Genomic DNA, 56,068 nt, shown 5'->3' on the forward strand with positions numbered 1-56,068 from the left:
CAGCATGCCGAACAGCAGGCCCCAGAACATTCCCCAGGACGTCCCCGAGGCGACCGGCCGGTGGCTGGTCGTGACGTGGAACTTTCCTTCGACGTCGCGGGAGATGACGGCGATGGCGTCGGGCTGCAGGATGAGGTCCTTGGTGAGCCGGCGCGCTTCCACGGCCGCTGCGGCGGCCGTGGCCTCGTCCGGGTATCCGATCGCGACCAGGGTGGTCATGGCTACGCACGTCCTTCCAGCGGAGGATGTCGCCACCTGCGGATGAGCACGGTGGCTCCGGCCCAGTGCGCCACAGACGGCCACCGCCGGGGCTCCCCCGCCAGGGGTGAACTTCCTACTCGGCTCCGCGGAGGATGCCCAGGCGGCGTGCGCGCACCACGGCTTCCCGCCGCCGGGAGGCGCCGAGCTTCCGGTAGATCGCCTTCAGATGCGCCTTGACCGTGTTCACCGAGACGTGCAGCTCGTCGGCGATCTCCTGGGCGTTGAGCATCGTCGGCAGGTACCGGAGCACGTCCCGCTCCCGCTCGCTGAGCCGGTCGACGGGCTGTGGCTCGTCGGGCTGGGCCAGGGCGGGCGGCGCGGCCAGCATCTCGCTGATCAGCCGGACCGTGCCCTCGGCCGGCCAGTCCCGGTGCCGCAAAGCCCGGTCGTTCCCGTCGCGGGTGCCCGCAGGCAGTTCGGGAAGGTGGTCGCCGAGAACGCGGTCGGCCCGCCTGCGGGCGATCGCGAGCAGAACGTCACGAACGCAGTACTCGACGGCGGCCGCCAGGTCGGCAGACGTCGCACCGAGCCGCGCGAGGATCTCCTCGGCGCCGTGGAAGTCACCGAGCGCGACCTCGGCGCGTGCCAGACAGATCGCCTCCCGGCGGGTCAGCGGATCGTCCTGCGCCGACGAGGCCAACCGCGGCGCGACCCGCTCCGGAAGTCCCTCCGCGAGGTCGACCTCGGACTCCACCAGCGCCGCCCACCGCGCCAGCGTCGAGGCGGTGGTGAGCAGCCGCGTCTCCGACCGGACGCGGCGCAGCGCCGCCCGGGCGGCGGGAAGGTCGTCGCCGAGCCGCGCGTACGTCGCCTGTGCGACGTCGACGAGCGCCGAGGACAGCGCGGTCGCGCCGGTGCGGGCGGCACGCGCGACCCGCAGCGCCCGTTCCGCGGCCCGGACGTCGAGCCGGTCCAGCTCCACCAGCGTGAGCGTGACCGACGCGGTGAGGCAACCCGGGACGACGCCCGTGGCCCCGGCCGGGTCGTGGCAGGCGAGCGCCAGGTCGCGGGCGTCGGTCACTGCTCCCCGGAGGTACGCCAGCAGCGCGAGGTGGCCGGCCGCGTGCAGTTCGACGCTCCGCACGCCGGAGGCCCGTGCGGCGGCGACCGCGGCCTCCAGGTATCGCTCGGATTCGTCCTGCTGCCCGGTCCAGAACAGGCCGATGCCCTTCCCGGCGAGCGCGAGCGTCCGGTACTGGACCATCGCGGGCAGGTCGGGGACCGGAACGTCGACGAGCAGGTCCAGCACCTCGGTCGCGGCCTCGGTCTGCGCGGTCAGATCACCGCCGGCCCCGGCGGCGAGCAGGTCGAGCGTCCGCAGGACGATGTCGATCGGCCGCCGATCCCGCTCGCTCCGCCCGGCCAGCAGGCGCCGGGCCCGGCGGACGTAGTCGGGAACCGCGTCGTGGTCGCCCGCGCAGTACCGGAGCAGCGCGGCGCACAGTCCGAACTCGGCGTCGGGTAGATACGCGTCGGCGGGGATCCGGTTCAGGATGGTGGCGAGCGCGACCGAGTCGCCGGTCAGCAGTAGCGGGACGCTCCGCGTCGTGAGCAGATGCGCGAGGAAGAGCCAGTCCTTGCCTGCTGCGGCGCTGTCCACCGCTGCCGCCATGTCGTCCTGCGCGTCGTGCCACCGCGCGGCGCGCCGGTGGAGCGCGGTGATGCCGCTGGGATCCTCGGTGCTCAGCGCTTGGTGGAGCACGTCGCGCAGCATCGGGTGGTAGCGGTACCACCCGGCGCGCGACCCGCTCCGCGTGACGAACGCGTTGGCGCGCTCGAGCTCGGCCAGGATCCGGGCGCCGTCGCTGCGGCCGGTCAGCGCGTCGGCGAGCTCGGCGGAGATCTCGTCGGGCACGCTGGTGCGGCGGAGGAACGACCGTACGGACGCGGCCAGCCCGTCCAGGACCTCCCGGGTCAGGTACGCCGACACCGACGGCACCGCACCGGTGAATCCGCCGATCCGCCGGTCGGGGTCCGCGCTGCCGAGGAACCCGGCGGCGAGGCTCACGCCGGCCGGCCAGCCGCCGGTGCGGTCCAGCACCGCCTGCACGTCCGGCGGGTCCAGATCCACGCCGTGGTGAGCCAGCAGCTGGGCGGCTTCGTCGGCGAGGAGACGCAGGTCGCCGTCGTCGAGTTCGGTCAGCTCGCCGGTCACCCGCTGACGGTGGAGCGGGAGCAGTGGCTCCGACCGGGCGAGCAGGACCACCGCCAACCGGCTCGGGGGGTACTGCAGCAGCGCGCTGATCCCGTCGAGCACCGAGGAGTCCCGGATCTCGTCGACGCCGTCGAGGACCAGGACGAGGCCGTCGGGTCCGCCGTCGATCAGCCGGAGCGCCTCCGCCCCGTCCCGCGGCGTCGCGGATCCCGGAACCGGGCCACCGGCGCGGTGGAGCACGGCGGACAGGCGTGTCCAGAACGTGGCCGGGTCGTCGTCCGCCGCGCTCAGCGTCAGCCAGCCGACCGGACGCGACGTGTCCACGGCCCAGGCGCGGGCCGCCACGGTCTTGCCCCACCCGGCTCCGGCGCACAACAGCGTCGTCCCGCGCTGCGTACCGGCCTCGATCCGAGCACTCACCCGTTCTCGTTCGACCAGGATCGGCGGGAGCCGCGGAGCGGGGAGCGGGTCCCGCGCGGCCCGGGTGAGGGTGAGCGCCGTTTGCCGACTCGTCCGTCGGCTCCGGTTCACGGTCTCGGGGTAGCGGCGTTGCGCTCCGAACGAAGGCCGTTGTATGCCGTCCTGACTGCGCACGCGGCTCGACCACCTCTCACCGCCCGACGGGGCGCGTCCCGTGCGCGCCGCCGTACTCCCGGTCGCTCGTTCCCGGTTGCCTCCGGTGGACGCCACTCCGCGCACGGCTTGAGTGCATCGGAACGACGACGGCCGGGGGCTACGAGAACCGGTATTCCCCCGCGTCGGCTGGGCCGGTCGGCGCGGTGGCGGCAGCAGCCGCGAGCGACGTCGCGCACGGCGGTTCCTGCCAGAACCCGCACAGGGGGAAGCGCGGGCTCGCTGGACCCTCCTCATTCGAGCATGCCCCGGCATGACATCATGTCGGGTCGCCCGGGGGATCACCCGTTTCGGGTGAGTTCTTGTACCCTCACGCGGACGTTTCGGAGCGACTCTCGCGCACGTGTGAGTGAAACGCCCCGAGCCGGTAGAGCCGCTCGAGCCGCCGCACGGTGAACGGGTGAGACCGAGGGAGCTGGGCCAGCTCCACCCAGAAGCCCCGCAGCGTCCTCCCCTGCCGGACGAGTTCCTCCACGTCGACGACGTTCTCGGTGTGCCGGCCCGCGGCGAGCAGCACCAGGCCGGTCGCCCCCTGCGGTGACAGGTACGCGCCGTGCCGGTCGCACGAGTACTCGCGCAGCCGGGACAGCGTCGGGCCGAGGATCGGGATCCGCTCCGAGTACGCGACCGCGAGCTGGTACCACAGCGCCACGTGCTGCAGCCGGATGTGTCCGAGCTCGTGCCCCAGGACGAACCGCAGCCCGTCCCGGTTACCGTCCCGGAGGTTCGCGAACAGCTCGTTGGACAGGACGACGTAGTCGTGCCCGGTCGCCTGTGCCGCGAACGCGTTCAGCGCCCCGTTCCCGTTGGCGACGTAGAGCTGCGGACGACGTCGCAGACCCAGGCGCTGGGCGAACTCGTCCGCGGTCCGGTGAAGGTCCGGGTACTGACGCGGGGACAGTTCCACCGCGTTCGCGCGCGTCGCGGCGCGCTGGGTCTCGCGGATCACGACCAACGCCGGGACCAGCAGCAGGAGTCCGATCAGCGCGGACCGCACCGCCACCGCCCAGTTCGAGTCGGCCAGCCGTTCGGGCAGGAACGGGAGGGTGGTGGCCGCGGCCACGATCAGGACGACGATCAGCGCGTTGAGCACCACCATGAACACGAAGAACGGCAGCTCGGCCGGGTGCCGCAACCGGCTGGGCCGGCCAGTGGACGTCGACACGGCGTACTCCTGTCGTCGGGCCGCGAATCTCCGGACGATCGTCCGCGCAACCAGCAGTGCGACACCTCACCCCACCGGGGTGATCGGGGGCGGAACGGGCGGGCCTCACCCGCCCGAGATGAGGTGTGGGCCGCGCGCGGCCCGGCATCCTGCCGGGCATGGCGCGAATCCCAGGACTGCTCGCCGCTGCGGCGGCACTCACCGTCCTCTTTGTCGGCGGTTGCGCCGGCGACACCGGCGACGGAGCTGACGCGAAGCCCGCGGTGTGCGAGAGCTTCGCCGCGGCCCAGCTGACGGCCGATCACATCCGGGACGCGAACGTGTCCGAGAACGGCCTGAGTCAGGTGCGGCCCCTGCTGACCCAGCTGCGTGAGCAGCTGACCCAGCTGGTCGCCGACGCCAAGGCCCAGTACGCCACCCAGGCGGACGCGATCCGGACCGCCGTGGACGGGCTCACGACGAGCGTGGAGACCGCGCTGGCCGCTCCGAGCGCGACCAACCTGACCGCGGTCCGGGACTCCGTCGGGCAGCTCCGGGAGAGCGTCGACGGCCTCCGCGACGCGATCTCGGGCACCTGCTGACATTCATTCCGGGGTCCAGCGTGGGCTGACTGCGCGCCACTCCCGGTGCCAGGCCCAGGCCCGCTGGCGGTCGAGCGCCAGCTGGGTGAGCCTGCCCAGCACGAACAGCACCACGGCCAGGCACAACAGCACGGTCACCGCGATCAGCGACGCGCTCAGCAACGGGCTGCGGTAGGCGGGCGGGGTCCGGAGCGCACCGGCCCGGTCGACCCAGATCGTCACCCGGCTACCGACGCCGTCCTCCTCGCCCGCCTTCACGACGCCCGCCCGCTGCGTGCCGTCCGGGGCGGTCCAGGTGGCCCGTGCGACGCGTGCGGTCGAGCCGGTCGGCTCGGTGTCCGGCGTCCGGGGGCGCTCGGCCAGGATGGCCTGGATCCGGAACACGTGCCGGCGCTCCCACTCCTGTGCCCGCTGGTCGGTGCGGTAGGTCGAATGCGCCGCCCACCCGGCGAGCACCGGCCCGATGCCGACGAACACCCAGATCAGCAACAGCAGCACGGCGCGCTCGACCCGGTCGGAGGTCCGGCGCAGCGGGTTGGGCTGCCGTCCCAGCCGGCCGGAGAACAGCCCCTTCACGGCTGACCCGCGGGCGTGCGGCACCCGACGAGTTCGAGCCAGCCGCAGAGCAGCCGGTGGACGGCGTCGGCGCCGACCAGCTCGTCCGGCACCGGCCAGTCGCGTGGATGGATCAGCACCGGCCGGCTCTGCCAGCCGCCGAGGCCGCCGTGGCAGCCGATCAGCTCCTCGAACGCCGCGACCTCCTGGGTCTCCGGGTTCCAGCTGCTGTTCACGAGCAGATCGCCGACGTCCGCGAGCGTGTCGTGCCTGCGCAGGTCGTCCGCGGCGCGGGCACCGAAGCCGGCCAGCGGGTCGACGCCGTCCACGTGGTCGTCGGCCAGCCGTCTGCTGCCCGCGCGGCCCCGCACGACCGGTCCGCACTCGCCGGAGCGCACCATCACCCACCCCACCCCCGGGTGCTCGATCAGGCCGGGCAGCAGCCGCGGGTACCGGGCGTCGATCTCCTCCGCGGTCAGCCGCCCGGGTAACCGCGCCAGGTACACCAGCGCGAGGTTGCCGGAGGCTGCGACGACCACCTCCGGGCGGCCGGAGGTGGTCGGTGTGTCCTGCTCCGCCTGCCCGCGGAACACCTCCGCGCGGAGCAGGTCGGTGCGGCCCTGCTGCTCGTCGTCCCCGGCGGACAGCACGGTCTCCCCGGCCGTCAGGCTCCGCACCAGCTCCTCCAGCCCCACGCCGTACCGCTGGGCGAACGTCGCGCCCTGGCTCTGGCCGTGATCGGACAGCACGACGAAGTAGTACGGACGCGGCGCTGCCGCCGCGACCTGCTCGAGCGTCGCGAGGACGCCGTCCAGCCCCTCGAGCGACGCCATCGCCTCCGGCCGGGCCGGACCGGCGTGGTGGGCGATCTCGTCGTAGTCGACGAAGTCGCAGAAGACCGACGGCGCGCCGCGCATCATCTGCTCGGCGACGACCGTGAGGTTCAGCTGGCGCAGCAGCACGTTCGTCGCGCCGCGGAGCAGGACGTAGGACCAGCTGCGGCCCAGCCGCGGCCGCACGTCGCGCAGCCGCCGCCGGCGGGCCTGGTAGAGCTCCTTGACGATCTCGCCGACCGTGAGCACGACCGAGCGGGTCAACCCGAACGGGTCGAGCAGGTAGGCGCTGACGTACCGGGCAGGGCCGCCCGCCCGGCGTCGGGCCGACACCGTGCTCATCGTCAGCAGCGAGGTGGCCGCATCGCCCGAGAACACGTTGCTCACGCTGACGCCGCCGTCGGCGAGCAGCCCGCGTCCGGTGGAGAAGCGGGCCTCGATCAGCGCGCTGTCCTTGGGCCGGTTGGTCACCAGTAGCCGTCCGGTGCTCTTCTCGTACCAGCGGAACGCGGGGACATGCCCGGCGGCGCCGTGCAGGAGGCCGGCCTGGCTGGCGGGTGTGGTCGCCGGGAGCTCGGCGTGCCACTCGGTCAGCGTGTGGCTGCCGTCGGCCAGCCAGCGGCCGAGCGTCGGCAGGTTCCCGGCGTCGATCGCCCACCGGGCCAGCGGCGCGGACAGCCCGTCGATCTGGATCAGAACCACGCCGGGCACGTCGGTGCGCGGCACCGCGCGGCGGAACCGCCGGTTGACCCGGAGCAGGTGCTGGGTCACCGCACCGGGCTGTCCGGCGGTCACCACCCACAGACCGACGCTCATCAGCACCGCACCGAGCCAGGCCGCCCAGAACGCGGTCCAGAAGCCGTCCACCCGGAGGCCGGGGGTCAGCGCCAGCACGGCGTACACCAGGACGGCCTGGGCGACCAGCCACCCGGCGACCACACCGATCCAGCCGATCGCGGACAGCAGCCGGACCAGCGCGGGCCGCAGCGCCGCCCCGGCCAGACCGAGCAGGACCGCGGCGAGGAGGACGGCAGCGGGGCGATCCGCGGTGATCCCCGGCAGCACCGCCACGGTGATCCCGAGGACGGCGGTGACGAGACCGACGGTGACCAGGGGAGACATGCCGCCAGTCTGTCTACGGGCGCAGCCGCGGACGCCATCCGCGCGGGGTGACGCGGCGCTCACCCGGTCCGGATGGGGCGCTGTGCCGACCCCCGCCCCGACGATGACCGGGTGACCAGGCCGTCCGGACCGGAGCCACCGCACTCCGGCAGCGAAGGGCTGAGCCTCGCGGGTGTGCTCGCCGCGCTCCCGCGCCGGCTGCAGCCGCGCGCTGCGCTGCTGCTCGGCAACCGCATCGGCCGCCTGCTGCTGGACACCGCGACCGCGCTGGTGCGGGCGCAGGTCTTCGACCGGGCGATGACGATCGCCGCGCAGGCGTTCACGTCGATCTTCCCGCTGCTGATCATGGCGGCGACGCTCGCGGGCGCACAGAAGCGCGCCCAGTTCGGCGAGGCGCTGGGGCTGCCGGAGACCAGCGTCCGGCTGCTGCGAGAGGCCTTGCGTGGCAGCGGGAGCAGCACGTTCGGCGTGGTGGGGAGCCTGATCGTCCTGCTGTCGGCGACCGGTCTGACCCGGGCGCTGGTGCGGGCCTACCGTGCGGTGTGGTCGGTGCGGACGGGCATCACCGGCCCGGCGGCGACCGGCCGGCAGCTCGGCACCGTCGTGGTGCTGGTCTTCTTCGTGGTCGGTGCCCGGTTCGTGGACCGGCTCACCACGCTGCTGCCCGCGCCGCACGCCGCCGGGGCGGTCGCGACCGCGCTGGTGGACGGCGCGTTTGCGATCCTGCTGCCGCGCCTGCTGCTCGGCTCGGCGGCGCCGCGGACCCGCGTGCTGGTCAGCGGCTGCGTATTCGGGCTGATGATGATCGGCGTGCGGGCGGCCGGCGCGGTCTGGTTGCCGCGGGCGCTGGAGCACAGCGCCGAGCGCTACGGGGTGATCGGCATCGCGTTCGCCTACATCAGCTGGCTCTACGTGCTCTCGTTCTGCCTGCTGCTCTCCGCCGTGCTGGGGGCCGTCCTCACCGACGCGGATTTCGTCCCCCGCGGATGGCGTCCGCGCATCCCGGTTCGCGCACGATCGGCGGGGCCCCGACATCGCTCTGCGGAGGAGAGAAGCATGACCGATACCGAGTACCGAGCCGCCGGCTACGACCGGCCGCCCGGAGCACCCGCACCGTCCGGGTGGGTCGGCGTAGTGTCGTTCGCCGGGATCATGCTGCTGCTCATCGGCGGCTTCCAGCTCTTCGAAGGCATCGTCGCGCTGGTCAAGGACGACTACTACCTGGTCACCGACAGCGGCCTGATGCTCCCGGTCGACCTCACGGTCTGGGGCTGGATCCACATCCTGGTCGGAGCGATCGCGATCGCGGTCGGCATCGGCGTCCTTTACGGAAAGACCTGGGCGCGGATCCTCGGCGTCGGGCTGGCCGTGATCAACGCCATCACGCACCTGCTGTTCGCCCCCGCCCAGCCGATCTGGGCGATCATCGCCGTCGTCCTCGACGTGCTGATCATCTACGCGCTCGTCGTCCACGGCCGTGAGGTCCGGTACTGACCGGCGGGCCGAACCGGGTGCGGGGCCCGCGCTACCGCGTGGGGTGATCGTCCTGCTCGGAGCGGCCTGCGCGGTCGTCGTCGTCGCGGGCCTGCGTGGCCTCGCGTCGATCGCCGGGCCGGTGTTCCTCGCGCTGATGCTCGCGGTGACCGCGAGCCCGCTCACCGGCTGGCTCCGTCGCCGCGGCGTTCCGGTCTGGCTGGCGCTGGCGACCACGGTCGCGGTCGTCTACGCGGTGCTGACCGCGCTCGGCGGCGCGCTGGTCGTCTCGGTGGCGCGGCTGATCGACCTGATGCCGGAGTACCAGGCCCAGTTCGCCGACCTGCGCGCCGACCTGCTGCGGCAGCTCGAAGGTCTGGGGATCAGCGACGAGCAGCTCCGGACCGCGTTGGAGAGCGTGGACGCGGGCTCCGCCGTCCGGCTGATCGAGGGTCTCGTCGGCAGCATCGCGGGTGTGCTGTCGAACGCGGTATTCCTGCTCGCGGTGCTGTTCTTCATGTGTCTGGAGACCGCGACGTTCCCGGCCCGGCTCGGTTCGGTGGCCACGGACCGGCCGGAGGTCGTCGGCGCGCTGCGGAACTTCGCCCAGGGCACCCGCCGCTACCTGCTGGTCTCGACGATCTTCGGGCTGATCGTGGCGGTGCTCGACACCTCGCTGCTCTGGGCGCTGGGCGTGCCGCTCCCGGTGCTCTGGGGGCTGCTGTCGTTCATCACGAACTACATCCCGAACATCGGGTTCGTGATCGGGCTGATCCCGCCGGCGCTGCTGGGGCTGCTCCAGGGCGGCGTCGACCTCATGCTGACCGTGATCGTGCTGTACTGCGTGGTCAACTTCGTCATCCAGTCGGTCATCCAGCCGAAGATCGTCGGCGACGCGGTCGGCCTGTCCGCGACCGTCTCGTTCCTCTCGCTGGTGTTCTGGGCCTGGGTGCTGGGCGGGTTGGGCGCGTTGCTCGCGATCCCGCTGACGCTGCTGGCCAAGGGGTTGCTGGTGGACCTCGATCCGAACTCCCGCTGGATCGGCACGCTGCTGTCCGGCGGGTCGTCGCGACTCTCCCGAGACGAGGACTCCAGCGAACCCGATGAACCAGACGAACCGGGCGAACCCGAGTCCGATCTCGTTCCCCCCGGGGGAGGCGAAACGCAGCAGGCGCCCGCAGGCTGACGGACGACCGCAACATCGTCTCGACGCGCTGGGAGTTCCGGCCATGACCACGTTCACCGTGTGGAAGTTCGACGACCCCAAGGGTGCCGAGCAGATCGAGCGGGTCGTCCAGGGCGCTGCCCTGGACGGGCTGGTGACGGTGGTCGACCACGCGGTGGTCAGCTGGCCGTACGGCGCCGCGCGGCCGGAGACCCACCACAAGCACGACAGCTCCCGGCACGCCGCGGGCTGGGGTGCGTTATGGGGCCTGCTGATCGGCACGCTGTTCCTGGTGCCGCTGGTCGGCGGCGCGGTGGGCGCCGCGATCGGCGCGATCAGCAAGGCGACCGAGGGCACCGGCATCACCCGGGACGACCTGGAACGGATCCGGACGCAGATCACCGAGGGAAGCTCGGCGTTGTTCCTGGTCACCGACGAAGCCAACCTCGACAGGCTCGGCGAACGCTTCCACGGCATGCACAGCACGCTGGTGGCCACGAACCTCACCGAGGGCGAGCGCGAGATCCTGCTGGAGACGTTCGGCGACCACCGGCCGTGACCGAGAGTGCCTCACCCATAACGGGTGAGGAACATTTTTCCACGGAGGGCCAGACTGGGTGCCATGGTTTTGGGCCCGCTGGAACTCATGGTGTTGACCTTCCCGGCGGACCGGCTCGACGAGGGCGTCCGGGCGGCGCTGGACCCTCTCGCGGGGGGTAGCGGGATGCGGATTGCCGACGCGGTCGCGGTCTGCGAGGACCCGGTCAGCGGCACGCGCTCCGTCGAGTTGCGCGACCTGCCGGGCCTCGCAGGCGACCTGACCGGCCTGGCCACCGGCCTGATCGCCGAGGCCGATCTGCGCCAGGTATCGACGCTGGTCGACGCGCGCACCGTGGCGCTGGTGGTGCTGCTCGAACACGGCTGGATCCACGAACTGTCCGATTCGGTCGCCGCGGCCCACGGCCGGATCCACGGCTTGACCCACATCTCCGGCCTCCCCGGTCGCGTCCGCCAACTCGCGGCCGCGCACTAGGTCTCCCCCGCCTCCCGGTGGGAGGGGTGGTACACAATGCCCGTACCACCCCGTTGTAGGAGGCTCCGTGCGCCGGTTGCGCCGTCTGCTGCCCAGCCTCGTGCCGATCCTGGTGATCGCCGGTCTTCTCGGGCTGTTCTACCTGTTCGCACCGCACTACTCGACCGTGCTCTGGTGGGAGTTCCGCGAGGCGCTGTTCTGGATCGTGCCGATCGCCGGGCTGCTCCTGCTCTGGGTGATCCTCGCGGGGGCCACCGCCGCGGTGAGCGACCGGCGCTCGTACGGATCCGGGTTCTCCGAGGTCGCGGTCGGCGGTCTCTCGGTGCTCGTCGGTGGCGCCGCGCTGGTCGCGGTGATCTGGTGGCTGGTCTCGACGCACGGCTACGAGAAGGCGCGCGCCTACTTCACCGCGTCGGCGAAAGTCACCACCGACGCGACGCCCGCCTTCGGCCAGCGCGCACCGTTCCCGGTCGCCGAGGCCCAAGCCCGGCCCAACCTCGGTGACGTCTCCGGGGACGTCGTCGACACCACGTACCTCCCGCAGCGCGGATCGTTCGCCAGCCTGGTGAAGCGGCGCGGCTGGGCGTCCTCGGGGTACGAGGTGACGCTCGACCAGGAGGTTCCGCTCGCCGGCGGCCGGGGCGACGGTACGACCTGCACGTTCGACCGCCAGAACGCGGCCCGCCGCGACGGCGGGTGGTGGCATCACAACCTGGCCAGGGCGCTTCACAACGAGCGGCGGCACGTCCGGTACGACTCCGGTGACCTGTACTCGTACTGCGACGGTGACCGGCCGGTCGTCGTCATCCCGCTGAAGAAGCAGATCGGCTGGATGGTGGTCAGCGAGCGGCCGGCCGGGATCGCGCTCTACGACGGACGCACCGGCGAGATCGAATTCCGCGACACGGCCGACGGACTGCCCGGCCCGGCGTACCCGCTCTCGCTCGCCGCGAAGCAGCGCGACGCACTGCAGGCGTCCGGCGGCTATTGGGACTACCGCGGTGGCCGCTCGGGCTGGGTGGCCAGCGAGGACGACACGAACAGCGGCAACAACACCGAGTTCGTGCTGCCGACGACCGCCGCGGGCAACCGTCCGAGCTACGTCACGATGCTCACCGGACGGGGTGACGCCACCGCGATCTCGGCGCTGGCGGTCGTCGACGGACGCGTGCGCAGCGGCGAACTCGCGACGATCGTCGTCCACCGCACCAAACCCGGCTGGGTCTCGCCGGACGCGGTCTCGTCCCGGATCAAGGCCGACTACCAGGACCTGCCGAACTGGCAGAACCAGAAGATCATGGAGATCGCACCGATCAGCAGCTCCCGCTGGGTCGCGACGATCGGCAACGGCCAGAACGTCCTCTACCGGGTCCAGGGCAGCGGTGACCTGCGCGGGGAGAACCCGACCTGCCTGGTCCGCGCGGACGGCTCGACGATCCGCTGCGGCACGCTCGCCGACCAGGACGGACGCGGCGTGGGTACCGAGTACGGCTCCGGCTCTCCGCCGGGCACACCGTCAGACCTCTCCAAGCTCACCGATCAGGAACTGGCCGACCTTCAACGCAAAGTGGCCGACGAGGTGGCGAAACGGCTGGAGAAGGGCACCGACTAGGGGCTCGACGGCTGGAACGGGTGGATGTGGTTCTCGCCACCGCGGACCAGCGCCCACGAGGCTTCCGGCACCTCGGTCCACGCGCCGGGCAGGTCCCGCAGCGGCTCGGAGACGACGAACCGCGTGTCGGGCCCCAGCTGGTCGAGAACCTCCAGGTCCGGGTAGAGCCGGCGGACCTGCTCGGCGTCGTTCGAGTAGTACAGCGAGCTCGTGGCTTTCTCGCTGGAGTAGCGGAAGACCCACATCGTCTCGCCGTCGGTCGTGGCGACGGTCATGTGGACCGGATACTCGACACCGTGGCGCCGGCCGACGTCTTCGACGAGGCCGACCGCCCGGGCGACCGCGGTGGGCGGATCCTCGGTCAGCCCGAACGTGAGGGCCAGGTAGAACAGCGTCTCGGTGTCGGTCGACCCGATGATCTCCGGGTACAGCGCGGGGTCGACCGCCATCCGGAGGTCACGTTTGACGACCTCGAAGTTCGCGAGCGATCCGTTGTGCATCCACAGCCACCGTCCGTGCCGGAACGGGTGGCAGTTGCTGCGTTCGATCGGTGTTCCGGTCGACGCGCGGACGTGCGCGAACAGCAGTGGCGTCCGGATGTTCGACGCGATCTCCCGGAGGTTCTCGTCGTTCCACGCCGGATGAGCGCTCTTGTACAACGCGGGCGTCTCGTCCGCCCCGGTGCCGTACCAGCCGATCCCGAACCCGTCCCCGTTGGTCACGTGTCCGAGGTTGGCGCGCAAGCTCTGGACGATGATCGAGTGCTCCGGGCGGAACAACAGGTCGTTCGCGATTACCGGGCTACCCGTGTAGGCCATCCACCTGCACATCGCCACCACGTCCTCTCGTCGCCGCCCAACCAACCACGCACCGCTCGCGCGGTCGTCATCCTTCGCGGATGAAAACTCAGTGCTGCCCGTACCGGACGCGCAGGTCGGCGAGCACCTCCCGGTCGATCACCGCGTCGTCGTGGATGCGGTTGTCGTAGTTCTCGCTGCCGAGGAACAGCTGGAACCGTCGCTGCGCCGCCGGGTCCCAGACGTCGTCGACGGTGCCGTCGTAGTACCCGCGGGACGCCATCAGCGTCTTCAGCTCCCGCGCCAGGACAGCGTCGATCGGGATCAGATCCGCCGGGTCGCTCGGGAAGTACGCGAGCCGGTGCAGCGCGTAGCACCTGGCCAGCTCCGCGATCGGCTCCGGGTGGTCGTAGACGGAGATCACCACGTGCCGGTCGTCCAAGGCTCCGTAACCGCCGTCGCGCCGGACGACGAGGAGCGCGGCGGACTGCTGCCCCCGGACGTCGCCGCCCGCCCGCTGCCCGGCGGCGAGCCCGGCCATCAGGCGTTCGGCCAGCGACCCGCCGGTCTGTTCGAACGTCCGGATCATCTCCTCCGGCACGACGCCGCCCGCGAGCCCGTTCCCGAGCGCCACGCAGTCCCGGCCGGTGCGGCTCCCGGCCCACCCGTCCCACTCGTGCAGCGCGTCGCCGGTGTACGCGGCGGGGTCGCCGGCCGGAGCGAGGAGGGCGAACTGGCGCGTGGCCCGGGCGGGGTCGTCGTTGAGAAGGACGTCGATCGCTTGGGAAGGCGTCGCGCCGCACCGCAGCAGCCGCAGCCCGACGAATCCGTGGCGGGGGTTCGCGAACCCCTGCGTCGCGACGACGCCGATGTCCGCCTCGCCGTACGGCACCAGGCTCCCGACGCCGGGGAACTTGGACTGCACGGCGACGCCCAGGTCGCCGGTGGCGGCGTCGCGGCCGAGAATCGAGTACGTCATCGTGACGCTCAGCGTCGTCCGCGGGGCGCGTCGGCGGGCTCACCCGCAGCGGGTGATCCGGCTCCGGCCCGTTGCCGCGAGAGTCGGTCGCCGCGGACGAACCGCCGCGGACGAAGCGGAGACGGGATGCCGGAGACCACCTCGGAGAGCATCGCAGTCCTCGTCGCGGCGGCGGTCGTGTTCGGTTGGGGCGCGGTCTCGGCGCGCCTGGAACGGGCGGACCTGACCGCGCCGATCGTGTTCACGGTGGCGGGCACCGGTCTCGCGGTGTTCGGCGTCGTCAACTCCGACGCGGCGCCCGAGACGCTGAAGGTCCTGGTCGAACTCACGCTGGTCTGGGTGCTGTTCGCCGACGCCGCCCGGGTCCGCGTCCACGACCTGCGCGGGGATCTCGGGGTGGTGGTGCGGCTGCTGGCCGTCGGTCTGCCGCTGACGGTGCTGGCCGGCTGGGGGCTGGCGGCGTGGCTGCTGCCGGGGCTGGGCCTCTGGCTGGCGCTGCTGGTCGGTGCCGCGCTGGCCCCCACCGACGCGGCGCTGGGCGTCCCGGTCGTCACCAATCCCGCGGTGCCGTCCCGGATCCGGCGGCTGATCACGGTCGAGAGCGGGTTGAACGACGGGATCGTGACGCCGATCGTGCTGGTCGCGATCGCCGGCGCCGCGGCGTCACACGGGGAGGGCGCGGGAAGCGCGGTGGTGGACCTCGCGCTGGGCGCCGCGGTCGGGATAGCCGTCGGGTTCCTCGGCGGCCGGGTGCTGCGCTGGGCCCGCGCGCGAGGCTGGGCCGCCGAGGACTTCGCGGGTATCGGGGTGCTGGCGCTGGCGGTGCTCGCGTACGCGGTCGCGCTGGCCGTCGGGGGCAATGGGTTCGTCGCGGCGTTCTGCGGCGGGGCCGCGTTCGGCGCCGCGGCCGGTCCGCGCGGCCCGGCGGAGGTGCGTTTCGTGGAACAGGTCAGCGGCGCGGTGTCGCTGCTGGTCTGGCTGGCGTTCGGGGCGATCGCGGTCCCGATCATGGTCGACCGGCTGGACTGGTCGCGGCTGCTGTACGCCGTGCTGAGCCTCACGGTCGTCCGGATGGTTCCGGTCGTGCTCGCCCTGCTCGGCGCCGGGCTGGACCGGGCCACCGTGCTGTTCGTCGGCTGGTTCGGCCCGCGCGGGCTGGCGTCGCTGGTCTTCGCGCTGCTCGCCCTGGAGGAGCTGGGCGCCGCCGCGGACGGCGCGGTGGCGGTGATCGCGGCGACCGTGCTGCTGAGCGTCCTCGCGCACGGCCTCAGCGCGGCTCCGCTGGCGACCCGCTACGGCCGCTCCACGTCCCGGACGCAGACCCCGGCGTAGGGCCGGGACGCCGGGGGCCGTCGTGGTGATCGCCTGCGTGCGCGGGCGATCACCACGACGGGCCCGCGGTCAGTCGGTCGTCTCGTCGAGCGTCGCCGCGCCGGTCATGATCGCGACGGCCTCGGGCATCGTGTGCGAGGACGGCGTGATCACCCCCGCGCAGCGGCCCAGGCGCTGGATGTGGATGCGATCGGCCACCTCGAACACGTGCGGCATGTTGTGGCTGATCAGGATCGTCGGGAGTCCGCGCGAGCGGAGCTCCTCGATCATCCGCAGCACCTGGTTGGACTCCTTGACCCCCAGCGCCGCGGTCGGCTCGTCCAGCACGATCACCTTGCTGCCGAACGCCGCGGCCCGCGCCACCGAGACCGCCTGCCGCTGCCCGCCGGAGAGCGTCTCGACGGCCTGCGCGGTGTTCTGCAGCGTGCCGATGCCGAGGTCGCTGAGCGCCGTCGCGGCGGACTCGCGCATGCCCTTCTTGTCGAGCATGCGGAACACGCTGCCGAGAACGCCGGGTCGGCGGCGCTCGCGTCCCAGGAACAGGTTGCTGGCGATGTCGAGCGCCGGGGCGACCGCGAGCGTCTGGTACACGGTCTCGATGCCGGCCGCGCGGGCGTCCTGCGGGCGCCGGAAGTGCACCGGCTGCCCGTCCACGCGCAGCTCGCCGGCGTCCGGGACGAGCGCCCCGGTCAGGCACTTGATGAGCGTGGACTTCCCGGCGCCGTTGTCGCCGATGATCGCCAGCACCTCGCCCGGGTACAGGTCGAGGTCGACACCGTCGAGACCGACGACCCGCCCGAACGTCTTCACCAGCCCTCGCGCCGAGAGCACGGCCTCGCGCTGGTCGGTGGCGGCGGTCATGCCTTCACCTTCCGGATCCACTGGTCCACGCCGACCGCGACGATCACCAGCAGGCCGACCGCGAGCACGCGGTACTGGTCGTCGACGCCGGCCAGCGACAGTCCACTGCGGAACGCGCCGACGATCAGCGCGCCGAGCAGCGTCCCGAGCAGGGCGCCGCGTCCGCCGAAGAGGCTGGTGCCGCCGATGACCACGGCCGTGATGCTCTCCAGGTTGGCGTCGGTGATCGCGTTCGGGCTGGCCGCGCCCGCGCGGCCGATCAGGATCCAGGCGGTGAGGCCGTAGATCGCCCCGGCGACGATGTAGACGCTGAGCAACACCCGGTCGACCCGGATACCGGCCAGGCGGGCGGCTTCCTTGTCGTCGCCGACCGCGTAGACGTGGCGCCCCCAGGCGGTGTTCGCCAGCGCGAAGCCGACGCCGAGGTAGAGCAGCACGACGAGGACGACGCCCCAGGTGATCCGCCACCGGCCGACGCCGAACGACTCACCGGTCCAGTTCAGCAGCGCCGGGAGCTCGTCGGACTGGACGCTCTGCCCGCTGGTGTAGAGCAGCCCGATGGCCGTGAAGACGCTCAGCGTCCCCAGCGTGACGATGAACGGCGGGAGCGCGATCCGGGTCACCAGCGCGCCGTTGACCAGCCCGGCCACGATGCCGAGCGCGATCGCGACCAGCACCGCGAGGAAGCCGGGGATCCCGCTGCCCTCGGCGAGCTTCGCGCCGACCATCATCGCCAGGATCGTGACCGCACCGACCGACAGGTCGATGCCCGCGGTGAGGATGATCAGCGTCTGGCCCACCGCCAGCGCGCCGATCACCGCGACCTGCTGGAGGAGCAGCGAGAGCGAGGCGGGCTGCGCGAACCGCGGGTTGAGCGCCGAGAACACTGCGAACGCGATGATCAGGACGAGAAACGGGCTGATCGCCGGGTGGGCGTGCAGCAGGTGCTGAACGCGTTGGAGCGGCGACTGGCGGCGCCGGGCGAACTGCTCGGCAGCCGTGCCCGGCGCCTGGAGCGTCGAACTCACGACTTACCCCAGCAGTTCGCCGCGCCCTCGGTGGTGTCGATGCTCTCGACGCCGTCCGCCGGCTTGTCGGTGACCAGCGCGACGCCGGTGTCGAAGAAGTCCTTGCCGTCGGTGACCGCGGGCTTGTCGCCGCCGGTCGCGATCTCCTTGATCGCCTTGACGCCGAGCTCGGCCATCTTCACCGGGTACTGCTGCGAGGTCGCGCTGATGATGCCGTCCTTGACCTGCTGGACGCCGTCGCAACCACCGTCGATCGAGACGACCAGCACGTCCTTGACGCCGGCCGCCTGCAGGGCCTTCTGTGCGCCGACGGCCGCCGGCTCGTTGATCGTGTAGACGACGTTGATCTTGGGGTTCTTGGCCAGGCACCGCTCCATCGCGGTGCGGCCACCGTCCTCGGCGCCCTGCGTCGGCTCGTTGCAGGCGATCTGGTACGTGCCGCCGGAGTAGCGACCGGACTTCGCCTCGTCGCCGTTCTTCTTCGCGTCGCCGGTCGGGATGCCCATACCGGTCAGGAAGCCCTGGTCACGGTTGTAGTCGACCGAGACGATCTTGTCGTTGAACAGGTCGAGCATCGCGATCGTGGCCGGCTTGCCGCCGAGCTGGGTGCCGGTCCACTTCCCGATCAGCTCACCGGCTCGGAAGTTGTCGGTGGCGAACGTGATGTCGACCGTGTTCGCCGGGTCCGGCGGGGTGTCCAGCGCGATGACGTAGAGTCCGGCGTCCCGCGCCTTCTTGATCGCGGTGTTGACGCCGGGGCCGTTGGGCGTGATCAGGATGCCGTTGTCGCCGCGCGCGATCGCGTCCTCGATCGCCTGCACCTGGGTCTGCTCGTCGCCGTCTTCCTTGCCCGCGGCCAGCGTTAATTCGACGCCGTCGGCCTTCGCCGCCTTCTTCGCGCCCTCCTGCATCGTGACGAAGAACGGGTTCGTCGAGTTCTTCGTGATCAGCGAGACGGCCACCGTATCGCCGTCGCCGCCGCTGTCCCCTCCGCAGCCGGCCGCGGCCAGGGCGAGGGCCACCGCGGTGACAACACCGAGAGCCCGTCGGGTGGTGCGCTGCTTCATTGCCTGCTCCTTCGCATACGACAGCCGCGTCGCCGAGGCCAACGTCTGACAACGTTGTCGGGGAGTCTTGACTGTCTGAATCGGTGGAGTCAAGGAGCAGTTTCAAATCCGTTACCAGTAGCTCGACAGCGGTTGACAACGATGTCGAAAGGAGGCAATGCTCTGCCGGTCGGGGCCTCTTCCACCGGGATGGGATCCTGGATCGACCACTGCACACGTCGGGAGGCCGGCATGGAGCCTCGCCCAGTTCCACCCGGCGGCCGGGCGACGCTACGGGACGTGGCGCGGCTGGCCGACGTCAGCCCGAAGACCGTCTCCCGGGTGGTCAACGGCGAGCCGGGCGTCACCGAGGCCAAGATCGCGGCGGTCACCGCCGCGATCGACAAACTCGGCTACCGCCCGAACTTCACGGCGAGCAGCCTCCGGCGGGCCAACGGCCGCACCGCGACGATCGGCGTGGTGCTGGAAGACGTCGCGAACCCGTTCTCCGCCGCGCTGTACCGGGCCATGGAGGACGTCGCCCGCGAACACGGCGTCTCGATCCTGGCCGGCAGCGTCGACGAGGACCCGGCGCGCGAACGCGCGCTGATCAGCGCGTTCGCCGGGCGCCAGGTGGACGGGTTGATCGTCGCCCCGGCGAGCACCAACCAGGGCTACCTCAACGCCGAAATCCTCGCCGGGACGCCGGTGGTCTTCGTCGACCGCGCTCCGGCCGGGGTGCAGGTGGACGCCGTCCTGATCGACAACCGTTCCGGCGCCAGGGAGGCCGTGCGCCATCTGATCGCCCACGGCCACCGCACGATCGGTTACGTCGGTGACCTGCGCACGATCGCCACCGCGCGGGACCGGCTCCAGGGCTACCGGGACGCCCTCGCGGACGAAGCGATCCGCCCCCGCCCGGAGCACATCGTCGAGGACAGACACACCGAGAGCGCGGCCGAGCAGGCCGTCCACGCGCTACTTGATCTGCCCGAGCCGCCGACCGCGCTGTTCACCGCGCAGAACCTCGTGACGATCGGCGCGATCCGCGCGCTGCGGGCCCGCGGCCGTCAGCACTCGATCGCACTCGTCGGGTTCGACGACTTCCCGCTCGCCGACCTGCTGGACCCCCCGGTGACCGTCGTGGCCCAGGATCCGTCCGCGATGGGGAGGCTCGCCGCGTCGCTGATCTTCCGGCGGCTCGACGGCGGATCGTGGGAGCCGACGATCCACCCGATTCCCACCCGGCTGATCCCCCGCGGCTCGGGCGAGATCCGCCCCTAGGCGGCCGCGGTGGCGGGGGCGCGCCAGTCCGGGATCGGTTTGTTCGGCAGCTCCCGGAGGACGACCAGGGCGATCTCGGACGCGAAGAGTTCCAGCGCGGTGCGGTAGTCCGCCGGCGAAAGCGCCTCCGCGTCGACGTGGAGGTGCACGACGTCGTGGGCGAAGTACTCGTACTGCGTGCAGAGCGCGTCGACGATCTGCTGGGGGCTGCCGACGAGTGCGGCGGTCTTCGTGACGTAGTCCTCGACCGTGGTGATGCCGAGCCGGTCCAGGACGCCGTGCTCGTACCGCCGGTTGTAGGCCAGGCGCCGCTCGAACGCAGCGGCGAACCTCGCCTTCGCGTCCTGGCTGGTCGCGGCCGCGAAGAACCCGCCGGAGCCGACGCCGACCAGCGCTCGCGACGTGTTCGCGCCGTGCCAGATGCGCAGGTCCGGACGCCCCGGCCGGGGCAGCGCGGTGACCCGGTCGAGCGGGTCCCGGAACCGGCCGGTCCAGCTCACGTCGGTGTCGCGCCACAGCGCCCGGAACGCCCCGTAGTTCTCGCGAAGCCGCTCCCACTGGTCGTCCGGCGTCACGCCGAAGATGCGGTGGGTCTCGGCGTACCGGCCCTTGCCGATGACGTGCGCGCGGCGCTGTTGGCCAGGATCACGGCCGGCCCGTCGCCGGCGACGCGACCCCGGACGGTGGCGCCACCGGGCTGACGAGGCGAGTGGACCCGCTTCGGCTAGCTGGGGCTCCCCCAGAGGGGTCCGCTTTCGCGGGAGCGGCCCGCGGCCCGCGGCCCGGCCTCAGCCCTGCATACCCCCAGCGGCCGGAGGGTGGGTGCGCAACCACGCACGGGGCGGCGGGACGACACGGCGGAGGGTGCGCGCGCCGGTCGCGGAAGCCGACCGGCGCCCGCCCGGCAGGCGTCGATATGAGCCTTAGACGCCGAGGAAGTTGGGGGTGCGCTTCTCGAAGAACGCCCGCGGTCCCTCGACCGCGTCTTTCGAGGTCATGACCTCGCGGCCGTACCGTTCCTCGATCGTGAACGCGTCGTGTTCGGGCAGGCACTCGGTCTCGCGGAGCGTGGCCACCAGCGCTTTGACCGCGAGCGGGCCGTTGGCGGCGATCCGGTCGGCGATCTCGCGGGCCTTGGTCAGGGCCTGACCGTCGGGCACGACGTGGTTGATCAGCCCGAGTTCGTACGCCCGGCGGGCGGGGATGTCCTCGCCGGTCAGGAGCATCTCGGCGGCGACGGCGTAGCCCATCTGGCGGCGGAGGCGGACTGCGGATCCGGCCATCGGGAACAGTCCGCGCTGGACCTCGGTGACGCCGAACACCGCGCTCTCGCCCGCGACCCGGATGTCGGTGCCCTGCAGGATCTCGGTGCCACCGGCGCGGGCGACGCCCTCCGCGGCGAGAATGATCGGCTTTGTCGGGCGGTACGTCTTGAGGTAGGCGGCCAGCGAGATGCCCGGTTCGTCCTGGAGGCGGCTGATCCACTCGTTGTCGCGCACGCCGGAGCGGAGGCGGCCGATCTCGGCGAGGTCCATGCCCGCGCAGAACGTGGGGCCGCGCCCGGTCAGGATCGCCACCCGCAGGGAGTCGTCGGCGTCGAGCAGTTTCCACGCGTCGAGCAGCCGGCACAGCACCTCGGCGTTGGTCGCGTTGCGCTTCTCCGGCCGGTTGATCGTGACGGTCAGTACGGGACCGTCGGCGTCGACGAGGACCAGCGGGTCTGTCATGAGGAGCCTTTCTGGCTGGCGAGGTGACCGCGGATCGCGGCACCCATCGCGGGCGACTGCAGGATCTCGGCGAAGGCAGCTCCTTCGCGCCGGCGGGCGTCCGCGACCGCGTCCCGACGCGACGCGGTGATCAGCGCCTTTGTCGCACGCACGGACGCGTCGGGGTGGGCGGCGATCTTCTGCGCGAGCGCGATCGTCTCCGGGAGCAGGTCGTCGGGGGCGCAGACGCGCAGTGCCAACCCCGACTCCACCGCGGACGAAGCGGAGATCCACTCCGAGGTCAGCAACGCTTCGGTGGCGCGCTGGAAGCCCATGCGTTGCGGGAGCAGGTAGCTGCTGGCCGCCTCCGGGACGACGCCCATCGCGGTGAACGGCGCCCGGAGCCGCGCGTTCTCGGAGACCAGCACGAGGTCGCAGTGAGCGAGCAGGGTCAGTCCGAGCCCGACGCCCGCGCCGTTGACCGCCGCGAGCAGCGGCTTGCCGAACGCGACGACGGCGTCCAGGAACGTGTCGAACGGTGGGCCGCTGCTGCCTTCGGCGGTGTCGGCCATCTCGGCGAGGTCGGTGCCCGCGGTGAAGCTCCGGCCGGCGCCGGTCAGGACCAGGGCGGCAACTTCCGGGTCCCCGTCGGCCGCGAGAAGGGCCTCGGTGGCGGCGCGGTAGAGCGCGACGTCGAACGCGTTCGCCCTGGTCGGCCGGTGGAACTCCAGCACGCGGACACGACCGTGGTCCTCGGTCCGTACGCGTCCTTCCGCTGTGGACATCCGGCCTCCCCGTTGACGAGAACACTGTAATAACACGAGAATTACAGCGTAATCTAGCCTCGAAAGCGCCCCGCCGTCTCAAGGAGGGCCCGATTTGACAACGTTCGTCGAGTCGACCGTGCGGTTCCCGTACAAGCGATCGTTAGGGCCGGTCATCGGTCAATTCATGACCGCGCTGACCGAGCAGCGCATCCTCGGGATCCGCGCAGGTGAGCGTGTGATCGTCCCGCCGCTCGAGTGGGATCCCGACACCGCAGAGCAGCTCGTACCGGAGTTCGTCGAGGTCGGTCCCGCAGGAACGGTGCGGTCCTGGACCTGGGTGGCGCAGCCGTCGCCGCAGCATCCGCTGGACCGGCCGTTCGCGTTCGCGCTGATCGAGCTGGACGGCGCGTCGACCGGGTTCCTGCACGCCGTCGACGCCGGGGACATCGGCGTGATGGAGACCGGCCTGCGGGTGGCGCCGCGGTGGCGGGCGAACCGGGTCGGGCACATCACCGACATCGAGGCGTTCGTGCCCGGTGAGGAGCCGGTGGTGCCCGCCGATGACGCGGGGCCGGCCACGGAGCCGGTGACGATGATGAACTACGACGCGTCGATCACCTACACGACGCCGGTGCCGGAGACGCAGCAGCTCGTCCTGCGCGCGGCTGCGGAGGGGCGGCTGACCGGGCTGAAGTGCCCGAAGTGCGGCCGGGTGTACTCCGGTGCCTACACCGGGCTACAGAACGCCTGCCCGGTGTGCGCGCTGCCGCTCGGCGTCGCGGACGCCATCGACCTGCCGGAGACCGGCACGATCACCAACTACACGATCATCACGCCGGTCCAGTACCCCGGCCAGACCGAGACCGAGCCGTTCGCCCGCGTCCACGTGCTGCTCGACGGCGTCGACAGCGTGATCGCTTACCAGCCGGTCGTCGATCTGCCGAACGCCGGTGTGCACCCCGGCGTGCGGGTGCAGGCCGTCTGGTCCACGGACGCGGACGGCAAGCAGGAACTCGCCGGCTGGCGCCCGACCGGCGAACCCGACCTCGACGACCCGACGATCGTGAATCGGATCTTCTGATGGAACCTGTAGCCATTGTCGGCTGGAGCCTCACACCGATGGTCCGCCGCACCGGCAAGACCGAGGCCCACCTGCTCTTCGACGTCGTCGCCGGAGCGACCGAGGACGCCGGGATCACCCGCGCCGACGTCGACTTCTCCTGCGCCGGTTCCTGCGATTACGTCGCCGGGCAGGCGTTCTCGTTCGTGCAGAACATCGACGCGGTGGGCGCGTGGCCGCCCAAGCGCGACTCGCACGTCGAGATGGACGGCGCCTGGGCGCTCTACGAGGCCTGGGTGCGCCTCCAGCTCGGCGACATCGACGTCGCGATCGCGATGGGGTCCGGCCGGTCGTCGACCGCGGACCCGGCGACGATCTACCCGATGGAGATGGATCCGTACTACCTGGCGCCGATCGGCGCGGACGCGGCCACGATGGCCGCGCTCCAGGCGCGGGTCCTGCTCGACGCCGGGCTGGTCACCGAGCGGCAGATGGCCGGTGTCGCGGCGCGGGCCAGGGCCGATGCGCGCGGCAACCCGTATGCGCAGGTCTCCGGCGAGTACGACGTCGACGCGCTGCTCAAAGAGGACTACGTCCGGGCACCGCTGCGGCGGCACGACCTGTCGCCGATCACCGACGGAGCCGCCGCCGTGGTCATCGCCCGCGGCGACAAGGCTCGCGAGCTGACCGACAACCCGGTCTGGATCACCGGCTTCGCGCACTCCGCGGAGCCGCACCAGCCGGGCCTCCGGGATCTGCGCACGTCGGCGTCGACCACCCGCGCGGCGAAGGCCGCTGGTGCCGACGAGGGGCCGATCGAGGTCGCCGAGATCCAGACCGCGTTCACGCACGAGGAACCGCTGCTGGCCGCCGCGCTAGGCCTCGGGCCGGACGTCCGGATCAACCCGTCCGGCGGCCCGCTCGCGGCCAACCCGGTGATGGCCACCGGGCTCGTCCGGGTCATCGAGGCGGCGCGGCAGATCCGGGACCACGGGCAGCGCCGCACGCTGGCGCACTCGACGTCCGGTCCGTGCCTGCAGCAGAACCTCGTCTGCGTGTTGGAGGGAGCACAGTGAGCGGCCAGCCCTGCGCGATCGTCGGAATCGGCCAGACCCACCACAAGACCCGGCGCTGGGACGTCTCGCTCGGCGGCCTGGTCCGCGAGGCGGCCACCCGCGCGCTGGAGGACGCCCAGCTGACCTGGGCCGACATCGACGCGGTCGTGCTCGGCAAGGCGCCCGACCTGTTCGAGGGCGTCATGAAGCCCGAGCTCTACCTGACCGATGCGCTCGGCGCCGCCGGCAAGCCGATGTTCCGCGTGCACACCGCGGGCTCGGTCGGCGGCACCACCGGCATCGTGGCGTCGCACCTGGTCGAGGCCGGCGTCCACCGGAACGTGCTGGCGGTCGCCTATCAGAAGCAGTCCGAGGGCAACGCGCAGTTCGCGCTCGGCTCCGGCCGCGGTGCGTCGCTGGGCGCCGGTGGGGCGTTCGCGCCGTACATGCGGTCGTACATCCAGCAGACCGGTGCGCCCGGGGACATCGGTCCGATGGTCGCGGTGAAGGACCGTCAGAACGCGCTGAAAAATCCGTACGCCCACCTCAAGCTGGCGGACATCAGCGTGGAGAAGGTCAAGGACTCCCCGATGATGTGGGAGCCGGTCCGCTACCTCGAGTCGTGCCCCTCGTCCGACGGTGCGTGCGCGGTCGTGTTCACCGATCTCGACGGGGGCAACGCCGCAGCGGCGGCCGGGCGTCCCCCGGCCTGGGTGCTGGCGTCGGCGGTGCGGTCGGAGCCGGCGTCGTTCCCTGGACGGGACCCGGTCTGGTCGCAGGGCGCGTCCGACTGCGCGGGTGAGATCTACCGGACCGCGGGCATCACCCGGCCCCGCGAGCAGATCGACTGCGCGGAGCTGTACGTGCCGTTCAGCTGGTACGAGCCGATGTGGCTGGAGGCGCACCACCTCGCCGAGCGGGGTGAAGGCTGGAAGATGATCGAGCGCGGCGAGACCGACCTCGACGGCGCGTTCCCGGTGAACATGTCCGGTGGGGTGCTGTCCAGCAATCCGATCGGCGCGTCGGGGCTGCTGCGGTTCGCCGAGGCCGCGCTGCAGGTTCGGGGTCAGGCCGGCGAACACCAGGTCGATGGTGCGAAGGTCGCGCTGGCGCAGGCTTACGGAGCGTCCGCGCAGTACTTCAGCATGTGGCTGGTCGGCAGCTCGCTCGACGCGGTCAACTGACCAGGTAGGTTCGGCGTTCATGGCGGGTGGGGCGGGGTTCGATCTCAGTGCGGACGAGATCGTTCGGGCGGCGGTCGAGATCCTGCACGAGCAGGGTCTCGACGCCGTGAGCATGCGGACGGTCGCCGCTCGGCTGGGCGTCTCCCCGGTGCCGCTCTACAGCCGGGTCGGCAACAAGGAGGCGCTGCTCGACGCCGTGGCCGACGCTCTGCTGGTGGACGTCGCTCCGCCACACGCGCCCGGCGAGAGCTGGCAGGAGTACACGATCCGCTGGGCCTCGATGCTCCGGGACCGGTTGACCCAGGTTCCGGACATCCGGCGCCTGGTGACGATGCGCCGGTCTCCGTTCGTGCCCGCGGCGACGCGGCTCGTCGCGATCCTGCGGGAGGACGGCGGGTTCAGCGGCAAGGAGGCCGTCGAGGCGGTGCAGCTCCTGTCGTGGGCGACGATCGGGTACGCGGTGCTGGAGCGGCCTGCTGGGTCGCCACCGTCGCCGCAGCGGCTCGGGCGGGGGCGGCCGGATCCGTCGACGGTGACCAGGGAGCAGGCTGATCACCTGTTCGACCTGCACGTGAAGTACTTGGTCCAGGGCCTCGAACGGGATCATCCCCGGCGCTGAAACACGGCGGCCGTTCCCCGCCAGCGCGGGCGGGCGTCGCTCGGCAGGCTTTCGGCGTGGACGAAACCCAGGCTTTCCTGACCGCGCTGGCCACCCGCGGCCCCGACGATCCGACCGCCTGCGCGGGCTGGCGGGTCCGTGACCTCGTCGCGCACCTGACCGCCGGTGCGCAGGAGGAAGCTGACCTCATTGAGGCCGCGCTCCGCGACGAGCCGCCCCGCCCGACCCGCTCGTTCGCCGCGCGCGAGGCGTCGTACCAGGATGTTCCGTACCCGGAGCTGCTCGCCGCACTCGCCTCGCACGGTGCCAGGCTGACCCGGACCGTCGACGCTCTGGCCGCGACCGGTGGGACCCTGGCTTTCACCGGCGCGGAGCTGTCCGCGGCGTCGTTCCGCATGCACAGCAGGTCGGAACTCGCCGTGCACCGGTTCGACCTGGTCGGCGACGATGAAACCGGGCGCCGGCTACTCGCCCAGCCGGAGCTGACCGCCCACGCGGTCCGGGTCCTGACCGACATGCCGTCGCTGGCCGAGTCCGTCGCCAGCCGTGCGACCCGTCCGGAGTGGTTCGCGTTCCGGCTGGTTACGCCCGGTACACCCGACGTGCGGATCGAGTGCGGCCCGGCGCCTTCCGTGCGTGCGGTCACTGCAAACGCCATTTCGGACGTAATGGGGCCGGGCAGCGCGGCGGAGCCGGGCAGCGCGGCGGAGCCGGTCGTGGTGGCGACGGCGTCCGACCGTTTGCTCCTGCTCTGGGGTCGCCGCCCGGCAGCCGGCCTCGATCTCACCGGGGTGCCTCCGGAGCACCGCGACACGATCCGAACTGTCCTCCTCGGCGCACCCTGACCCGTCCCGCAGTTGCACCGCCCGGCTCGGTCGAGCGATGTGGCGAGGGGCTCGTGAGAGCGAGCCCGTCGTCGCATCGTTCCCCCGGTATCTCAGGTGACGGGACGGTGTTCACATCGCGGGACGCGTGGCGCTCCAGAGTCTGATTCCCGCTTAGTCGCGGCCAATTTCCGCTACTTCACGCGGGCGGTTTGGTGGGTTACAGCCATGACACACGGATTGTCCGATCACCATCGACGCGTGGATGTCCCGCGGCCCGGGTGATCACCCGGGCCGCGGGACATCCATCTGGCGAGATCGGCGTCCCAGGTGTCGGCCACTGATAGCCGAGGGTCCGCCGAGAGGCGCGGTTTTCGCTCCATGCGGCGCGGCAGCGGGCGAGATTCTGCTGAGACCGGGCCGCGGCACGGCGGCGGTTGGCACGGCCCAGCGGGCGGGCAACGGTTGGCGCGGCGGCGGTTGGCGCGGCGGCGGTTGGCGCGGCACGGCGGCGCGCGGGTCGGCGCTTGACGCGGCGGCGGGGCGGTGGAGCGGACGGGCGGCGCGGCGGGGACCAGGCCGCGACGGGACCGCGCCACGCGACGGGACCGGGCCCCGCACCCGGTCAAGGGCGGGCGGCTCGCTGGAGGAACTGGGTCAGTACGACGGTGAGGCACGTGACGCCGGCCAGCACCCCCACGCTCACCCCGAACGCGTGCACGGTCGGCCCGTTCCCGAAGAACACCGCGCCGATCACCGCGACCCCCAACGCCCCACCCGCCTGCTGCGCGGTCGACAGCACGCCCGCCGCAGCCCCGGCGTGGCGCGGGTCGACGCCGGCCAGCACCGTCGACGAGAGCGGCACCAGCACCAGCCCGGCACCGGCGCCGACGAGCGCGAGCCCGGGCGCGAGCGCCCACCAGGAGGACGCACCGTCGGCCGCGAGCAGCGCGAGACACCCGACGCCGACGGTCGCCGCGCCGAGCGCGAGGACCTGCGCACCGAGCCGCCGGGCCAGCGCACCGGCCCGGACCAGCGCCCCGAAGTAACCGACGCCCAGCACGCTGAACACCACCCCGGAGAACACCGCCGAGTACCCGCGCCCCTGCTGCAGGTACAGCGCGAGTACGAAGAAGAACGCCGCCGGGACCAGCGCGAACGTCAGCGCGGTGAGCGAGCCGAGCGCGAACGTCGGGACCCGGAACAGGCTCAGCTCGACGAGGACCGGCCGCCCCGCCGCGGCCCGGCGCCGCTGGTGCGCGATGAAAGCCGCGACCAGCAGGGGTGACGCCACCAGGCTGAGCCACGTCCAGAGCGGCCAGCCGCGCTCCCGGCCCTCGGCGAGCGGCAGCACGAGCGCTGCGACCGCCGACGCGCCGAGCGCGGCCCCGACCAGATCGAGCCGGGCCCGGGTGCCGCCGTACGACTCCGGCACCAACCGCGGCACGAGCAGCAGCGTCACCACTCCGACCGGGACGTTGATCAGGAAGATCATCCGCCAGCCCAGCCCGGCGACGTCCGCCTCGATCAGCGCACCACCGATCAGCTGCCCGAGGACCCCGGCGATGCCCATCGCGAACCCGTAGGCCGCGAACGCGGTCGAGCGTCGCGGTCCTTCGTAGACCGTGCCGAGGATCGCGAGCACCTGCGGGGTCAGCATCGCACCCGCGGCGCCCTGCAGCGCGCGGGCGATGACCAGCGTCTCAGTGGTCGGCGCCAGCCCGCACGCCGCGGACGCCAGCGCGAACAGCGCCAGCCCGATCGCGAACATCCGGCGCCGCCCGTACAGGTCCCCGAGCCTGCCGCCGGTGATCATCCCGGCCGCGAACGTCAGCCCGTACCCGGCGACGACCAGCGAGATCGCCGACGGGCCCGCGCCCAGGTCCGCGCGGATCGAGGGCAGGGCGACGTTGACGATGAAGAAGTCGAGGAACGTCACGAACGTGCCGGCCAGGACGACGGCCAGCGTCCCCCACCCGGGCGCGCGGACCGGCCGGACATCCGGCCGGTCCAGAAGCGGCGCGCTCACGCGCCCGACGCCGCGGCGGGCACCCGGCCGGCCGCCCCGCCGGCTGCCGCGTCGGACGCCGCGCCGGGAACGCGGTCCAGGAAGCCCACGACGGTCGTGATGCGACCGTCCGCCCCGGTCGTGACGACGTCGAAGCCGATGACGATCGGCTCGGCGCCATCCGGGCCGAGTCCCCACTGGAACCGGGTGACGTCGTGGTGACCGTCGGCCGCGCTCACCGGCGTGAACACGAAGCCGGGGAACTGCTCGCGGACCGCGGCGATCGTCGCGTCCAGCGCGTCCCGCCCGGCGACGTCCACGAGCGGGTCGACGTAACGGGCGTCCTCCGCCCAGTGCTCGGCGAGCAGCGCACGCCGGGTAGCCGAGTCGGACGCGTTCCAGGTCGCGAGGTAACGCTCGATCAGGTCGGACATGGCGGTCATCCCTTCCCACAGTTCGGTGACGCCGCAGATCGTCACCGGCCCGCAGGACGGGAGTCGATTCCCTCGGAGGTAACGGACAAGCGTTACCTCGGGGGTAATCGCGGACGTCGTCCGGGCTGGTTACCGTCTCCTGGTGACGATCAGCGCAACGCCGACCCGCCCGGTGGGCCAGCTCGTTCGCGAATGGCGCGAGCGGCGCCGGCTCAGCCAACTCGACCTCTCGTCGCGGTCCGGGATCTCGACCCGGCACCTGAGCTTCGTGGAGACCGGACGGTCACGCCCGACCCCGGAGATGCTCATGAAGCTCAGCGACTTCCTCGACGTGCCGCTCCGCGAGCGCAACCAGCTGCTGCTGGCCGGCGGATACGCCCCGCGGTTCCCGGAGTACGGCCTCGACGCGCCGGAGCTGGAGAGCGTCCGCGCCGCGCTGCGGCTGGTGCTGGCCGGCCACGAGCCGCACCCGGCGGTGCTGGTCAACCGCTGGTGGGAGATGCTCGAGGCGAACGCGGCCGTGCCGGTGCTCACCGTCGGCTGCGCGCCCCACCTGCTGGAGCCGCCGATCAACGTGCTGCGGCTGTCGCTGCATCCGGAGGGGCTCGCGCCGCGGATCCTCAACCTCGCGCAGTGGCGGGCACACCTGCTCGGGCAACTGCGCCGCCGGGTCGACCAGTTCGGCGACGCTCGGCTCGCGGCACTGTACGACGAACTCGCCGGCTACCCGGGCGGACTCGACCACCACGTCGACCCGACGAGCGTCGTCCTGCCGATGCGGTTGCGGCACGACGTCGGAGAGTTGTCGTTCTTCTCGATCGCGGCGACCGTGGAGACCGCAGCCGACGTCACCGTCGACGAGTTGGTGCTCGAGTCGTTCTTCCCGGCGGATCCGCAGACCGCGGAGCGGCTGCGCAGCCTGCTATAAACCGGGCAGGAGAACAGGAAGACCTCACCCTTCCTCCGAGATCACGCGACCTCGGCGGTCGCCGGGCGGAAAGAGTTCAGTGCAGACGGACGTGATTGTCGTGGGCGCCGGCCCGATCGGCCTGATGCTCGCCGGTGAGCTGCGGCTGGCCGGCGTGCGCACGCTGGTCCTGGAGAAGCACGAGCAGCCGCGGGAGGTTCCGAAGGCCGGCGGGCTCGGCGGGCAGATCCTCGAGCTGCTGCGCTACCGCGGTCTGCTGGAGCGGTTCCGCGCCGCCAGCCCGAACCCCGACCCGGCTCCGCGTTTCCCGTTCGGCGGCCTCGACGTCGACCTGACCAAGTCGGCCGATTCCCCGTTGCACGCGATGGTGCTGCCGCAACGGCTTCTCGAGCAGATCCTCGACGAGCGGGCGGCCGAACTCGGCGCCGAGGTCCGCCGCGGCCACCCGATGGTGGGGTTGGAGCAGGACGCGACGACGGTGACCGCGGAGGTGCGCGGCCCGGACGGGCCGTACCGGGTGACCGCCCGCTACCTGGTGGGCTGTGACGGTTCGCGGAGCCGGGTCCGTGAGCTCGCCGGGATCGGCTGGCCCGGCACCACATACCCGGAGGTGCACCGGCTGGCGCAGGTCACCGTGCCTGATTCGCTGACCCGGTTCGACAACGGCGACCTGGACGTTCCCGGGGTGGGCCGGGTCCGCACCGGGTTCACCCGCACCGGCCGGGGCATGTTCGCGCTCGGGCCGGACCTCGACGTGCTGTCGATCTACACCGCCGAGGACGAGGCTGGTGAGTACGACGACAACGAGCCGATGACGCTGGACGAGCTGCGGGACAGCATCCGCCGCGTGCTCGGTGGGGACCTGCCGCTCGGCGAACCGCGTCGGCTCTCGCGCTGGCAGTTCCAGGCCCGGCTGGCCGAGCGGTACCGGGACGGGCGGGTCCTGCTGGCCGGCGACGCGGCCCACCTGCTGCCCGCCACCGGCGCTGCGCTCAACCTCGGCATGCTCGACGCGGTCAACCTGGCCTGGAAGCTCGCCGCCGACGTCGACGGCCACGCGCCGGACGGCCTGCTGGACACCTACCAGAGCGAGCGCACGCTCGCCGCCAGCCGCGCGTTGCTGCAGACCCGTGCCCAGGTCGCGCTGCGGCGCGGTCAGGATCCGGCCGCCGACGCGCTACGGGAGGTTGTCCAGGAGTTGCTCACCGACGAGCCGGCCGCGCGGCGGATCGGCGAGATGATCGCGGGCTCCGACGTGCGCTATCCGGTGCCGGGCTCCGGCCACCACGCGCTGACCGGCACGTTCGCCCCCGATCTGGGCGTCGACGACCTGCTGCACGCCGCCCGGCCCGTGCTCCTCGTCCTGGCTGAGCGCCCCGATCTCCTGGACGCGGCGCGCGGCGTGCCACCGCACGTCGACGTCCGCGTCGTCCCCACCGAGGACCGTCCGGCCGACGCTCTGCTAATCCGCCCGGACGCCCATATCGCCTGGGCCGCGGCCGTCGACGAACCGGCCGACACCGCTGTGCCGTCGCTGCGCGAGGCGCTCACCCACTGGTTCGGCGCAGCCCTGGAACCCGCCGTCCCGTCCTGACCGCCCCCCACCCCGGCGCGGCCGGAAAATCAGCCGGGCGCGGCCAAGCCCGGTCGGCCGCGCGGCCAAGCCCGGTGGGCCGGGCGCGGCCGGACGATCAGCCCGGCGCGGCCAAGCCCGGTCGGCCGGGCGCGGCCCGAGGGCCGGCCGAGTCAGTTCAGACGGGTGGGTCCGTTGACCCGATCGAGGATGTGCCGGTACTGCACACGCGTGGGACGCGAGGCCCGGACCGCGCGAAAGACCTGGGCCGACGGCCGCAGCGGTAGCCGGAAACCGGACGTCGCCCCGTGTCCGTTCCTCTCCGGATCCGTGAGGCGCTGGCCGCGGGCGGCGATCCGGAGCCGGACGACCACTACCGCGATCAAGGCCACCAGCGCGAGAAACAGCAGGGTCTCCATGCTTCGCGGAGTACCACCCGAAATGTCCAGTTATGCGTTTTTCAGTGTATCCGCGGCTTCAGTACGTACGCAGTGTACGAATAGTCCCCACCGTGAGCGGCCCGGACCGCGATCTCCGAACCAACCTGGGCGAGCAGATCCTCCGGCACCCCCTCGCCGCGGAGCTGCTCGATCCGCCGCGCCAGCGGCTCGTAGTAGGCGTCCCAGTCGGAGTCCGGCAACACATACGTCGCCAGCACGTTCCACCCGGCCTGCTGCACGGCGGCGACGTTGCCCGCCGTCGTCCGCATCGCGGGGTACCCGGGATCCCAGAACGCCCGCGCGCCCGCCGCCGGATCCGGCGTCAGCCACTCGGCCTCGGTGAGGACGACGACCCCGCGTGGCGAGAGCAGCGGGCGCCATGTCTCGAGCGCCTTGTCGAAACCGATGATGTACGCCGAGCCCTCCGCCCAGAGCAGGTCGACCGAGCCGTCCGCAACGGTGAGGTCGTCCATCGACGCGGCCACCGTCTCGACCCGGTCGGCGACCCCGGCCGCCCGCGCCCGCTCCCGCAGGACGGCGAGGAACGGCTCATGCAGGTCCACGGCGGTGACGTGGCCGCCGGTCAGCTGCGCCAACAGGATCGACGCGGGCCCGGTGCCACATCCGACGTCGAGCACCCGGGGGTCGTCCGGAAGATCGCCCGCGAGCCGGAGGAGCAGCCGAGTCGTCGCCTCGGAGCCCGGCGCTTCGCGGGGCAATCCCTCGTGGGCACGCCAGAACACGTCGGTCAGGTCGGTCATGGCCCTCATGATCCCCGAGCGTGGGACTACTCCCTCGGGAATTTCTGCTCCAGACGGCCGAGCGTGGTCTCCACCGGCACCGGCCAGTCGGAGTCCTTCAACCCGAGCGCATCCCGCAGGTAGGCCCAGGTGAGCCGCTGGACGAGCGCGACCCGCTCCGGGTTCTCGTCGGTCGTCTCCGCGGACTCGTAGCCGGCGACGCCGCCGAGCGAGTGCTCCGCCCCGAACAGCGTCAGCAGGCTCTTGTCCCCCGGGCTCAAGTGGTACGCGTCGGTGAACCAGTCCGGGCCCCGGACGGACAGCGGCGAGTCGTCCCGGTCGCCCGCGACGACGAGCGTCGGCGTGGTCATCGCACTAAAGCTCGGGCTCATGAACGGGAAGTGCTCGGCCGCGAACGGGGACAGGTCCGCTCCCCCGGTGCCGGTCACCGCCAGTAAGACGCCCGCCGTGACCCGCGGGTCGGACAGGTCCTCGTCGATGCCGACGACCCGCGCGCCCAGCAGCGTGCTCGCGGTCTGGGCGCCCCAGGAGTGCCCGGCCACCGCGATCCGGGACCGGTCGACGCGTCCGGCGAGGCCGGGGACGGCCGCCTCCAGCACGTCGAGCCCGTCGATGCTGCGGGTCAGGTCGTCGACCCGGATCCGCCAGATCGACGGCGTGCGGGGGTCGTCGGGCGGCAGGTTCAGCGTCCGCGAGTCGAGGTGGGTCGGCTGGACGACGACAAAGCCGTGCGACGCCCAGAACGCGGCCAGCGGTTCATAGCCGGTCGCGGACTGACCGAACCCGTGCGAGAACACGAGGACGGGCAGGTCGTGGCCGGTGATCGGCACGGAGACCCGAACCTGCAGGTCGGTGCCGCGGTCCGGTGCGGGGAGCGTGACGGGGTGCACCGAGATAACCGGTAGTGCGCGCATGGGTGTTTCCTTCGAGTTGATCGAGCTGGCATGCTGTCAATACGGAACATCGTTCCGCTACCAACATACGGAACCATGTTCCGTTTGCCAACCTGCCAACCGGGAGGCTCAAGGGTGACGCCACGAAAGCGAGCCGACGCCCGGCGCAACGAAGCGGCACTGCTGGAGGCGGCCGCCGAGGTGTTCGTCGCGGCGGGCGTCGACGCTCCGGTGCGGGACATCGCGGCCAGAGCCGGGGTCGGCGTCGGCACGATCTACCGGCACTTCCCGACGCGCGCGGACCTGATCGTCGCGGTCTACCGACACCAGGTCGAGGCGTGCGCCGAGGCCGGTCCGACGCTGCTCGCCGAGCGTCCCTCGCCGCACGACGCGCTCGCGAGCTGGATCGACCTGTTCGTCGACTTCCTGGTCACCAAGCACGGCCTGGCCGCGGCGCTGCACTCCGACGACGCCGCGTTCCAGGCGCTGCACTCCTACTTCCTCGAACGCCTCGTGCCGGTCTGCGCCGAACTGCTGGACGCCGCCGCGGCGGCCGGCGAGATCGTCGCCGACCTGGACGCCCTCGTCCTGATGCAGGGCATCGGCAACCTCTGCATCGGTGCCGACAACCCGCGGTACGACGCCCGCCGCATGATCGCGCTCGTCCTCGCCGGTATGCGCGTCCGATAGGCCGCTATCCGGATCCGGTCGCGCAGGGGTGTCCAACTAGGATCGGCCGATCACGGTGGCGCGGATGGCGTGGAGGCTGGTGCGTGGAGCGGCCCGATGGTCTCGAGGAGTGGGCAAGCCCGGGCAGCCCGCTGATCGAAGCCGCCCGCGACGGTGACCTCGCGTCGGTCGAGCTCTACCTGGCGGCCGGCCTGGGCCGCTCACCGGGCTCGGCGTGGCACGCCGCCTACGAGGAACTGCCGGAGCTGGCGCTGCGGCTGCTGCGAGCGAACACCGACGACCTCTCGGCGATCCGGTTTCCACCGGCGGAACGCTCGCCCGACGTCCCCGCGGACGCCGTCTGGGTGGCCGGTCTGGACGCGTTCGTCGTCGGCGACCTCGACGGCCGGACCGGTGCAGCGGTCGGGACCTGGCGCCTCTGGGAGGACGGCAGCCGCTACTCCGAGGCCGACTTCGTCGGCGGCGACATGCTGGTCCACCGCCAGTACGTGGGCCCTCACCTGCGCGAAGAACAGCGGTGGCGACCGGACGGCGCACTGGCCTCACGTCGTCAGTACGACGCCGAGGGCCGCGTCGAAACCGCCGTGCTGTGGCAGGAGGACGGCACCGTCGTCCGGCAATGGTTCGCCGAGGACGAGACGCTCACCCGAGAGCGGGCGGAGCGCGCCGACGCGTTCGCGTTCGAGTACTGGTACGACGAGACCGGGGCGCGGGTCGCCGAGGTCGTGCCGTCGGCGGGCCCGTTCGAGCGCTGGCGCGGTTTTGACGCCGCCGGCGCGATCATCGTCGAAGGCGACCTGGAGCCGGGCGAGTTCGGCCGGCCGATCGGGGCGTGGGACCTGTACGGCGCCGACGGCACGCACCTGGGCCGCGAGTCGTTCGCGGAGTTCGCCCTGACCCGCAACCCGTATCTCGGCCGGTACGCGCATGCGCTCCACGCGTGGCGGACCGCGCCGATCCCGGACGAGCTGGCCGGCGCCGAGGCGATCGACTGGTCCGACCTGGCCACGCTCGACGCCGGCGGGCGCCACATCCCGTTCCTGCTCCGCGGCCTGGCCCGGCCCGACGCGTGGGCCTTCGATCTCGCGCTCGGCCAGCTCCGGGTCCTGCTCGGTCAGGAGGGCGAGGTGGTCGAGGCCACCGGGCCGGCGCTCCGGTTCCTGGCCGCGCTCGTCGACCGGGTGGTGTCCGCGGACGCCCGGGTCGAGCTGCTGGCGTTCCTGGCCCGGATCGCGACCGGCAACGGTGGCCTCGGACTGGTGAGCGACGTCCTCGCCGCGCTCCCCGCGGACGGCGTCGACGCGCCGGCCCACCTGGCCGCGGCCAACGTCGATCCGGACTACGCCGAGGTGTACGCCGCCCTCGCCGAGACGGTTCCGACCTGGGCCCGGCTCGCCGCCGACCCGGATCCCGACGTGCGGCGCTGGGGCGTCGTCCTGCTCGCCGCGGCGCCGGGGCCGCACGCCGTACGCACGCTCCACGACCGGCTGGCCGTCGAGCCCGAGCGCTGGATCCGCGCGGAGATCCTGCTCGCGCTGGCCGCCCGCGACCCGGGCGACGCTGCGGCCGTGGAGCCGTTCCTGGCCGATGACGACCCGCTGCTGCGCTGCTGTGCCGCGCTGACCTGGATCCGGCACCGGTGGCTCCCCGACGACGAGGCGGTCCGCGCCCTGGTCGACGCCCCGGACCTCAGCGGCTACGGCCGGCTCTTCTACGGCAGCGGCGACCCTCGCGTCGACCTGCTCGACCTCGTGTTCCCGACCGCCTACCAGCCCGGCGAGCCGCTCACCGAGGTCCAACGCGCGGTGATCCGGACGATCGCCGATCACGACGACGCTTGGCTGGTCGACGTGGACGTCGCCGAGGCGCTGCGATTCAACGGGTTGCCGCCGGACGCCGACGCGTTGCGGGCGCTGGCGGGCACGGCGTCGGCGCTCTCCTGAGTCACCAGATCTCGTCCTCGGCGCCTTCCTTCACCTCGCCGGTCGAGTCGACGATCGGGAGCCGGATCGTGAACGTCGTGCCCCGGCCGAGTTCGGAGGCCACGTCGATGGCTCCGCCGTGCTTGCCGACGATGCTGTTGTGCGCCATCGACAGACCCTGACCAGTGCCCTTGCCCACTTCCTTGGTCGTGAAGAACGGGTCGAAGATGCGTTCGCGTGTGGCCTCGTCCATGCCGGTGCCGTTGTCGCTCACCGAGATCAGGACCTCGTTCTCACCCCGTCGTGTCGCCACGTCGATCCGGCCCAGCGCGTTCGGCCGATGGTCGGCCACCGCGTGGGCGGCGTTGACGATCAGGTTGAGGACGACCTGCTTCAACTCTCCCTCGTAGCAGGGCACCAGGCCGACCGCGGGGTCTAGGTCGAGGTGGAGTTCCGCCACGTACTTCCACTCGCTGCGGCTGACCTGAGCGGTGGTTTCGACCGCCCGGTTCAGGTCGGTGTCCGACCGCCCCTGCCCCGGATGCGAGAACTCCTTCATCGCGCGGACGATCTCCCCGACCCGGCCGACGCCCTCCAGCGTCTGCTCCAGCGCGCTCGGGATCTCGTCCTTCAAGAACTCCAGATCGACGCCGTCGATCAGCGCCCGCGCGGCCCGGCACCGCTCCTCGGGATCCGACGACGCCGGGGTCGCGCCGCCGGCTCCGATCGCCGCGGCGATCGACTGCACCAGGCTGAGCATGTCGCCCACCGAGTCGGCGAGAAACAGGACGTTGTCCGAGATGTACTGCACCGGCGTGTTGATCTCGTGTGCCAGCCCGGCCGCCAGCTGACCGACGGCCTCCAGCCGCGTCCCCTGCGCGAGTTGCCGCTCGAGCTCGCTCACCCGGGTGACGTCCGCGCCGACGCCGATCACCCCGTCCATCCGGGAGTCCTCCCCGTACCGGGGAAGGATGCTCAGCAGCATCGTCCGCTGCTGCTTGGCGTCCGGCTCGCTGATCACGATCGAGTGGTCGACGACCGGGACGCCGTCCGCGACGACCTCCCGTTCCAGGCTGCGGATCGCGGTGACGAACTCGTCGCCGTCCGGGAGCTCCTCCTCGGTGCGCCCGGCGAGGTCGTCCTTCGACGCCAGGCCGCGCAGCCGCAGGAAGGCGTCGTTGCAGCCCAGGTACCGATTGTCGGAGTCCTTCCAGTACACGATGTGCGGGATCGTCGAGAGCACGCCCTCGAGCAGCTCCTGTTCCGTGCGGAGGCTGTCCGCCAGGTCCTCCGCGCGGCGGACCGCGGCGCGCGCGGCGTCGTCGCTGCGCCGCCGCTGCGTGATGTCTTCTTCCGCGAAGACGAACGAGCCGGCGTCGTCGCCGTCCACCGACGGCGCCACCACGCACGAGACCCAGTAGGGCTGGCCGGTCCGCGTGAGGGTCTGGAACTCGGCCTCGATCAGCTGGCCCGCCGCCATGGCCTGCCGGATCCGTTCGATCTCCCCGGTGCGCAGGACGGCGCCCCGGAAGAGATCGAGCCGGTCCTTGCCGATCACCTCGTCCGCCGAGTAGCCGGTCAGCCGGGTGAACGCCGGGTTGATCCACTCGATGAGACCCGACGCGTTGGTCAGAGCGATCGCCAGCGGCGCCCGGATCGACGGATGAGCCAGCCGACGCGCCAGGTCGGCGGGCGACGGGGCGACCACGCCCTGGGTCATGGATTCACCGCCGCCAGCCACTGCGCCCCCCGCACTGAAGACCGGTTTGCCCAACTATATCGGATTACGTCCTTGAGCTGCCAAAACCTCGCGCAGCCGCCCACCGAACTCAGCGGGGCCGTCACATTCCGCGTGTCCTAGCCATCCTTATTCAGGAGCGCCGAGAAGAGCATCGGCGTCCACCCCGACCGCGCCGGCTTCCAGGACCTCGCGCACGCGTTCGACCTGCGCTCGTCGTTGATCGCAGCCCGAGCGACGATCGAGACCGCGATCGAGCGCCGCGAGACCCGCGGTTGCCACAACCGCTCCGACTATCCCGAACCGGACGACGCGCTGCGCGTCAACCTGGTGTGGTCCGGGCCGGGCCAGGTCGTCCGGGAGCCGGTGCCCGAGACGCCGCCGGAGATCGCCGGGCTCGTCCGCGACGTTTCGACGATCGGCAAGCTCGTGGAGTGAGGACGGCCCGAGGCCCGGCCGCGGTCTCATCCCTCACCGGACTCCTGCGGCTGGGTCCGGGCACGGCGGGAACGCCGCACCCAGGCGACCAGGGCCACCGTGCCCGCGATGCCGGCGAGCGCGATCTTGAAGCCGGCTTTGCCCAGCCAGAGCCAGCCGAGGCCGCGGAGTAACCCGCCGACCCACCACGAGACGTCGGTGAGGCGACCCCAGTCGCCCCGGTACTCCCAGCCGACGATCCACCAGCCGGCGACGATCAGAGCCAGGCCCGCGGCACCGGCGAGAACAGCGGCGTACTTGCTACGGGATGCGGTCATGAATCGAGCGTAGAAATCCCGCGGGCCGGTCTCGTCGTCCTGGCGAGCGACCTGGTTCTCTATCAAAAGGTAGAGCCGGGCCGGGGACCAGGTCGATCGCCGGTGCCCCGTCGGCGGCGTCGGCCGCGATCGCGGCCGCTGTCAGCTCGTCGCTGAGGTCGAGGCTGGTGCGCAGGTTGACCGGGCGGAGGCAGACCGCCGCGACGATGCTGAGCACGGCGACGCCTGCCGAGATCAGGAAGACGACGCCGGTGGCCTCGCCGTAGGCCTGCGGAACGCTCTCCCCGGACGCGACGCCGGCGGCGACCTGCCGCGCGACGACGGCGCCCAGCACCGCGACGCCGATCGTACCGCCCAGCGAGCGGAAGAACGAGACCGTGGAGCTGGCCGCGCCGATGTCCCGCTGCGGGACGACGTTCTGGACGACCAGGACGAAGTTCTGCATCGTCAGTCCGACACCGGCGCCCATCAGCACCATCGCGACCCCGAGCAGCACGAACGACGTGCCCTCGTCGGTGAGCCCGAGCAACGCCGACCCGGCGGCGAGGCTGACGGATCCGACGACGAGGAACGGCTTGAGGCGCCCGTTCCGGCTGACCAGGCGCCCGCCGACGATCGAGGCGACCAGGATGCCCGCCATCATCGGGATCGTCAGCATCCCGGCCTCGGTCGGCGTCCGGCCGCGGCTGACCTGGAAGTACTGGGTGAGAAACACCGTCGCGCCGTACATCGCGGTACCGGCGGCGAGGCTTCCGAGGATCGCCAGCGCGGTCGCGCGTCCACGCAGCACGCGCGGCGGAACGATCGGCTCCGCGGCACGCGTCTCCTGAACCGCGGCCACCGCGAGCAGCAGCAGCGCGCCACCGACCATCGCCGCGGTCTGCCACGAGCCCCAGGCGAACGCGTCCCCGACGAACGAGATCCAGATCAGCAGCGTGCTGACGCCGCCGGTGATCAGGAACGCACCGCCGTAGTCGATGCGCACCACCGCACTACGGGTGGTCGGCAACCGCAGCGTGATCTGCAACGCGACGATCGCGAGGATCGCGACCGGAACGCCGACGAAAAAGCACCACCGCCAGCCCAGCCAGGAGGTGTCCACGATGAGGCCGCCCAGCAGCGGGCCGCCGATCGTGGACAGCGCGGTCGCGCTGCTCTGGTATCCCGCGTACCGGCCGCGCTCGCGCGGCGGGATCATCGCGGCGATCGAGATCTGGGTGAGCGCCTGCAGCCCGCCGACGCCCAGTCCTTGCAGCGTGCGCGCCGCGATCAGCTGGCCGGCGTTCTGGCTGAACCCGGACGCGAGCGACCCGGCGATGAACACGACGAGCCCGATGTGGACGAGTTTCTTCTTGTCGAACAGATCGGCGAGCTTGCCCCAGATCGGCGTCGAGGCGGTGGCGGCGAGCAGCGTCGCGGTGACGATCCACGTGAACTGGGTCTGCGTGCCGTCCAGATCGCGCAGCATCCGGGGTAACGCGGTCGTGACGACCGTGCTGGACAGCGTCGAGACGAACAGCGCGAGCAGCAGGACGCCCAGCGCGGGAAGGACCGAGCGGGTCTCTTCCGGGGTGGCGCGTGTAGTCACTGACATGGATCCTCGCGGAGAGAATTTAAATCAAGCGTTTGAGTTAAGCTAACACCCCCGCCGATCGGGCACCATGTGGGACACGTCGCAGAACCGGGAGAGGGCATGGCGCGGTCAGCGGAGCGGAACGCCGAGACACGGGAGCGGATCCTGGTCGCCGCCGAGCGGCTGTTCGCCGAACGCGGCGTCGTCTCGGTCTCCAACCGGCAGATCGGTGAGGCCGCCGGCCAGCGCAACACGGCGGTCGTCGGTTACCACTTCGGCACGAAGGCCGGCCTGATCCAGGCCATCGCCCAGCGGCACACCGAGCCGCTGGAGCAGATCCGTCAGGAGATGGTCGACGCCGGGAGCGACAGCACCGACCTGCGTGACTGGGTGTCCTGTCTGGTCCTTCCGCTCCCCCGCCACCTCGCGTCGCTGGGCAGCCCGACCTGGTACGCACGGTTCGCCGCCCAGGTCGTCACCGACCCGGTGCTGCGTTCGGCGCTCGGCGACCACACGCGCCGCTCGCCCTCGTACCACCAGATGCGCGACGGTCTCCGCCGATGCCTGCGGGAGCTACCCGAGCCGGTGTGGTCGGAACGCAGCCAGCTGACCAGCACGCTGCTGATCCACGCGTGCGCGGACTTCGAGGGCGCGCTCGCCGAGGGGCGCCCGACCATCCACACGACCTGGGAGGGCATGGCCGCCGGCCTGGTCGACGCTGCCGTCGGGATCCTCCGAGCGCCCGCGACCGCCCTCACGACACCGGGCACACCGTGAGGTATCTCGGGCCCCGAAAGGCGTCGCGTAAGGTCGGATCGAACGAGTGGGAGGTGATCACATGACCGGCGTCGCGATGGCCGCCCGGCTGGAGCTGGGTGATCACGTCTGCTCGTTCGTCGACGGTCCCGACGACGGCCTGGACCTCATGGCACATACGGTCGCGGCGGGTCTCCACGCGGGCGACCGGGTTCTGCTCTTCGCCGAGTCGCTGTCGCCGATCGCCGTGCTGACCGGCTTAGAAGAACGGGGCGTCGCGACCGCCGAGGCCCGGCACGCGGGTCAGGTGCAGGTACTGCCGGCCCGGGAGGCGTATCTCCCGGCCGGCCGGTTCGAGGCGGCTCGCATGCTGGACGACCTGGCCGGACACATCGACCAGGCCGGCCGTGACGGCTATCGCGGGCTGCGGATCGTCGGCGACATGGCCTGGGCGCTGACCGAGCCCGCCGGAATCGACGAGCTGCCCCGCTACGAGGCCTGCGTCAACAGCCTCTTCATGGACGAGGGATCGCTCGCGCTGTGCCTCTACGACCGGCGCACGTTCCCTCGCGAGCTCTTGCGCCGCGTGGCCTGCTCCCATCCGGCCTCGGCCGCTCCCGAGGTGGACCCCGGCTGGACGCCGCTGCTCCGCATCCGCCGCACGACCGACCCCTACGGCCTCCGGCTGACCGGCGAATCCGACCTGAGCAACCGCCAGTCGCTGGCCGCGGCGCTGGACGCCGTCCTGGAGCAGCAACCCGACCCCGCCGTCCCGATCCTGATCGACGTCGCGGGGCTCGAGTTCGCCGACGCCGCCACGGCTGCCGTGCTCGGCCGGCTCGCGGTACGGGCCCCCAGCGGCGTGCAGCTCGCCGGGCCCCGCGCGGCGGTGGCGACGGTATTGGACCACCTCGGCTTCGCCGAGGTGCCTGAGTTGGACCTGACCTGCGCGAATGGCGCCGTTGCATGATCGATGACTTCGTCCACCCCGCGCTCCTCTATCGCGACGACGAGGAGTACCTGGCGGGCACCGTGCCGTTCGTCCGCGAAGGGCTGGCCGCCGGGGAACCCGTCGCGGTCGCCGTACCGGGTCCGAACCTGGCGCTGATCCGCGAGGCACTCGGCGCCGACGCCGAGCAGGTGTTGCTGCGCGACATGACCGTGGTCGGCCGCAACCCGGGCCGGATCATCCCGACGGTCCTGCTGGCGTTCGCCAACGCCCACCCCGGACGCCGGGTGCGCCTGATCGGCGAACCCATCTGGGCCGGTCGCAGCGCCACCGAATACCCCGCCTGCGTCCAGCACGAGGCCCTGATCAACACCGCGTTCACCGGTCGGCCGGCGACAATCCTGTGCCCGTACAACGTCGCGACGCTCGATCCGGCGTGGGTCGACGACGCGTACCGCACGCATCCGATCATGGTCGATCCGACCCGCCGCTACGACAGCGCGCACTACGACGATCCGCTCGCGGTCGTGGCCGGTTACAACCGCCCGCTCCCCGAGCCACCGCCCGGCGCGGCGAGCCTCGCCCTCGACCTCTTCGCGCTGGCGGCCGTCCGTCGTTTCGTCACCGAGCAGGCTCACCGGGCGGGGCTGCCGCCGGAGCGGGTCGTCGATCTCACGATCGCGATCACCGAGCTCGCCGAGAACGCGGTCGAACACGGCGGTGGCACCGGTCGGCTCACGATCTGGGCGGACGACGGCCAACTGGTCTGCCAGGTGGCGGACAGCGGGTACCTGCGCGACCCACTCGCGGGGCGCATCCCGGTGACCGACCGCACCGCCGCCGGGGGCCGCGGTCTGCTGCTGGTCAACCAGCTGGCCGACCTCGTCCGGGTGCACTCCACGCCGGGGGGTACGAGCACTCGGCTCCACCTCTACCTGGACTCCGTCGCCGAATACGCTTAGGCCGCGGTCAGGCGCTCCACCGCGATCTCGCGGACGCGGAAACGCTGAAGCTTGCCGGTCGCGGTGACCGGCATCGCGTCGAACAGCAGGACGTGGCGGGGACGCTTGAACGAGGCCAGGCCCTCCCGGCAGAACTGCACCAGGTCGTCGCTGGTGGTGCCGGAACCTTCGGCCAGGACGACGCACGCCACCGGCTTGTCGAGCCCGGCGGCGTCCGGCACCGAGACGACGGCCACTTGGACGACGTCCGGATGGGCACGGAGGCGTTCTTCGACCTCGGTCGGGGACACCCAGATGCCACCGGCCTTGATGATGTCGTCGGTCCGGCCCAGCGACGAGTAGTAGCCGTCCGCGGAGCGGACGTAGGTGTCGCCGGTCCGCACCCAGGGGCCCTGGAAGACGCGGCGGGTGATCTCGGTGCGGGCCCAGTAGCCGGTGGCGGCGGAGTTGCCGCGGACGTAGAGGTGGCCGGGGGTGCCGTCGGGGACCGCGATCCCGTCGTCGTCGACGATCTTCGCGTCGTACCCGGCGACGATTTCGCCGGTGGCGCCGGCGCGGGTGCGGCCGGGGCGTCCGCTGATGAAGATGTGCAGCATCTCGGTGGAGCCGATGCCGTCGAGCATCTCGACGCCGAACGACGTGGTGAAACGTTCGAACAGCGGCTTGGGGAACGCTTCGCCTGCCGAGACGCAGGCCCGGACACCGGCGAACGCGTCGTGCGGGAGACCGGCGGCGAGCAGCGCGGCGTAGTAGGTGGGTCCGGCGAAGAACAGCGTCGGGCGGTGTTCCTGCAGTACCCGCAGGGTGGTCTTGGGGTTGGGGCGGGAGCGGTCGAGGACGGTGCTCGCGCCGACGGCGAACGGGAACGTGAGGCTGTTGCCCAGGCCGTAGGCGAAGAAGATCTTGGCGACCGAGAACGTGACGTCGTCGGGTCCGATCGTGAGGACGTCGGCGGCGTAGGTCTCGGCGGTGTCGCGGAGGGAGCCGTGGCGGTGGATCGCGGCCTTCGGTGTGCCGGTGGTGCCGGAGGTGTAGAGCCAGAACGCGGGCGACTCCGCGGTCGTGGGATGAACATCGGTGGACGCGCCCGCGCCGGACGCGACGAACGACTCCCACGGCCAGACCGGGACGCCGAGCACCCGCGGCAACGGGTCCTGGCCGGCCAGGACGACGACGTCGGTGATCTCGGGCAGGCCCTCCAGCGCGGGTGCGAGCCCGGCGAACTCCGCGGACAGGACGACGATCCGGGCGCGGCTGTCACCGGCGAGCGCCTGGATGTCCTTCGGCGTGAGCATCGTGCTGACCGGCACCGGCACGGCGCCGATCCGCAGCGCGGCGAGGAACGCGGTGACGAGTTCGGGCGTGTCGCCCATGCAGAGCAGCACGCGTTCCTCGGGTCGCAGCCCGGCGGTGCGCAGGGCTGCGGCGAATCTGTGGATGTCGGTGTCGAGGTCGCCGTAGGTGAGTTCGCGGACCGATCCGTCCAGGTCGATCGCGGTGATCGCACGCCGGTCCGGTGTGGTGGCGGCGTGCCGGCTCACCAGCCACTCGGCGGCGTTGAACAGCGAGGTGGCCACGGTGCCCCTCCCGTCAGAAGCGGACGTAGTCGTACTCGACCGGCAGATCGTTGATGCCGTGCGCGGGCGGTGCGATCCAGCCGGCGAAGTCACCCGGCTCGTAGTGCGGAACCATCAGTTCGGCCACCCGGGCACGGTCCTCCGCCGTCGGCAGGTAGGCGGCGACCGCCTCGGGGTCGTCGGTGAGTGTGCCGTCCGGAAGGACGTGGTGTCCGGCGAACGCACCGACCTTGCGGTTGAACCCCTCGTGCGGCAGGTACAACCGGGCGTCGACGCCGGCCTTCTCGAGTTCGGCGTTCCAGCGCTTGACGCCGCCCGCGCAGTCCGCGGCGTACTCGTTGCGCAGATCGAGGTTGAGCGCGGTGAGCATCGGCACGGTCTTCACGCCCATCCGGCCGTCCTGGATGACCGGGACGTCCATCGTGGCGTCGGTGAGCTGGTGGTCGTCCTTGCGGCGGGTCTCCATCCACCGGCCCTTGAGCCCGGCGGTGTAGTAGGCGGCGACGTTGGACGAGGATTCGGAGCCGAACAGGTCGAGGGAGACCGAGTACTGGAAGTTCAGGTACTTCTGGATGACGCTCAGCGGGATGCCTCCGTGGTCCCAGAGGTCGTCGGTGCCGTGCTGTGCCATCAGCTCCGCGGTGCGCTGGACCGTCCGCTGCACACCGGTCGTGCCGACGAACATGTGGTGCGCTTCTTCCTTGAGCATGAACTGGCAGGTCCGCGCCAGCGGGTCGAAGCCGGATTCTTTGAGGGTTCCGAGCTGGTACTTGCCGTCGCGATCGGTGAAGTACGTGAACATGAAGAACGACAGCCAGTCGGTGGTCTCCTCGTTGAACGCGCCGAGGATGCGGGGTGAGTCGAAGTCACCGGAGTTGCGCCTGAGCAGTTCCTCGGCTTCTTCGCGGCCGTCCCGTCCGAAGTAGGCGTGCAGCAGGTAGACCATCGCCCACAGGTGCCTGCCCTCCTCGACGTTGACCTGGAACAGGTTCCGCATGTCGTAGAGGCTCGGGGCGGTGAGGCCGAGGTGGCGTTGCTGCTCCACGCTCGCCGGTTCGGTGTCGCCCTGCACGACGATCAGCCGGCGCAGCTCGCTCCGGTACTCACCGGGGACCTCCTGCCACGCGGGTTCTCCCTGGTGCTGGCCGAAGCCGACCGTCCGGTCCGGGTCGCGTTCGGCGAGGAAGATCCCCCACCGGTACTGCTCCATCGGCACCCGGTCGAAGTGTGCCCAGCCGTCCCGGCCCACCGCGATCGCGGTGCGTAAGTAGACGTCGTGGGTCGGGATCGACGGGCCCAGCGTCTTCCACCACTCGAGGAACTTCGGCTGCCAGCCCTCCAACGCCCGCTGCAACCGCCGGTCACCGGCCAGGTTGACGTTGTTCGGGATCCGCTCGCTGTAGTCGATCCGCGACACCGGCCCGGTCGGGGCCGGGGCGTCACCGATTCGCTCGGTCATGGCTCACACTCGCTTCCGGTCGCCGGAGGTTCAGTGGCGCGCGCGCAGGCTTGGTCATGCTCACACTCGCTTCCGGTCATAGGCTGCGCGCTGCCCGGTGCCGTACCGGCGCAGCGCGCCCTCGGGGCCGGCGGCGTTCGGCCGCTGGAAGATCCAGTTCTGCCAGGCGGTCAGGCGCCCGAAGACCTTGGTCTCGGCCGTCTCGGCACCAGCGAACCGCAGGTTGGCCTCCATCCCGGTCAGCGCGTCGGGTGAGAAGCTGGCCCGTTCCTCGACGACCAGGCGGATCTCGTCGTCCCAGTCGAGGTCGTCGGGCGCGGCCGTCACCAGCCCGAGCGCATCCGCGTCCGCCGCGAGCAGATCGCGGTCCAGCGCTTTCTCGACCGCGGCCAGTTCGTCGGCGCTGCCCAGGAACCGGGTCTGCAGCCGGGACTTCCCGTTGCTCATCGGCAGTAGCCCGGTGTTGAACGCATCCAGCCGCACCACCGCAGGGGGCTTCGGATCCTCGTCGTCCTCGAACTGCCCGGTGAGCATGAACTGCCGGTCCGCGGCGAACGCGATCTCGGCGAGGCTTCCGACAAAACAGCTACCGGGCTCGATCAGCGCGAACAGGCTCCGCGAGGTGGTGTCCAAGCGCTTGAGCGTCCGCCGGTAGAACCCGATCGTCTCGTTCACCAGCCAGTCGTCGCGGTGCGTGAGCAGAAACTCGTCGTACGCCGCGACGAGCGCCGGATCACCCTCGGTCTTCAGCAGCCAGGTGCCCAGATCGAGCTCGTTGGTGCGTAACCGCAGGATCGCGTCGTCCAGCTCGCGGGTGGTCGCGAGCAGCCAGGCCCGGTCGCCCTCGGCGTGCACGTCGGCCGGGACGCTCTCCGGACCGGCCACGACGAGCGTCGCCGTTCCCGCGCTCCGGTCGAGCTCCACCCGCACGTGCGGATACCGGATCACGTCCCCCTCGATCTCCCGCCGCAGCGGGGTCAGTGTGATCCCGGTGGCGCCGGACCCCGGACGGGTGGATCGCGCCGCCGCGTCCGCAGCCCTCCGCGCCACCTCGGCGTCAAAGTCCCGGGCCTTCGCCACCGCGTCGACCAGCCGCCAGCGCACCGCCCGCTCGCCGCGCACGCCCTCCGCCGTGGTCGCGAACACGTCGGCCAGATCCCGGCGGACGCCACGCTTGTCGACCACCCGGGTCAGGCCACCGGTACCCGGTAGGACGCCCAGCAGCGGCACCTCCGGCAACGACACGGTCGAGGAGTTGTCGTCGATCAACACGATCTGATCGCAGGCCAGCGCCAGCTCGTAACCGCCACCGGCCGCGGTGCCGTTGAGCGCCGCGATGAAGGTCAGCCCCGGCGAGTCCTCCATGCCGTTGCGGGTCTCGTTCGTGAACTTGCAGAAGTTCACCTTCCAGCTGTGCGCCGAGGACGCCAGCATCTTGATGTTCGCGCCGGCGCAGAACATGCGGTCGAGGGCGCTGGTGACCACGACCACTTTCACTTCCGGGTGCTCGAACCGGATGCGCTGCAGCGCGTCGTGCAGCTCGATGTCGACGCCGAGGTCGTAGCTGTTCATCTTCAGCTCGTAGCCGGGTACCAGCCCGCCGTTTTCGTCGACCGCGAGTGTGAGCGTGGCGATCTCCCCATCGACGCTCAAACGCCAGTGCTTGTACACATCGGGCGCAGTGTCGAACGAAACGGTCATCAGCGTGTCCCGCTTCCTCGCTCGGGGCTTCCCGACCATCGTGGAACTTGCTACACATGATTTGCAAGGCTGCGGCGTGATGTAGTTCTTTTCCCGGTGGCAGCGACGCATCGAATGTCAGGATGTCGGCGTGACCACTGCGGAAGGACCGGTCGTCACCCGGCGACAGCAACTCGGGGCGGCCAGCGCGCCCAGCCTGCTCCTGACGATCCTCGGTGAGTTCGTGCTCCCCGGCCGGCGACCGGTCTGGACCGCCGCGCTGCTCGATCTGATGAGCGAACTGGACATCGCCGAAAAAGCGATCCGGCAGGCCATCATGCGCACCGCCGACAGCGGCTGGATCGAAGGTTCCCGCGTCGGCCGGGAAACCCAGTGGGCTCTCACCGACGCCGGTATCCGGCTCCTCCAGGAGGGCACCGAACGCATCTTCGGCTTCGCCGCGCACCAGCGCCCCTGGACCGGGCACTGGCTCGTCACCAGCGTCAACGCTCCGGAGAACCAGCGCGCGCTGCGTCACAAGCTCCGCACTCGACTCGGGTGGGCAGGCCTCGGGGCGCTCAACAGCGTCACCTGGCTGACGCCGTGGACCGACCGCGAAGCCGAGGTCCAGGGCGTCCTCGACGGGCTCGGCCTCGCCGCCAACAGCTGGTCGTTCATCGCGACCGCCGGACAGATCGGCGACGAGCGCTCGCTCACCCGCACCGCCTGGGACCTCGACGACATCGAACGCCGCTACGAGTCGTTCCTCGACCTCGTCGGCCGCCGCCGACCACGCACCGACCGTCAGGCGCTCCTCGCCCAGATCCGCCTCGTCCAGGAGTGGCGCCGCTTCCCGCTGCTGGACCCGGGGCTGCCACGCGAACTGCTGCCGCCGCGGTGGAGCGGGCACCGGGCCGCGGCGGTGTTCCGCGAGCGCCACGGCGCTTGGGCACCGCGCGCTCAGGCAGCCTGGACGGAGCTAGCCCACCGCTAGGCCGCGGGTGCCGTCAGGGACAGCGTCCAGAAGTCGGCGTACCGGCCGCCGTGGTGCAACAGTTCCTCGTGGCTGCCGCTCTCGACGATCCGGCCACCGTCGGCGAAGACGATCCGGTCCGCGCGGCGGACGGTCCGCATCCGGTGGGCCACGATCACCACGGTCCGGCCCGCCATCAGGCGCTCGATGCCCTCACCGACCGCGGCCTCGTTCACCGGATCCAGCGCGGACGTCACCTCGTCCAGCAGCACGATCGGCGCGTCCTTCAACAGCGCACGGGCGATCGAGACCCGCTGACGCTCCCCGCCGGAGAGCAGCGCACCGCCCTCGCCGACGTTCGTCGCCCAGCCGTCGGGCAGCCTGTCGACCACCTCGTCCAGCCGCGCCGCAGCCGCTGCCGCCCGCAACGCCGCGTCATCGGCGTCGGGACGGCCCAGCCGGACGTTCTCCTCGATCGTGCCGTCGAACAGGTAGACGTCCTGGAAGACGATCGCGATCCGCGCCATCAGCTCCTCGGTGCTGATCGCACGGACGTCCACCCCGCCGACGCGCACCGAGCCCGCGTCCACGTCGTAGAACCGGGCGAGCAACTGCAGGATCGTGCTCTTGCCCGCGCCCGAGGGCCCGACGATCGCGAGCCGCTGTCCCTCCGGTACGGCCAGCGACAGGTCGTCGACGACCGTCCGGCTGCCGTGCCGGAAGCTGACCGAGACGAACTCCAGGTCGTGCCGGTCGGGCCGGATCGGGTCGGACGCTTCGGGCAGCGGCGGGGTGCTCAGGATCGTGTCGAGCCTGGTCAGCTCGGTACGGGCGCCGCGGAGCCGCCCGCCGAGCTCGGTGAGCGACAGCAGCGGATCCGCGCAGCGGGCGGCGAGCACGAGCGCGATGAGGACGTCGGCCGCGCCGATGGTTCCGCCGAGCGCGAGTGCGGCACCCAGCGCCAGCACGGCGGTGAACATCGTCTGCACGACGAGCGCCAGGCCCACCGCGCCGGGCAGCGTCAGCACGGTGGAACGGCGTGACGCGAGCTGAACGTCGCGCAACGCGTCATCGAGCAGTGCGAACCGTTCCGCGGTCCGGCCACCGGCCCGCAGCACCGGCTGGGCCTGCAGGTACTCGACGACCCGCTGGGCGGCCTTCCGGTCGCGCGCCGCGCTCTCCGCGTCGGCCGCCGCGGTCGCGCGGCCGACCCGGGCCTGGATGGCCGCGACGACCGGTGCCGCGAGCAGCGCGGCCACCCCCAGCTGCCAGTGAAAGACGAGCAGGATGACGACGATCGTCAGCGGCGTCACGCACGCGGAGACGAACGGCGCCAGCAGATGGGCGATCACGCTCATGGCCTGCAGGACGCCGCGGCCGGCCAGGATCGAGACGTCCCCGACGCGACCGGCGCCGTACCAGCCGAGCGGCAGCCGGGCCAGCTGATCGCCGAGCCGGCGGTACATGCCGCGCAGCATCGTGGTCCCGACGCGGAAACCGGCGAGGTCGCTGCGATACCGCAGCACCGCGTAGACCGCGACGGCGGCGCCGAGCCCGGCCAGCCACGGCCGGGCGTCCGCGGGACGGTCGTCGAGCAGGGCTCGCAGCACGGGGATCAGCAGCGCGTACGCCAGCCCCTCGGCCACCGAGGCCGCGGTCATCAGCCCGATCGTGCGGCGGACCGGCCGGGCGTAGTCGTGTCCGAGCACGCGCAGCAGCAATCGGATCATCGGTGCTCGCTCTCCTGGGAGCGCCGGAACGCGGCGAACTTCCCGTCTCGGGCCATCAGTTCGACGGGGTTGCCGCGCTCGACGATCACCCCGTCCTCCAGCATCACGACGACGTCGGCGTCGGCGATCGTCTCCAGGCGGTGGGCGATGACCAGCACCGTCCGGTCACCGGTGAGCGTCGCCAGGACTTTCCGGACCGCGTGTTCGGTCTGCGGATCGGCGAAGGCGGTCGCCTCGTCGAGCACGAGGACGGGCGTGTCGGCGAGCAGCGCGCGGGCGATCGCGAGCCGCTGGGCCTCGCCGCCGGAGAGTCCGGCCTCCGCGCCGATCACGGTCTCGTAGCCACGCGGCAACTCGAGGATGCGCTCGTGGATGTTCGCCAGCCGGGCGGCGCGGACGACGTCGTCGCGGTCAGCGTGCGGTGCGGCCAGCGCGATGTTGTCCGCGACCGACGCGCGCAGCAGACGAACGTCCTGAAAGACGAACGAGACGCTCCGGTAGAGCTGCGCGCTGCCGATCTCCCGCAGATCGACGCCGCCCAGGACGAGCTCGCCGTCGGTCGGGTCGAAGAACCGGGGCAGCAGCTGGACCAGCGTCGACTTCCCGCTCCCCGACGGCCCGACCAGCGCGGTGACCGTCCCGGGCTCCAGCACCAGGCTGATCCCGCGCAGCACCTCCCGACCGGGCTCGTAGCCGAACCGGACGTTCCGCAGCTCCACCCGGTGCCCGCGCGGTGCGACCGGTCGCGCCGGTTCCGGGAGCGGCTCCACGTCGAGCACGTCCCGGATGCGGCCGACCGCCCGGCGGGCGGCCTGCAGGTCGTCGAAGCCGTGGCCGAGCGCCGCGACCGGCGCGGTCAGCCCCGGTCCGAGCAGCAGGAACGGCAGCAGGTCGGCGGGGGCCAGGCGACCGCCCGCGATCAGTGCCGTGCCACCGATCAGCACGACGAGCAGCACGAACGGCGGTGACAGCGCCAGCTGCATGCCCGCGGCGATCCCGGAGATGCCGCGCACCCAGCGGTTGAAGACGCCGACGAAGTCGTCCACGGCGGTGACGAACCTGCGGTGTGCGCGGCCCGAGCCGCCGAACGCTTTGACCACCGCGATGCCCTGCACGAACTCGACGGCGGAACTGGCGATCCGCCCCATCGCGCCGTCGAACTCCTGCTGTTCGCGCAGCCGGGCCGGCGTCATCATCAGCGGGACCAGCGCCACCGCCAGGAGCACCGGGATCAGCGTCACGACCGTGAGCAGCCAGTCGACGCTGACCAGGTAGGCGAGCGCGACCAGCGGCACCACGAACGCGGAGACGAGTTCGCCGGGGGTGTGGGCGATGAACGGATGGACGGCGCTCACGTCCTCCCCGACCACCTTCGCCAGCTCACCGGTCCGGCGCCGGGAGAACCAGCCGATCGGCACGCGTCCCAGCCGCTGCGCCAGAGCCCGGCGCAGGGTCAGTTGCACCCGGCCGTCGAGCAGATGGCCGAGCCCGGACGAGGCTCCCGTGAACAGCAGCCGCACGAACAAGCCGACCGCTCCCGCCAGCACCGCGGCTCGGGCGTCGCCGTGGTCGACCGGGCCGGGCGCCAGCAGCAGCCGGCCCAGTTCGACGACCGCCAGCAGCGGCGCCAGGCCCGCGACCGCGCCGACGACCTGCAGGGCGACGACGCCCGCGAGGCCCCGGGCATGGGGGCGCAACAGCGGTGGCAGGGTCGTCATCGCTCGTCCGCCCCGGGTAACCGGCTGCGCAGGAACGCGAGGATCTCCCGCCGGGCCAGGCGCGCCTCGGTCCCGTCGGCCCGGTCCCGGAGGACGATGCGGGCGCGCAACGAGGCTTTGCTGCTGCTCATCGGACCTCCTCCTATTACGCTACTCACGGTAGCGTAATAGGAAAGATAGCCTATCGGCGTGCAGGCATCCACTCCCTCCGTCAGCGCCGGGCGTCCTCGCTCGGACCTGCACGCGACCGTTTTCGCCGCGACGCTGCGGACCGTGCACGAACTCGGTTACGCGGGCGCGACGATGGACCGGATCGCGGTCGCGGCGCAGGTGGCCAAGACGACGCTCTACCGGCGCTGGCCGTCGAAGGGCGCGCTGATCGTGGACTGTCTTCTCGACGCGTTCGGCCCGGTACCCGTCGAGGGCACCAGCCGGGCGGAGATCGTCGCGACGGCGATCCGCTGGAGCGCGGCCAAGATCGCGCAGCCCGGCGTGGGCGCGGCGTTCGCGGGTGTGTTCAGCGACGGCGTGAGCGACCCCGCGCTGCGCGAGATCCTGTCCACCCGGCTGCAGGACCCCTACCGGCTGGTGCTCCAGGAGACTCTGGACGAGCCGGAGCGCCGGGTGCTGTTCCTCATCGACGTCGTCACCGGGACCCTGCTCCACCGGATGGGAATGACCGGCCGGCCGATGGACGACGAGGACGTCGACGCGCTGGTCGAAATGGTCCTGCGCGTGTTCCCCTGACCCCGCTCACCAGCGGCACGGGTGGCCTCGGCGGGCCGCCGCGCGGCGGCCCGCCGGATGACGCGTTCTGGGGCTGTAACAGGTGCTGAGAGACCGGATTCGCGTGCTTCGGCGTCGAGTTGGAAGCGCTCAGGCCAGTGAGGGCTCGGTCTTGGCGCGGACCTCGTCCTCGGTGACGCCGGGCGCGGTCTCGACCAGCCGCAACCCGTCCGGGGTGACGTCCAGGACCGCGAGGTCGGTGATGATCCGGTGGACGACGCCGCGACCGGTGTACGGCAGCGAGCACTCGTCCACGATCTTGTACGAGCCGTCGCGAGCCACGTGCTCCATCAGCACGATCACCCGCCGGGCGCCGTGGACGAGGTCCATCGCGCCGCCCATGCCCTTGACCATCTTGCCGGGGATCATCCAGTTCGCCAGGTCACCGGCCGCCGACACCTGCATCGCGCCGAGGATCGCGACGTCGATCTTCCCGCCGCGGATCATGCCGAACGACGTCGCGGAGTCGAAGTACGACGCCCCGCGCCGCACGGTGACGGTCTCCTTGCCCGCGTTGATCAGGTCCGGGTCGACGTCGTTCTCCTCCGGGTACGCGCCGACCCCGAGGACGCCGTTCTCGCTGTGCAGCACCAGTTCGACGTCGTCCGGAACGTAGTTCGGGACCAGCGTCGGCAGGCCGATGCCGAGGTTCACGTACGACCCGTCAGTCAGCTCCACGGCCGCCCTGGCGGCCATCTCCTGCCGTGACCAGCCCATTACGCTCGCACCGTCCGCTTCTCGATCCGCTTGTCCGCTGCCTGCTCCGGCGTCAGCGCCACCACCCGGTGCACGTAGACGCCGGGCGTGTGGACGTCGTCCGGGTCCAGCTCGCCCGGCTCGACCAGCTCTTCGACCTCGGCGATCGTGATCCGGGCGCACATCGCGGCCAGCGGGTTGAAGTTCCGCGCCGCCCGCCGGAACACCAGGTTGCCGTGCCGGTCGCCCTTCCAGGCGCGCACCAGCCCGAAGTCGGCGACGATCGCCTCCTCCAGCACGTGCTCCCGGCCGCCGAACACCCGGATCTCCTTCGGCGGCGACGCGACCGCCACCGCACCGTCCGCGGAGTACCGCCACGGCAAGCCACCCTCGGCGACCTGCGTGCCGGCGCCGGTCACGGTGAAGAACGCCGGAATCCCCGAGCCGCCTGCGCGCATCCGCTCCGCGAGCGTGCCCTGCGGCGTCAGCTCCACCTCCAGTTCACCGGCGAGGTACTGGCGGGCGAACTCCTTGTTCTCCCCCACGTACGACGCGATGATCCGCCGCAGCCGGTGAGCGCCGAGCAGCACGCCCAGCCCCCAGTCGTCCACACCGGCGTTGTTCGAGACGACCTCCAGGTCGCGGGTCCCGGCCTCCAACAGCGCGCCGATCAGCACGGCGGGGATCCCGCAGAGACCAAACCCGCCGACGGCCAGCGTTGCCCCGTCCGGGACGTCCGCGATCGCGTCGGCCGCGGAGTTCACGACTTTGTGCATGACGCGATCCAACCTCGTGTCCGGGCGACGTCAACTGAGCGGACGCGAAGTGCTCGTTCCCTGCGGGCGCGAACCGGTCTAGCGTTCACTGAGTGAACGCACCGCCGGACGTACTGGGTCGCGCCACCGCACTCCTGCGCGCGGTCTCCACCCGCGAGCCCGACGGCGCCACCACCGCGGAGTGTGCCCGCGCCACCGGCGTCGCCCGTCCCACCGCACACCGGCTCCTCACCGCGCTCCAGGGCGAAGGCCTCGCCGACCGCGACGACGCCGGCCGGTGGCACCTCGGACCGGAGTTGTACCTGCTCGGAACCGTCGCCGCCGCCCGCTACGACGTCACCGCGCTCGCCCAGCCCGCGGTCCGCCGCTTGGCCGTGGCCACCGGCGAGAGCGCGTTCTTCTCGATCCGGCGCGGCGACGAGACCGTCTGCCTGCTCCGCGAGGACGGCAGCTTCCCGATCCGCTCCCACGTCCTCTACGAGGGGATCCGCTTCCCGCTCGGGGTCGCGTCCGCCGGGTTGGTGATCCTGTCGTACCTTCCCGACCGCGACGTCGAGCGTTACCTCACCGACGCCGACCTCGCCGCGGCGTACGGCTCGTCGCACGCGCCGAAGGAGGTGCGCGCCCGCATCGCCACTACCCGGCGTGACGGGTACGCGGTCAACCCCGGACTCATCGTCGAGGGCAGCTGGGGCATGGCCGCGGCCGTGTTCGACGCGCACGACCGTCCGGTCGGCGCGCTCACGCTGACCGGCGTGGAACACCGCTTCGCCCCGCAGCGCCGCCCGCAACTGGGGCGGCTCCTGCTCGACGAGGCACACCGCCTCACCGGGGCGGTGCGTTGACCGGGGTCGTTACCGCGACCGGGGTGCATCCGGCCGCGGACGCGGTCACGGTCACCTCCCCCGGCGTGTGCCCGGCCCGGAGCACGGCCAGCGCCCGGCCCGTCACGCCTCGGCCTGCAGCCGCTCGCGGAGCCGGGTCAGCGTCGCCGACAGCAGCCGGGAGACCTGCATCTGCGAGACGCCGACGTCCCGGGCGATCTGGCTCTGCGTCCACTCGTCGAAGAACCGCAGCCCCAGGATCCGCCGCTCCCGGGCGGGCAGCCCCGCGATCAGCTGCCGTAACACCTCCCGGTTCTCCACCATCCCGAGCGCCTCG

The 56,068-nt window shown here is 71.9% G+C and carries 53 protein-coding genes and 1 pseudogene (2 of these 54 cut by a window edge); 24 read left to right on the top strand and 30 right to left on the bottom strand.

Translation table 11 applies throughout. From position 1 onward, the window contains the following. The 3 genes from BUB75_RS30955 to BUB75_RS30965 all read right to left on the bottom strand — a co-directional run. On the bottom strand, positions 1 to 219 hold the beginning of the coding sequence (locus BUB75_RS30955; RefSeq protein WP_073261830.1) for a DUF1269 domain-containing protein. It extends 285 nt beyond the left edge of the window; only the first 219 of its 504 coding nucleotides appear in the window; its start codon is at positions 217 to 219; its stop codon lies off the left edge, out of view. Between the two features lie 115 nt (positions 220 to 334). Further along, complete coding sequence (locus tag BUB75_RS30960) at positions 335 to 2,836, bottom strand: helix-turn-helix transcriptional regulator (RefSeq protein ID WP_178380019.1); 2,502 nt, start codon at positions 2,834 to 2,836, stop codon at positions 335 to 337. A 523-nt stretch (positions 2,837 to 3,359) separates the two neighbouring features. Beyond that, positions 3,360 to 4,214 (bottom strand): M48 family metallopeptidase, encoded by an 855-nt coding sequence (locus tag BUB75_RS30965; RefSeq protein ID WP_073261833.1) that lies wholly within the window; start codon positions 4,212 to 4,214, stop codon positions 3,360 to 3,362. A gap of 158 nt (positions 4,215 to 4,372) precedes the next feature. Between BUB75_RS30965 and BUB75_RS30970 the strand changes: the two genes are divergently transcribed. Then, on the top strand, positions 4,373 to 4,795 hold the full coding sequence (locus BUB75_RS30970; RefSeq protein ID WP_143175513.1) for a hypothetical protein: 423 nt from the start codon (positions 4,373 to 4,375) through the stop codon (positions 4,793 to 4,795). Positions 4,796 to 4,798: 3 nt separating this feature from the next. On the opposite strand, the gene BUB75_RS30975 is transcribed toward BUB75_RS30970, so the two are convergent. Together BUB75_RS30975 and BUB75_RS30980 are read right to left on the bottom strand one after the other, a co-directional pair. Further along, positions 4,799 to 5,371 carry an Rv1733c family protein gene (locus BUB75_RS30975; RefSeq protein WP_143175514.1) on the bottom strand — a complete coding sequence of 191 codons (573 nt, stop codon included), beginning with the start codon at positions 5,369 to 5,371 and terminating at the stop codon, positions 4,799 to 4,801. Beyond that, complete coding sequence (locus BUB75_RS30980; RefSeq protein WP_073261837.1) at positions 5,368 to 7,305, bottom strand: phage holin family protein; 1,938 nt, start codon at positions 7,303 to 7,305, stop codon at positions 5,368 to 5,370. Before BUB75_RS30980 ends, BUB75_RS30975 begins: the two co-directional genes overlap by 4 nt. A gap of 111 nt (positions 7,306 to 7,416) precedes the next feature. Between BUB75_RS30980 and BUB75_RS47290 the strand changes: the two genes are divergently transcribed. The 5 genes from BUB75_RS47290 (at position 7,417) to BUB75_RS31010 (ending at position 12,588) form a co-directional block, all read left to right on the top strand. Beyond that, entirely contained in the window at positions 7,417 to 8,799 is a 1,383-nt protein-coding gene (locus tag BUB75_RS47290) for a DUF7144 family membrane protein (RefSeq protein WP_218617864.1), read from the top strand. Further along, on the top strand, positions 8,783 to 9,964 hold the full coding sequence (locus BUB75_RS30995; RefSeq protein ID WP_073261839.1) for an AI-2E family transporter: 1,182 nt from the start codon (positions 8,783 to 8,785) through the stop codon (positions 9,962 to 9,964). The genes BUB75_RS47290 and BUB75_RS30995 overlap by 17 nt, the downstream gene beginning before the upstream one ends. A 43-nt stretch (positions 9,965 to 10,007) precedes the next feature. Then, on the top strand, positions 10,008 to 10,502 hold the full coding sequence (locus BUB75_RS31000; RefSeq protein WP_073261841.1) for a DUF1269 domain-containing protein: 495 nt from the start codon (positions 10,008 to 10,010) through the stop codon (positions 10,500 to 10,502). 63 nt (positions 10,503 to 10,565) lie between these two features. Beyond that, positions 10,566 to 10,976, top strand: coding sequence for a DUF6325 family protein (locus BUB75_RS31005; RefSeq protein ID WP_073261843.1), 411 nt, complete (start codon positions 10,566 to 10,568; stop codon positions 10,974 to 10,976). Between the two features lie 67 nt (positions 10,977 to 11,043). Beyond that, a complete protein-coding gene (locus tag BUB75_RS31010) occupies positions 11,044 to 12,588 on the top strand; it encodes a hypothetical protein (RefSeq protein ID WP_084741918.1) in 1,545 nt (514 codons plus the stop codon). Here BUB75_RS31010 and BUB75_RS31015 read toward each other — a convergent pair. Then, positions 12,585 to 13,406: a class II glutamine amidotransferase gene (locus tag BUB75_RS31015; protein ID WP_073261845.1), complete on the bottom strand. Its 822-nt coding sequence runs from the start codon at positions 13,404 to 13,406 to the stop codon at positions 12,585 to 12,587. The genes BUB75_RS31010 and BUB75_RS31015 overlap by 4 nt on opposite strands. 88 nt (positions 13,407 to 13,494) lie before the next feature. Further along, positions 13,495 to 14,364 (bottom strand): DUF1028 domain-containing protein, encoded by an 870-nt coding sequence (locus BUB75_RS31020; RefSeq protein WP_073261847.1) that lies wholly within the window; start codon positions 14,362 to 14,364, stop codon positions 13,495 to 13,497. Positions 14,365 to 14,490: 126 nt separating this feature from the next. On the opposite strand from BUB75_RS31020, the gene BUB75_RS31025 reads away from it, so the two are divergent. After that, on the top strand, positions 14,491 to 15,696 hold the full coding sequence (locus BUB75_RS31025) for a cation:proton antiporter domain-containing protein (protein ID WP_073261849.1): 1,206 nt from the start codon (positions 14,491 to 14,493) through the stop codon (positions 15,694 to 15,696). Between the two features lie 69 nt (positions 15,697 to 15,765). Here the strand turns inward: BUB75_RS31025 and BUB75_RS31030 are convergent, their stop codons facing one another. From BUB75_RS31030 to BUB75_RS31040, 3 genes are read right to left on the bottom strand one after another with little or no spacing between them, the layout of a single operon-like run. Continuing rightward, positions 15,766 to 16,557 (bottom strand): ATP-binding cassette domain-containing protein, encoded by a 792-nt coding sequence (locus BUB75_RS31030; RefSeq protein WP_073261851.1) that lies wholly within the window; start codon positions 16,555 to 16,557, stop codon positions 15,766 to 15,768. Continuing rightward, a complete protein-coding gene (locus tag BUB75_RS31035) occupies positions 16,554 to 17,585 on the bottom strand; it encodes an ABC transporter permease (RefSeq protein ID WP_073261853.1) in 1,032 nt (343 codons plus the stop codon). The genes BUB75_RS31030 and BUB75_RS31035 overlap by 4 nt, the downstream gene beginning before the upstream one ends. Continuing rightward, the gene (locus BUB75_RS31040) at positions 17,582 to 18,652 is read right to left on the bottom strand and encodes a substrate-binding domain-containing protein (RefSeq protein WP_073261854.1); all 1,071 of its coding nucleotides are present in this window, start codon (positions 18,650 to 18,652) and stop codon (positions 17,582 to 17,584) included. The genes BUB75_RS31035 and BUB75_RS31040 overlap by 4 nt, the downstream gene beginning before the upstream one ends. Before the next feature lie 231 nt (positions 18,653 to 18,883). Between BUB75_RS31040 and BUB75_RS31045 the strand changes: the two genes are divergently transcribed. Continuing rightward, the gene (locus BUB75_RS31045; protein ID WP_073262069.1) at positions 18,884 to 19,915 is read left to right on the top strand and encodes a LacI family DNA-binding transcriptional regulator; all 1,032 of its coding nucleotides are present in this window, start codon (positions 18,884 to 18,886) and stop codon (positions 19,913 to 19,915) included. Here the strand turns inward: BUB75_RS31045 and BUB75_RS31050 are convergent. The 3 genes from BUB75_RS31050 to BUB75_RS31060 all read right to left on the bottom strand — a co-directional run bounded on the left by BUB75_RS31050 (position 19,912) and on the right by BUB75_RS31060 (position 22,406). Further along, a complete protein-coding gene (locus BUB75_RS31050) occupies positions 19,912 to 20,490 on the bottom strand; it encodes an LLM class flavin-dependent oxidoreductase (protein WP_073261856.1) in 579 nt (192 codons plus the stop codon). The genes BUB75_RS31045 and BUB75_RS31050 overlap by 4 nt on opposite strands. Before the next feature lie 348 nt (positions 20,491 to 20,838). Beyond that, positions 20,839 to 21,642 (bottom strand): crotonase/enoyl-CoA hydratase family protein, encoded by an 804-nt coding sequence (locus BUB75_RS31055; protein ID WP_073261858.1) that lies wholly within the window; start codon positions 21,640 to 21,642, stop codon positions 20,839 to 20,841. Next, positions 21,639 to 22,406 (bottom strand): enoyl-CoA hydratase/isomerase family protein, encoded by a 768-nt coding sequence (locus BUB75_RS31060; protein WP_073261860.1) that lies wholly within the window; start codon positions 22,404 to 22,406, stop codon positions 21,639 to 21,641. The genes BUB75_RS31055 and BUB75_RS31060 overlap by 4 nt, the downstream gene beginning before the upstream one ends. A 94-nt stretch (positions 22,407 to 22,500) precedes the next feature. Here BUB75_RS31060 and BUB75_RS31065 point away from each other — a divergent pair, with 94 nt between their 5' ends. Genes BUB75_RS31065 through BUB75_RS31085 form a run of 5 tightly spaced genes read left to right on the top strand, consistent with a single transcriptional unit; the run spans position 22,501 to position 27,151 of the window. After that, on the top strand, positions 22,501 to 23,469 hold the full coding sequence (locus BUB75_RS31065) for a Zn-ribbon domain-containing OB-fold protein (RefSeq protein ID WP_073261862.1): 969 nt from the start codon (positions 22,501 to 22,503) through the stop codon (positions 23,467 to 23,469). Positions 23,470 to 23,507: 38 nt separating this feature from the next. After that, on the top strand, positions 23,508 to 24,524 hold the full coding sequence (locus BUB75_RS31070) for a hypothetical protein (protein WP_218617865.1): 1,017 nt from the start codon (positions 23,508 to 23,510) through the stop codon (positions 24,522 to 24,524). Next, positions 24,521 to 25,687 (top strand): thiolase domain-containing protein, encoded by a 1,167-nt coding sequence (locus tag BUB75_RS31075; protein WP_073261866.1) that lies wholly within the window; start codon positions 24,521 to 24,523, stop codon positions 25,685 to 25,687. Before BUB75_RS31070 ends, BUB75_RS31075 begins: the two co-directional genes overlap by 4 nt. 19 nt (positions 25,688 to 25,706) lie before the next feature. Then, positions 25,707 to 26,306: a TetR/AcrR family transcriptional regulator gene (locus BUB75_RS31080; RefSeq protein ID WP_073261868.1), complete on the top strand. Its 600-nt coding sequence runs from the start codon at positions 25,707 to 25,709 to the stop codon at positions 26,304 to 26,306. Positions 26,307 to 26,362: 56 nt separating this feature from the next. Then, entirely contained in the window at positions 26,363 to 27,151 is a 789-nt protein-coding gene (locus BUB75_RS31085; RefSeq protein ID WP_073261870.1) for a maleylpyruvate isomerase family mycothiol-dependent enzyme, read from the top strand. A gap of 604 nt (positions 27,152 to 27,755) precedes the next feature. Here the strand turns inward: BUB75_RS31085 and BUB75_RS31090 are convergent. Beyond that, positions 27,756 to 29,159, bottom strand: coding sequence for an MFS transporter (locus BUB75_RS31090; protein WP_084741922.1), 1,404 nt, complete (start codon positions 29,157 to 29,159; stop codon positions 27,756 to 27,758). Further along, a complete protein-coding gene (locus BUB75_RS31095; protein WP_084741939.1) occupies positions 29,156 to 29,572 on the bottom strand; it encodes a nuclear transport factor 2 family protein in 417 nt (138 codons plus the stop codon). Before BUB75_RS31095 ends, BUB75_RS31090 begins: the two co-directional genes overlap by 4 nt. Before the next feature lie 148 nt (positions 29,573 to 29,720). On the opposite strand from BUB75_RS31095, the gene BUB75_RS31100 reads away from it, so the two are divergent. Both BUB75_RS31100 and BUB75_RS31105 read left to right on the top strand, forming a co-directional pair. Next, entirely contained in the window at positions 29,721 to 30,500 is a 780-nt protein-coding gene (locus BUB75_RS31100) for a helix-turn-helix domain-containing protein (protein ID WP_425430907.1), read from the top strand. Between the two features lie 79 nt (positions 30,501 to 30,579). Then, the gene (locus BUB75_RS31105; RefSeq protein ID WP_073261876.1) at positions 30,580 to 32,094 is read left to right on the top strand and encodes an FAD-dependent monooxygenase; all 1,515 of its coding nucleotides are present in this window, start codon (positions 30,580 to 30,582) and stop codon (positions 32,092 to 32,094) included. Between the two features lie 152 nt (positions 32,095 to 32,246). On the opposite strand, the gene BUB75_RS31110 is transcribed toward BUB75_RS31105, so the two are convergent. The 3 genes from BUB75_RS31110 to BUB75_RS31120 are packed head-to-tail and all read right to left on the bottom strand — an operon-like array spanning position 32,247 to position 34,188. Beyond that, positions 32,247 to 32,492, bottom strand: coding sequence for a hypothetical protein (locus BUB75_RS31110; RefSeq protein ID WP_073261878.1), 246 nt, complete (start codon positions 32,490 to 32,492; stop codon positions 32,247 to 32,249). 41 nt (positions 32,493 to 32,533) lie between these two features. After that, positions 32,534 to 33,274 carry an SAM-dependent methyltransferase gene (locus BUB75_RS31115; RefSeq protein ID WP_073261880.1) on the bottom strand — a complete coding sequence of 247 codons (741 nt, stop codon included), beginning with the start codon at positions 33,272 to 33,274 and terminating at the stop codon, positions 32,534 to 32,536. Positions 33,275 to 33,300: 26 nt separating this feature from the next. Beyond that, a complete protein-coding gene (locus tag BUB75_RS31120) occupies positions 33,301 to 34,188 on the bottom strand; it encodes an alpha/beta hydrolase family protein (protein ID WP_073261882.1) in 888 nt (295 codons plus the stop codon). Between the two features lie 75 nt (positions 34,189 to 34,263). Between BUB75_RS31120 and BUB75_RS31125 the strand changes: the two genes are divergently transcribed. Together BUB75_RS31125 and BUB75_RS31130 are read left to right on the top strand one after the other, a co-directional pair. Continuing rightward, positions 34,264 to 34,857 (top strand): TetR family transcriptional regulator, encoded by a 594-nt coding sequence (locus BUB75_RS31125; protein ID WP_073261884.1) that lies wholly within the window; start codon positions 34,264 to 34,266, stop codon positions 34,855 to 34,857. An 83-nt stretch (positions 34,858 to 34,940) separates the two neighbouring features. Beyond that, entirely contained in the window at positions 34,941 to 36,800 is a 1,860-nt protein-coding gene (locus BUB75_RS31130) for a hypothetical protein (protein ID WP_073261886.1), read from the top strand. Position 36,801: 1 nt separating this feature from the next. Here the strand turns inward: BUB75_RS31130 and BUB75_RS31135 are convergent, their stop codons facing one another. After that, complete coding sequence (locus tag BUB75_RS31135) at positions 36,802 to 38,499, bottom strand: PAS domain-containing sensor histidine kinase (RefSeq protein WP_073261888.1); 1,698 nt, start codon at positions 38,497 to 38,499, stop codon at positions 36,802 to 36,804. A 165-nt stretch (positions 38,500 to 38,664) separates the two neighbouring features. Here BUB75_RS31135 and BUB75_RS31140 point away from each other — a divergent pair. Continuing rightward, a pseudogene (locus BUB75_RS31140) lies at positions 38,665 to 38,955 on the top strand (succinate dehydrogenase); the annotation flags it as partial. 26 nt (positions 38,956 to 38,981) lie between these two features. Here BUB75_RS31140 and BUB75_RS31145 read toward each other — a convergent pair. Next, complete coding sequence (locus BUB75_RS31145; protein ID WP_073261890.1) at positions 38,982 to 39,272, bottom strand: hypothetical protein; 291 nt, start codon at positions 39,270 to 39,272, stop codon at positions 38,982 to 38,984. After that, on the bottom strand, positions 39,256 to 40,866 hold the full coding sequence (locus tag BUB75_RS31150; protein ID WP_084741923.1) for an MDR family MFS transporter: 1,611 nt from the start codon (positions 40,864 to 40,866) through the stop codon (positions 39,256 to 39,258). Before BUB75_RS31150 ends, BUB75_RS31145 begins: the two co-directional genes overlap by 17 nt. Positions 40,867 to 40,965: 99 nt before the next feature. Here BUB75_RS31150 and BUB75_RS31155 point away from each other — a divergent pair, with 99 nt between their 5' ends. From BUB75_RS31155 to BUB75_RS31165, 3 genes are all read left to right on the top strand, one after another. Further along, positions 40,966 to 41,622 carry a TetR/AcrR family transcriptional regulator gene (locus BUB75_RS31155; RefSeq protein ID WP_073261892.1) on the top strand — a complete coding sequence of 219 codons (657 nt, stop codon included), beginning with the start codon at positions 40,966 to 40,968 and terminating at the stop codon, positions 41,620 to 41,622. 61 nt (positions 41,623 to 41,683) lie between these two features. Continuing rightward, entirely contained in the window at positions 41,684 to 42,571 is an 888-nt protein-coding gene (locus tag BUB75_RS31160; protein ID WP_073261894.1) for an MEDS domain-containing protein, read from the top strand. After that, entirely contained in the window at positions 42,568 to 43,512 is a 945-nt protein-coding gene (locus BUB75_RS31165; RefSeq protein ID WP_073261896.1) for a sensor histidine kinase, read from the top strand. The genes BUB75_RS31160 and BUB75_RS31165 overlap by 4 nt, the downstream gene beginning before the upstream one ends. On the opposite strand, the gene BUB75_RS31170 is transcribed toward BUB75_RS31165, so the two are convergent. Genes BUB75_RS31170 through boxC form a run of 3 tightly spaced genes read right to left on the bottom strand, consistent with a single transcriptional unit; the run spans position 43,509 to position 48,249 of the window. Further along, complete coding sequence (locus tag BUB75_RS31170) at positions 43,509 to 45,089, bottom strand: benzoate-CoA ligase family protein (protein ID WP_218617868.1); 1,581 nt, start codon at positions 45,087 to 45,089, stop codon at positions 43,509 to 43,511. The genes BUB75_RS31165 and BUB75_RS31170 overlap by 4 nt on opposite strands. 13 nt (positions 45,090 to 45,102) lie before the next feature. Beyond that, on the bottom strand, positions 45,103 to 46,548 hold the full coding sequence (boxB, locus tag BUB75_RS31175; protein WP_073261898.1) for a benzoyl-CoA 2,3-epoxidase subunit BoxB: 1,446 nt from the start codon (positions 46,546 to 46,548) through the stop codon (positions 45,103 to 45,105). A gap of 60 nt (positions 46,549 to 46,608) precedes the next feature. Beyond that, positions 46,609 to 48,249 carry a 2,3-epoxybenzoyl-CoA dihydrolase gene (boxC, locus tag BUB75_RS31180; protein ID WP_073261900.1) on the bottom strand — a complete coding sequence of 547 codons (1,641 nt, stop codon included), beginning with the start codon at positions 48,247 to 48,249 and terminating at the stop codon, positions 46,609 to 46,611. A gap of 130 nt (positions 48,250 to 48,379) precedes the next feature. On the opposite strand from boxC, the gene BUB75_RS31185 reads away from it, so the two are divergent. Continuing rightward, complete coding sequence (locus tag BUB75_RS31185; RefSeq protein ID WP_084741924.1) at positions 48,380 to 49,222, top strand: PaaX family transcriptional regulator; 843 nt, start codon at positions 48,380 to 48,382, stop codon at positions 49,220 to 49,222. On the opposite strand, the gene BUB75_RS31190 is transcribed toward BUB75_RS31185, so the two are convergent. The 3 genes from BUB75_RS31190 to BUB75_RS48250 are packed head-to-tail and all read right to left on the bottom strand — an operon-like array spanning position 49,219 to position 52,780. Then, entirely contained in the window at positions 49,219 to 50,931 is a 1,713-nt protein-coding gene (locus BUB75_RS31190) for an ABC transporter ATP-binding protein (protein ID WP_073261904.1), read from the bottom strand. The two genes, BUB75_RS31185 and BUB75_RS31190, sit on opposite strands and share 4 nt — an antisense overlap. Continuing rightward, on the bottom strand, positions 50,928 to 52,649 hold the full coding sequence (locus tag BUB75_RS31195; RefSeq protein ID WP_073261906.1) for an ABC transporter ATP-binding protein: 1,722 nt from the start codon (positions 52,647 to 52,649) through the stop codon (positions 50,928 to 50,930). Before BUB75_RS31195 ends, BUB75_RS31190 begins: the two co-directional genes overlap by 4 nt. Continuing rightward, complete coding sequence (locus tag BUB75_RS48250) at positions 52,646 to 52,780, bottom strand: hypothetical protein (protein ID WP_281248400.1); 135 nt, start codon at positions 52,778 to 52,780, stop codon at positions 52,646 to 52,648. Before BUB75_RS48250 ends, BUB75_RS31195 begins: the two co-directional genes overlap by 4 nt. A 58-nt stretch (positions 52,781 to 52,838) precedes the next feature. Between BUB75_RS48250 and BUB75_RS31200 the strand changes: the two genes are divergently transcribed. Beyond that, a complete protein-coding gene (locus BUB75_RS31200) occupies positions 52,839 to 53,396 on the top strand; it encodes a TetR/AcrR family transcriptional regulator (protein ID WP_073261908.1) in 558 nt (185 codons plus the stop codon). Between the two features lie 129 nt (positions 53,397 to 53,525). On the opposite strand, the gene BUB75_RS31205 is transcribed toward BUB75_RS31200, so the two are convergent. Next, entirely contained in the window at positions 53,526 to 54,152 is a 627-nt protein-coding gene (locus BUB75_RS31205) for a CoA transferase subunit B (RefSeq protein ID WP_073261910.1), read from the bottom strand. Continuing rightward, positions 54,152 to 54,907, bottom strand: a complete 756-nt coding sequence (locus BUB75_RS31210) for a CoA transferase subunit A (protein WP_073261912.1) — start codon at positions 54,905 to 54,907, stop codon at positions 54,152 to 54,154. The genes BUB75_RS31205 and BUB75_RS31210 overlap by 1 nt, the downstream gene beginning before the upstream one ends. A gap of 92 nt (positions 54,908 to 54,999) precedes the next feature. Here BUB75_RS31210 and BUB75_RS31215 point away from each other — a divergent pair, with 92 nt between their 5' ends. Beyond that, the gene (locus BUB75_RS31215; protein WP_073261914.1) at positions 55,000 to 55,752 is read left to right on the top strand and encodes an IclR family transcriptional regulator; all 753 of its coding nucleotides are present in this window, start codon (positions 55,000 to 55,002) and stop codon (positions 55,750 to 55,752) included. A gap of 102 nt (positions 55,753 to 55,854) precedes the next feature. On the opposite strand, the gene BUB75_RS31220 is transcribed toward BUB75_RS31215, so the two are convergent. Further along, positions 55,855 to 56,068, bottom strand: partial view of a SigB/SigF/SigG family RNA polymerase sigma factor gene (locus tag BUB75_RS31220; protein ID WP_073261916.1) — the 3' portion only. It continues 578 nt past the right edge of the window; 214 of the gene's 792 nt are visible here — the last part of the coding sequence; its start codon lies beyond the right edge, outside the window; it ends in the stop codon at positions 55,855 to 55,857.

Source organism: Cryptosporangium aurantiacum (assembly GCF_900143005.1).
Lineage (GTDB): Bacteria > Actinomycetota > Actinomycetes > Mycobacteriales > Cryptosporangiaceae > Cryptosporangium > Cryptosporangium aurantiacum.

Bases quoted from the DNA above. Each gene is read 5' to 3' on its own strand.
- BUB75_RS30970 (WP_143175513.1), top strand. From the start codon at position 4,373: ATGGCGCGAATCCCAGGACTGCTCGCCGCTGCGGCGGCACTCACCGTC.
- BUB75_RS30980 (WP_073261837.1), bottom strand. From the start codon at position 7,305: ATGTCTCCCCTGGTCACCGTCGGTCTCGTCACCGCCGTCCTCGGGATC.
- BUB75_RS31000 (WP_073261841.1), top strand. From the start codon at position 10,008: ATGACCACGTTCACCGTGTGGAAGTTCGACGACCCCAAGGGTGCCGAG.
- BUB75_RS31005 (WP_073261843.1), top strand. From the start codon at position 10,566: ATGGTTTTGGGCCCGCTGGAACTCATGGTGTTGACCTTCCCGGCGGAC.
- BUB75_RS31015 (WP_073261845.1), bottom strand. From the start codon at position 13,406: ATGGCCTACACGGGTAGCCCGGTAATCGCGAACGACCTGTTGTTCCGC.
- BUB75_RS31020 (WP_073261847.1), bottom strand. From the start codon at position 14,364: ATGACGTACTCGATTCTCGGCCGCGACGCCGCCACCGGCGACCTGGGC.
- BUB75_RS31025 (WP_073261849.1), top strand. From the start codon at position 14,491: ATGCCGGAGACCACCTCGGAGAGCATCGCAGTCCTCGTCGCGGCGGCG.
- BUB75_RS31030 (WP_073261851.1), bottom strand. From the start codon at position 16,557: ATGACCGCCGCCACCGACCAGCGCGAGGCCGTGCTCTCGGCGCGAGGG.
- BUB75_RS31040 (WP_073261854.1), bottom strand. From the start codon at position 18,652: ATGAAGCAGCGCACCACCCGACGGGCTCTCGGTGTTGTCACCGCGGTG.
- BUB75_RS31045 (WP_073262069.1), top strand. From the start codon at position 18,884: ATGGAGCCTCGCCCAGTTCCACCCGGCGGCCGGGCGACGCTACGGGAC.
- BUB75_RS31055 (WP_073261858.1), bottom strand. From the start codon at position 21,642: ATGACAGACCCGCTGGTCCTCGTCGACGCCGACGGTCCCGTACTGACC.
- BUB75_RS31060 (WP_073261860.1), bottom strand. From the start codon at position 22,406: ATGTCCACAGCGGAAGGACGCGTACGGACCGAGGACCACGGTCGTGTC.
- BUB75_RS31070 (WP_218617865.1), top strand. From the start codon at position 23,508: ATGGTCCGCCGCACCGGCAAGACCGAGGCCCACCTGCTCTTCGACGTC.
- BUB75_RS31080 (WP_073261868.1), top strand. From the start codon at position 25,707: ATGGCGGGTGGGGCGGGGTTCGATCTCAGTGCGGACGAGATCGTTCGG.
- BUB75_RS31095 (WP_084741939.1), bottom strand. From the start codon at position 29,572: ATGTCCGACCTGATCGAGCGTTACCTCGCGACCTGGAACGCGTCCGAC.
- BUB75_RS31110 (WP_073261878.1), bottom strand. From the start codon at position 32,492: ATGGAGACCCTGCTGTTTCTCGCGCTGGTGGCCTTGATCGCGGTAGTG.
- BUB75_RS31115 (WP_073261880.1), bottom strand. From the start codon at position 33,274: ATGACCGACCTGACCGACGTGTTCTGGCGTGCCCACGAGGGATTGCCC.
- BUB75_RS31120 (WP_073261882.1), bottom strand. From the start codon at position 34,188: ATGCGCGCACTACCGGTTATCTCGGTGCACCCCGTCACGCTCCCCGCA.
- BUB75_RS31125 (WP_073261884.1), top strand. From the start codon at position 34,264: ATGTTCCGTTTGCCAACCTGCCAACCGGGAGGCTCAAGGGTGACGCCA.
- BUB75_RS31135 (WP_073261888.1), bottom strand. From the start codon at position 38,499: ATGACCCAGGGCGTGGTCGCCCCGTCGCCCGCCGACCTGGCGCGTCGG.
- BUB75_RS31145 (WP_073261890.1), bottom strand. From the start codon at position 39,272: ATGACCGCATCCCGTAGCAAGTACGCCGCTGTTCTCGCCGGTGCCGCG.
- BUB75_RS31150 (WP_084741923.1), bottom strand. From the start codon at position 40,866: ATGTCAGTGACTACACGCGCCACCCCGGAAGAGACCCGCTCGGTCCTT.
- BUB75_RS31155 (WP_073261892.1), top strand. From the start codon at position 40,966: ATGGCGCGGTCAGCGGAGCGGAACGCCGAGACACGGGAGCGGATCCTG.
- BUB75_RS31160 (WP_073261894.1), top strand. From the start codon at position 41,684: ATGACCGGCGTCGCGATGGCCGCCCGGCTGGAGCTGGGTGATCACGTC.
- BUB75_RS31165 (WP_073261896.1), top strand. From the start codon at position 42,568: ATGATCGATGACTTCGTCCACCCCGCGCTCCTCTATCGCGACGACGAG.
- boxB (WP_073261898.1), bottom strand. From the start codon at position 46,548: ATGACCGAGCGAATCGGTGACGCCCCGGCCCCGACCGGGCCGGTGTCG.
- boxC (WP_073261900.1), bottom strand. From the start codon at position 48,249: ATGACCGTTTCGTTCGACACTGCGCCCGATGTGTACAAGCACTGGCGT.
- BUB75_RS31190 (WP_073261904.1), bottom strand. From the start codon at position 50,931: ATGATCCGATTGCTGCTGCGCGTGCTCGGACACGACTACGCCCGGCCG.
- BUB75_RS31195 (WP_073261906.1), bottom strand. From the start codon at position 52,649: ATGACGACCCTGCCACCGCTGTTGCGCCCCCATGCCCGGGGCCTCGCG.
- BUB75_RS48250 (WP_281248400.1), bottom strand. From the start codon at position 52,780: ATGAGCAGCAGCAAAGCCTCGTTGCGCGCCCGCATCGTCCTCCGGGAC.
- BUB75_RS31205 (WP_073261910.1), bottom strand. From the start codon at position 54,152: ATGGGCTGGTCACGGCAGGAGATGGCCGCCAGGGCGGCCGTGGAGCTG.
- BUB75_RS31210 (WP_073261912.1), bottom strand. From the start codon at position 54,907: ATGCACAAAGTCGTGAACTCCGCGGCCGACGCGATCGCGGACGTCCCG.